This is a genomic window from Ruegeria sp. HKCCA5491 (assembly GCF_013034565.1).
Lineage (GTDB): Bacteria > Pseudomonadota > Alphaproteobacteria > Rhodobacterales > Rhodobacteraceae > Ruegeria.
Window position 1 is genome coordinate 1 of record NZ_WQGG01000012.1, and the last position, 56,629, is coordinate 56,629.

A 56,629-nucleotide genomic window follows, 5' to 3' on the forward strand; every position below is an offset into this window, starting at 1 on the left:
TCCGTGAAGGCGGCCGTACCGTTGGCGCCGGCGTTGTGTCGAAAATCATCGAATAATCGGTAGGACGGGCTTCAGCCCGGCGCATCGATAAAACTAAAGAAGGCCGCTCCCTCAGGGGGCGGCCTTTTTACTTGGATTGTGTCGTGGGTGCATAAACTTGGCTATGCAGGACAAAACCCTCTGATCGGCTTAGATTACGCCAGCCAATACCAACCGAACGATATCTTCGCGTTTAAGACTGCGCGCGCGCAGTTCGGCATCACTCATCAGCCAATAGGCGCGGATTCTGCGGGTTGCCGATCTGGTTTCAGACAGTCTGCGCAGGTTGGAACGGAGGCGACGACTCAGCAGTTGCCACAATGCGGCAGGGCTAAGGTCATGCGGGCGGTAAACGGTGGATTTGGGCATAAGAGCGTTTCGTTGCGTTTTGATTGAACCAGTACAATCTACGCACCCGTGTATTTGCCAGCTAGCCCCGCCCGGTCATATCCGCTGTGCGTCTGGCGCAATGGCCCAGCGTTTCCGCTGGGCCATGGTATGCAAATCAAATCGCAGCTTTTGCCGCTGCACGAACAGCCTGGATGTTGTCCCCATAAACGTCCGGTTGTGAAACCGAGCCGCCTTTGAAGACAGCAGATCCCGCAACCAGCACGTCCGCGCCCGCAGCCGCGACCAGAGGGGCTGTGTTCGGGTCCACACCGCCGTCAATCTCAATATGGATAGGGCGGTCACCGATCATCTGACGCAGGCGGCGCACCTTTTCGGTCAGGTCGATGAATTTCTGGCCGCCGAAGCCGGGGTTCACTGTCATGACGCAAACAAGATCAGTCAGGTCCAGCAGATGCTCGACCGCTTCGGCCGGGGTGCCGGGATTGAGGGCAACGCCAGCTTTCATGCCAGCGGCACGAATGGCCTGCAACGTGCGGTGCGTGTGCGGGCCAGCTTCGACATGGGCTGTGAGGATGTCTGCACCGGCATCTGCATAGGCGTCAATATACGGATCTACAGGCGTGATCATCAGGTGCACGTCCATCACCGTTTTTACATGAGGACGAAACGCTTTGACGGCGGGGGGGCCAAAGGTCAGGTTTGGCACGAAATGGCCATCCATCACGTCAACATGGACCCAATCTGCGCCCTGTGCTTCGATCGCCTGAATCTCGGCGCCGAAATTGGCAAAGTCGGCGGACAGAATCGACGGAGCGATTTTGATGCTGCGGTCAAAGGACATGTTTGGCCTCGTGTCAGGATAAAGAGTCGGCCCGCATATACCTGCGATATGCGGGGAAGGGTAGGGCCAACAACAGCGAGCGCTGCGTTACAAAACTTTCACCCAATCGACACACAGCCGTTGAACACCGCCTTTAGCTAGCCGCCAACACATTTGGGGGTGGCTCGTGCTGCGAATAGAAAAACTGACGAAACGCTTTGGCGAAAATACGGCTGTGGATGCTGCTTCGCTGGACGTCGACAAGCCGTGCATGATCGGCATCATTGGACGCTCGGGCGCAGGTAAGTCGACCCTCTTGCGCATGATCAACCGCCTGACAGACGCCAGCGACGGAGAGATCATTTTTGAAGGCCGCGATGTAACCAAACTGAAAGGTCGCGAAAAGCGCGCGTGGCAAGCCGATTGCGCGATGATTTTTCAGCAGTTCAATCTGGTGCCGCGCATGGACGTGGTGTCAAACGTTCTGCATGGCACGCTGAACCGGCATTCAACGCTGGCCACCATGTTCAATCTGTTTCCGATGGACGATATCCACCGCGCAATCGACATTCTGGATCGTTTGGGCATCGCCGAACACGCACCCAAACGGGCCGAGGCGTTGTCGGGCGGTCAGCAACAACGTGTCGCCATTGCGCGCGCCTTGATGCAGGATCCAAGCATCATTCTGGCAGATGAACCGATCGCCTCACTTGACCCGATGAACGCTCAGGTCGTCATGCAGGCGTTGCGCCGCATCCATGAAGAGGACGGCCGGACAGTCATCGCCAACCTGCACACGCTGGACACCGCACGCCGCTATTGCGACCGCGTCGTTGGAATGCGCGACGGGCGTATCGTTTTCGACGGCCTGCCCGAACAACTGACAACCGGTGTCGCGCGTGAGATTTACGGAGCCGATGCCAGCTTCTCGGAAGAGGCGACATCGACCGAGATCGAGACGCTGGATGCGACTCAAAAGGCCCTGATGGAAGCGGAAGCAACCGTCTGAGCCGATCCCCCCTTTCATCGACCGGCCGATGAAAGGCCGGCATATCAAACCGGAGAGAGACAGATGAAAAAACTGATTGCTGCCCTTGTTGCGACAACTGCGATCGCCGCCCCAGCCATGGCTGCGGATATCAACGAATTTCGCATCGGCATTCTGGGCGGTGAAAACGCTCAGGACCGTTTGAACAACAACGAATGCCTGCGCGAATACACCGAAGAAGCGCTGGGTGTGGAAACCAAGCTGTTTGCGCCTGCCGATTATGACGGCGTGATCCAGGGTCTGCTGGGCGGCACCATCGACATGGCGTGGCTGGGTGCCTCGGGCTATGCGAAAACCTATCTGTCCGACCCCGAAGCGGTTGAGCCGGTTCTGGTCAAGGTCAACACCGACGGCGGCCATGGCTACTACTCGATCGGATTTGCCCGTAAGGACAGCGGCATCACCTCGTTGGACGACATGAAGGGCAAGACCTTCGGCTTTGGCGATCCGAACTCGACCTCGGGCTACCTGATCCCGTCCATCGAAATCCCTGCCGCCACTGGCGCGACCATGGACTCGGGCGACTATTTTGGTGAGGTGAAATTCACCGGCGGCCATGAGCAGACCATCGTTGCCGTAAACAACGGCGATGTTGATGGCGGCGTGACCTGGGCTGACGGGCTGGGCGATTGGGAAGACGGCTATAAGTCGGGCGCGCTGCGCCGTGCTGTTGATGCCGGTCTGGTTGACATGAACGACATGGTCCAGATTTGGAAATCCAAGCCGATCCCCGAAGGCCCGGTTGTGCTGCGCACCGCCCTGCCTGCGGATGTGAAAGAGAAAATGACTGCTCTGATGGCGGGTCTGGCCGAGAAAGACCGCGAGTGTTTCTATGGCGTTGCCGCGGGTGAAGCAAAGGCGTTCGAGCCGATCACCCACGAGGCGTATGAGATCATCATCGAAGCACGCAAGCTGAAGTCCAACTAAGCCTGCATACCCCAAAGACCGGGGTCCGGTGTCGAAACCGGGCCCCGTTTCCCACTCAGGAGCATTCCATGACAGACCTGACCGCAGGGCCCCCAACCGTCGACCAGATCCGGGCCGACTATTCCGAGATGACGCGACGCAAGCGGGTCTATGGTGGTATCCTTCTGATCGTATTCGTGGCGTTGATGGCTGCAGGGTTTCGCACCGCCGATGACCGCAACGCAGGCAGCTTTGTGGACGGCTGGCACCGCATCTTTGACTACCCCGCCGAAGTTCTGTCCGAGGCCTGGGACAAGATCGACGCGCTGCCCGCCAACTTGATCAAGTTCTTCCCGGCGCTGGTCGAGACGATCAACATTGCTGCTGCGTCCACGTTGATCGGCACTATTGCGGGTACGTTCCTGGCGCTGATGTCCACACGGGGTATGGCGCTCTGGCCTGCGCTGATCCCGCTGTTCCGGCGTATTGCCGATATTTGCCGCGCAATTCCTGAGATTGTGATCGCGCTGGTCCTGATCTTTATTCTGGGCGGCGGTCCGGTGCCAGCGATGATCGCCATAGCAATCCATACGGCAGGAGCGCTGGGTAAGCTGTTTTCCGAGGTGAACGAGAACGCATCGTTGAAGCCGGTCGAGGGGCTGCATTCGGTCGGGGCCAACTGGTCACAGCGGATGTATCTGGGTGTGATCCCTCAGGTGGGACCGAACTATGTCAGCTATGCCTTGCTGCGGTTCGAGATCAACATCCGCGCCTCGGCCATTCTGGGCTTCGTCGGCGCGGGTGGTCTGGGGTACGAGCTGCGCAATTCGATGTCATGGGGGCAGGGGCGCTATGATGAGGCTGCCGCGATCTTCCTGTTGCTGTTTGTCACCATCGTTGTCGTCGACCAAATCTCGGGTCATCTGCGTGATCGCCTGACTCACGGATCCGAGAAAGGAGCGCGGGCATGAGCACCTTCGCCACAAATCTGACCATTGATGAGCTGAAGGCCGAAGCTGACCATCTGTTCAGCCGCAAACGTCTTGTGAATTTCGGTCTGCCGTCGCTGGTGCTGGCTTATCTGATCTATGTGTTCTTCGCTTTCGACGTGCCCGGTCTGGCCGAGCGTGCGAATTGGGAAAACGGCAAGACGTTGGTGGCCGACAGCTATAGCTACAAAACCCATATCGAGCGCGATAACCGCACCGGAGAAATCTCAGCCGCTATCGAAGGCGAGCGCAAGGGTGCCTATCCCGTGGGCGAAGCGCCAGATTGGGTCACGCTGGGCGAAACCACGGTGATTGATCTGGAGGACGGTCACGTCGTGCGGTTCGGCCCCGAGACCGTCGAATACGATATCCCCGGATACGGCACTGTCCGTGCCACACCCACGCGTGCAGCAGGTGTACAGGCCGAACTGCCTGCTGGCGATGTGCCGGACTGGATCAACATCTCGAAAAACAGGATGGCGATCACGACGGATGCGGGGCGGCTGACGGCGACGCGGAACCGGTCCGAAGTCTTCCGCTACTTCACCGGATGGGAGCTGTTCTTCTTTACTCTCGACAGCCCCTACTACGGTAAATCCTTCCCGCAACTGGTTGGGCTGGCCGCGAATGGTGAGGCGAGGGCGATCCTGAACGATTTCTGGACCAACAAGATGTGGCGGCATCAGGACGTGGCATGGGCCATTTTCGAGACGATTCTGATGGCCTTCCTTGGTACGCTGGGTGCAGGCATGGTCGCGCTGCCGCTGGCCTTCCTTGCAACGCGCAACTTCAACCCGCTGAGGTCGGTTCGGTTTATGACCCGCCGCGTGTTCGACTTTGTCCGTGGCGTAGATGCCTTGATCTGGACCGTTGTGCTGGCACGGGCGTTTGGTCCCGGTCCGCTGACGGGCGCGCTGGCCATTCTGGTGACCGATACCGGAACCTTCGGCAAAATCTTCTCGGAAGCGTTGGAAAATGTCGATCAGAAACAGATTGAAGGCGTCCAGTCCACGGGGGCCAACGCGCCGCAACGGTATCGTTTTGGGGTGATCCCGCAGGTGACACCCGTGCTGCTCAGCCAGTTGCTGTATTTCCTTGAATCCAACACGCGCAGCGCGACCGTGATCGGTGCCATCACGGGTGGTGGGATCGGATTGCTGCTGACCCAAGCGATCATCACGCAGAAAGACTGGGAAGAGGTCGCTTATTACATCGTCCTGATCATCCTGATGGTTATGCTGATGGATTGGTTCTCGGGTTGGTTGCGCAGGCGTCTGATCCAGGGGGAAACTTCGCCCAAACGTAAGAAGGCAAAGCCCGTCAAAGCAGGCTGAACTGGCACAGGCAGAGGGATCAAAAGATGGCGCGTCTTCGTTCGGATCAACCTTTCATTCACCCCGGTTGCACGATCTCGAACAGTGCATTTGGCGCGTATGTTGAGATCGGAGCAGGGACGCGGGTCGCGAATTCCGTGGTCGGGGATTACTCGTATTGTGATCGAACTTGTGACATTGCCAATGCCGAGATCGGGAAATTTGCCAATATAGCCAGCTTTACCCGGATTGGGGCAACGGATCACCCGATGGAGAAAGCATCGCTGCACCATTTTCTCTATCGGTCGGCTGATTATTGGAATGATGCCGAGGACGACGCCCAATGGTTTGCCCGTCGCGCAAGCCGGGTCACGACGATCGGGCATGATACCTGGATTGGACACGCGGCAATCATCAAACCCGAAGTTACCATTGGTCACGGCGCAGTCGTCGCATCGGGTGCGATCGTTACCAAAGACGTCGCGCCCTATACAATCGTCGGCGGCGTCACGGCACAACCGATCCGACGCCGGTACCCCGAGGCCGTGGCCGAGCGGATGATGAACCTTGCTTGGTGGGACTGGGACAATGCGCGTCTTCGCGCAGCGCTGCCGGATTTTCGCGCGCTGGGGGCCGAGGCGTTTTTAGATAAATATGAAAGCGTTCCCGCCTGCTGATACTGCCGATCTTGGCCGCTACGGTCATTGAAGGCAGGTACAGATTTCAACTCAGTCTTCGTTCAATGTCAGCGTCACGCGGTCGCCCGCGAACACCGTCCGGCCATATTCCACGGGCACGCCGTTTGTGTCGGCGTTAATGCCTGTGGAATACAGAACCGGTGCGCCCTCGGTCAGGCGGAGGTGCAGGGCTTGCGTGGCCGTCGCAGCCCGCGCCGTCAGGCGGGTTGAGACGCGGGTGTAATCCTGAACGCCGCACACTTGCAGGGCTTTTGTCACCGATTGCGTCTCGGACAGGGCCACAAGGATATTGGGCAGGCGGTCGGCTGGAAATACACTTTGAAACAGACCAATGGGCTGACCATCAGCCAATGACAGACCATCGTAGACATGAACTGTCGCGCCCGGCTCAAGGTGCAACGCCTCGGCTTCGGAGTTGTCTGCTGTTCGGGTGGTGAGTGTCAGTATCTTCTTTCCGGGGATCTTGCCGCTGGCCGATATGCTCTGGTGATACCGCACGCGTTTTCCGATTGGGTAATCCGTTGGACGCGCGGTCACGAACACGCCTGCGCCGCGTCTGGAATGCACCAATCCCTGATCGGACAGGTCCGACAATGCGCGCCGAACGGTATGCCTGTTAACGCCATGCTGCGAGGCCATCTGCGCCTCGGTCGGAAGTTGGTCACCGGTTTTGTACCGCCCTTCGGCGATGTCCGATGTCAGGCTTAATGCGATGCTTTTCCAGACCGGAGTTTTTCTCATGTCACCAAATCTTCACAGTTCCCCGGATTGCGAGTCGCCCCGGCTGGGTGTATTATTTGTCTAGTTGTATAGTGCGCATAGACAACCCGGCCAAGAGGGTTTGATGGTGGTTCAGATGAAAACAGAAGATATCGCGCGCAAGGAATGGATGGGCCTGCTGGCCCGTGTGCCGTCCGAGGCGCTGATTGCGAAATGGGGCGAGTTCGACCTGCGTCCTGATTTTGAGTGGCTTCGTCGACCCGAAGTGGGCGGGGTCATGGTGCGGGCGCGCACTGGCGGAACCGGCGCGGCGTTTAACCTTGGGGAAATGACCGTCACGCGCTGTTCATTGGCGCTGGATGACGGGACAGTCGGGCACGGATATGTGCAGGGTCGCTCTAAATCAAAGGCTGAGGTGGCAGCGCTAATTGATGCGCTGATGCAGACCGACATTGCAGAAAAAGTCCGGTCACAGGTGATCGAGCCTCTGGCCGAAATGATGCAAGCCGCAAAAACCAGCCGCGCGGCAAAGGCTGCCGCCACAAAGGTAGAGTTCTTTACTCTGGTTCGGGGAGAGGATTGATGACCACGCAATCCCAGTTCTCAGGCGGTTTCAGTGAGGCGCCGATTCAGGCCGCACACGCGTTTCGGGCCGCGATGACGGCGATGGCACGACCGGGCGAGATACGATCACTGACCGGTGGGCTGCCGCCCAAGCCGCTGTCTGTCGCCGCAGGTACGTTATTGCTGACGCTTTGCGATCCTGAGACAAACGTTTATCTGGCCGGGTCAGCCGATACACCCGCCGTGCGCCAGTGGCTGACATTTCACACGGGCGCACCGGCCACGGGCGCTGCCGATGCGGATTTTGCCGTGGGAACCTGGCAGGATCTAGGGCAGCTGACAGCCTATCGGACTGGAACGGCCGAATATCCGGACCGGTCCGCGACCCTGATCGTTGAATGCGCCGAATTGGTCAACGCAGGCGCAACACTCAGTGGCCCGGGGATCAGGGATGTAGCGCGTTTGTCCCTGCCGGATATCCCGGCTTTGCAGGCCAATTCGTCTTTGTTTCCTCTGGGCTGCGATTTCTTTTTCACCTGCGGTAGCAAAGTTGCTGCCTTGCCGCGCAGCACGACAATTCGGTCGGAGGGTTAGGCGATGTATGTTGCAGTCAAAGGTGGTGAAAAGGCCATCGAAAATGCTCATTCCTGGCTGGCCGAGGAACGCCGGGGGTCAACGGATGTGGCCGAGTTGAGCATCGCGCAAATTCGCGAGCAGCTTTCCTTGGCCGTGAACCGGGTCATGGCCGAGGGGTCTCTGTTCGACCCCGATCTGGCGGCCTTGGCGATCAAGCAGGCGCGGGGCGATCTGATCGAGGCGATATTCCTGATCCGCGCGTACCGAACAACTCTGCCGCGGTTTGGGTATTCAATTCCGGTGGCCACGGGTGCGATGGCGTGCGACAGACGAGTCTCTGCCACCTTCAAGGATGCGCCGGGCGGACAGGTTCTTGGGCCGACCTTCGATTACACACACCGTTTGCTGGATTTCAAACTGGCGGCCGAGGGGGAAGTTCCCGACGCGCCGAAGGGCGCTCCGCGCGATGAACTGACGCCGCATCTTACGGAATTTCTGCAAGGTGAGGGGATCATTCAGGATGAGCCCGAAAACGATGAAACCCCTGACGATCTGACCCGGCAACCGATGGAATTTCCGTCCAACCGTCCGCTGCGGCTTCAATCCCTGACGCGTGGTGATGAAGGCTTCGTTTTGGGCATGGCATACTCGACCCAGCGCGGATACGCCCGCAACCATGCGTTTGTCGGGGAATTGCGCATCGGCAAGGTCACGGTTGAGATGGACATCCCGGAACTGGGATTCGCCATCGACATTGGTGAGGTTGAACTGACCGAATGCGAAACGGTCAACCAGTTCAAAGGATCAAAAATTGAACCGCCCCAGTTCACCCGGGGCTATGGCCTGGTCTTTGGTCAGTCCGAGCGCAAGTCCATCGCGATGGCTTTGGTCGACCGCGCCCTGCGCTGGGAAGAGTTGGGCGAAGACAACCTCGGCGCCCCGGCGCAGGATGAGGAGTTTGTCCTGAGCCACGCCGACAACATTCAGGCCACAGGGTTCCTCGAACATATCAAGCTGCCGCATTACGTGGATTTCCAGTCCGAGTTGGAACTGGTTCGAAAGCTGCGTCGCGAAGCCGAAGATCGCATCACGCCGAAGGAGGCAGCGGAATGAGCGAATACAATTTTGCCTATCTGGACGAACAGACCAAGCGTATGATCCGCCGCGCCATCCTCAAAGGTCTGGCGGTGCCCGGCTATCAGGTGCCTTTTGCCAGTCGTGAAATGCCGATGCCCTATGGCTGGGGTACGGGTGGGGTGCAGGTGTCGGCCGCGACTCTGACCCCGGATGACACGTTCAAGGTGATCGACCAAGGCGCGGATGACACCACGAATGCCGTTTCGATCCGCAAGTTCTTTGAGAACACGGCAGGCGTCGAAACCACCGAGGAAACCGAAAAGGCGAGTGTCATCCAAACTCGCCACCGCATCCCCGAGGCCAAGCTGCGCGAGGATCAGATCCTTGTCTATCAGGTGCCGATCCCCGAACCACTGCGTTTTTTGGAGCCGCGCGAGACCGAGACCCGCAAGATGCACAGCCTTGAAGAATATGGGCTGATGCATGTGAAACTGTACGAGGACATCAGCCAGCATGGGGCGATTTCAACCTCATACGCCTATCCGGTGAAGGTGTCGGGGCGGTATGTGATGGATCCATCTCCGATCCCGAAATTCGACAACCCCAAGCTTGAGATGGACGCGATCCAACTGTTCGGGGCCGGGCGCGAACAGCGTATCTATGCCGTACCGCCACACACCAAGGTCGTGTCCCTGGATTTTGAGGATTACCCCTTTGAGGCCACGAAAGCCGACCACCCCTGCGATCTGTGCGGGGCCGAAGACAGTTATCTGGACGAGGTTATCACCGATGATGCGGGCAGCCGAATGTTTGTCTGCTCTGACACCGATTACTGCCGCTCCCGACGTGAAGCGGGCCACACAGGTCGCATGACCAAGGAGGTTGCAGCATGACCCCTCTGCTACAAGTCAAAGACGTCGAGAGACGATACGGAACCCGGATCGGATGTTCGGGCGTCAGCTTCGATCTTTACCCGGGCGAGGTCATGGGGATCGTCGGTGAAAGCGGTTCGGGCAAATCGACGTTGCTGAATTGTTTGGCCGGTCATCTGGAGCCTGACGCAGGACAGGTTGTTTTTGACACACGCGCGGACGGGCCTGTGGATACGGTGACCATGTCGGAACCTGAACGACGGATGCTGGGCCGGACGGACTGGGCCTTTGTTCATCAGCATGCACGCGACGGGCTGCGCATGTCCGTCAGCGCTGGCGGCAATATTGGCGAGCGCCTGATGGCCGTCGGCGACCGTCACTATGGTCAGATCCGCGACCGGGCGATTGATTGGCTGGGCCGTGTCGAGATTGACGGAAGTCGGGTGGATGACCGCCCGACGGCATTTTCAGGCGGGATGCAACAGCGGTTGCAAATCGCGCGCAATCTGGTGACCGGCCCCCGGCTGGTGTTCATGGACGAACCGACGGGCGGGCTGGATGTGTCGGTGCAGGCCCGGCTGCTGGACTTGTTGCGTGGTCTGGTCCGCGAGATGGGGCTGAGTGCCATCATCGTCACTCATGATCTGGCCGTGGTGCGGTTGCTGGCGGACCGGCTGATGGTGATGAAGGACGGCCACGTGGTCGAGGCAGGATTGACCGATCAGGTTCTGGACGATCCGCAACATGCCTACACGCAGTTGCTTGTTTCAAGCGTGCTGCAGGTTTGAAGGGATAGGGCAATGATTGAACTGATTGGTGTGAACAAAAGTTTTACCCTGCACAATCAGGGCAGCGCAGTCATTCCGGTGATGGAGGGCGCGACGCTTAGTGTCTCGCCCGGAGAATGCGTCGCGCTGACGGGGGCTTCCGGCGCGGGCAAGTCGACCCTGATGCGGGTGATCTACGGTAACTATTTGGCTGCATCCGGGCAGGTTCTGGTCGGCGGGCTGGATGTGGCGCGGGCCGAGCCGCGCCAGATCTTGGCGCTTCGGCGCGAAACGCTAGGATATGTCAGCCAGTTCCTCAGGGTTGTTCCGCGCGTCCCAACGCTTGACGTGGTGGCGGAACCGTTGCTTGCAATCGGAACCGAAAAGCAAGCGGCGCTGGATCGGGCGGCCGCATTGCTGGCCCGGTTGAACATACCCGAACGGCTCTGGCAGCTTAGTCCAACGACGTTTTCAGGCGGTGAACAGCAGCGCGTGAACATTGCGCGCGGCTTTGCGCATACCTATCCCGCGATGTTGCTGGACGAGCCGACCGCCTCGCTGGACGCGCAGAACCGTGAGACAGTATTGTCCCTGATCGAAGAGGCCAAAGAGCGCGGCGCTGCCATCGTCGGTATTTTCCACGATGTCGAAGCTCGGAGTCGTGTGTGTGATCGGGAAATCGACGTGTCAGGGTTCACACCGGGAAAGGCCGCATGACCCGCGCCCCGGTCATAGCGATTGTCGGCCCGTCCGGGGTGGGCAAGGACAGCGTGATGGAGGCACTGGTTGCGCGTACGCCTGGAATTCTAAGAGTGCGGCGCGTGATTACCCGGCCAAAGGGCGAAGAGGGCGAAGATTTTGACCGGGTCGCTGAAGATGCCTTTCAACACATGGTGGCCGACGATGCGTTTATTTTGCACTGGTCGGCACATGGGCTGAATTATGGCGTCCCGCGTTCGATCGAGACCTTCAGACAAACCGTTGATGCGGTACTTGTGAACCTGTCGCGCGCTGTCTTGCTTCGGGCGCAGGAGGTGTTCGGCGATCTGATCGTAATCTCGCTGACCGCCGACCCCGAGGTTCTTGCCCAACGACTAGCAAGCCGTGGGCGTGAAAGCGCAGCCGAACAAGAACGACGTTTGGCGCGTGCGGAAACCAATTTGCCCGAAGGCCTTGTGCAGGTCTTTGAGGTCGATAATTCCGGCCCGTTGGATCACACGATTGATACTATTCTGAACCGGCTTCAGCCGGAAAGGACGTAACGATGGATCATGTGAAAGCACCCATCCTCAGCCTCGCCCACAAGGGCCAGATCCTTGATCTGAAACGGGTTTGGCAGCAAAGGCATAAGCCGGTCTTCCAGCGTATTCTGCACCTTGGACAGCGTAGGTTTGTCCAGACGCCCGCTGAGTGTGATGTGAAAGCGGAATGCCTCCATCACGTAGGGATAGCCCCATTGCACGAGATTGGCCTCTTGTTCCGGGATCAGACCTGCGCCGCGCCGGCGGTCAAGTTCGGATTGGGGCGCTGGTGCGCGAAATGCGTCCAGTTCCCGAACACAGCCAGCGGCCAGAGCATTCAGGTCGGTGGTGTCTCCGACAGGGCGAAGAGCCAGAAACCGGCCAAGACGTGCGATCTCAAGCCCGTCCAGAACCACAGGCGCGCGTGTGGTCGCAAATTCAGCACAGGCCGCGTTCAGACCGTCAAACGACTGCCCGACCGCCAGTCGGAATGGAGGCTTCATCGTCGCATGCAGCCCGTATTTTCGCGGAACCTCAGTCACCGAGGAAACGTCAACCCCGGCGATGTCCGGATGGGCCACGGCCTGTCCGGTCTCCATGTCCCAACCCAGCCATTGGGTCGCAAATTTTGTCCAACCGGCCTCGGCCGGGGGCGCAAAATAGATTGCGTATCGCGTGAATGTCACATTGGCCTCCTATGCGTGGCCTTCCCAATAGCTCAAACCGTGTGAAGTTCAGATGACAGAAGAAATGATCCTTGCCAATGCCACACTCGTTCTTCCCAACGAGACGCTAACTGGCAGCGTTCGGATTGCGGGTGAGACAATTATCGAGGTCGCGTCGGGTGCTGCGATTCCTGTAGATGCGATTGACTGCGAAGGAGATTATGTTTGCCCCGGACTAGTCGAATTGCACACCGACAATCTGGAACGTCACATTCAGCCGCGCCCCAAGGTCGACTGGCCCCACGCAGCGGCCATCCTCGCGCATGATGCTGAACTGGCCAGCACAGGGATCACCACCGTGTTTGACGCCATGCGCATCGGCTCGATCCCCAGCGGCCAGCGCTATAAGAAATATGCGCGCGACCTGTCCCGCGAGCTTTGGCAACTGCGCGAGCAGGACGCGCTGAAGATCAGCCATTTCCTGCACCTTCGGGCAGAGGTCTGTTCCGAGACACTGGTCGAGGAGCTTGACGAGTTTGACGCAGGCGACCGTGTGGGCCTTGTTTCGCTGATGGATCATACCCCCGGCCAGCGGCAGTTTCGGGACATGACCCAGCTTGAGGCTTATATGAAGGGCAAGCATGGCATGAATGATGACGACTTTCTTCAGCATGTCGCCCAACTCAAGGCGTTGCGCGAACGCTTTGGCGACAGGCACGAAGTCGAAACGGTCAAGGCCGCCCGGCGCTTTGGCGCGATGTTGGCGAGCCACGATGATACCACGGCTGCGCAAGTGCGCACATCCGCAGGGCATGGAATTACGTTGGCCGAATTCCCCACAACGGTTGAGGCCGCCCGTGCCTGCCACGATCACGGAATCAAGGTGATGATGGGCGCTCCGAATGTCATCCGGGGCGGGTCCCATTCCGGCAATGTCGCGGCGCATGAACTGGCCGAGCTTGGGCATCTCGACATTCTGTCGTCAGACTATGTGCCTGCCGCTCTTTTGCTGTCGGCGGCGCAATTGGGCGAGATGTGGGGGGACATGGCACGTGGATTGCGGACCGTGACGCAGACGCCTGCACAGGTCGTCGGATTGAATGATCGCGGCGAATTGCGCGTCGGGGCCCGCGCGGACGTCATTCGGTTCCGAATGCGCGAGGGCGCGCCTGCGCTAAATGGTGTCTGGTCGCGTGGACGCCGTGTGGCCTGATCAGGCTCTGTAGAACAGGTACCGGTCCGGGGCGATGGTGTCCGGGCCGCTAATCTGGTCGAACCCCACCAAGGGCTGACCCGAGATCAATAGCCCGCCCGGACGCATTACGCGCGCTATAAGGGGGCTGAGACGAGCCGCTTCGGCCACATCCTCGTCCTTGATGCCGCGCCCAAAATCATAGTGTGCCATCGCCATTTTTTGCCCACCAGCGGCCAGCTTTTCGAGCATGGGTTCCGCTTCGCCCTGCAAAAAATCCTCGGGCGGCGGAGTGCTGGATGGATGGCATTGCAGAACCCGGTCCATCACCCAGATGCGGCGGTCCGGCAAGATTTCTCTGAGGTGATCATAGGTTCGACCGTTTCCCAGACCCATATCCAGAACGTCCCCGATGATGTCGGATATCTGTTCGGCTGCCCAGTCCAGCCCATCTCTTTGGGCCGTCAGGCGGCGCAGCATGGAATCCAGTCGGCTCATTCGGGTCTCCGTTTTGTGTCGTTTTGCAGCGCGGTCCAGATAACGGCAGGCCCATCCAGAAGCCGGTGCAACAGGTCTCGTGTGAATGTCCAGATGTCTTCGTCATGAACAAGGTGATGGGTCAGAACACCAAAGGGTTCAGCGTTGTCGGTACGCCCCTCACGGCGATCCCGCAGCAGGTCCACGGCTTGGTTGATCAGGACGTCCGGGGCGATCAATCCCCGTGTTCTGCGCCAGTCAATCGGATCAAGATGCGTATTGACCTGCTGAAGTCCTGACACCGGGTAAGCGGCGTTTCGCGGTGTGGCAGTAGACAAAAACTGGTAACCCAAATCGGGCAGTTCTTTTACCACGTCTGGGGCAATTCGGTTCCATGGCGGTACGAACATCGGGCACAACCTTTCGCCGAACGATACTTTCAATCGGTCCAGCCCGTTTTGTGCATCCTTCAGTATCTCTGACATAGGTCGGTGCAGGCGGAATTCTGATTTCTTCTCGCCCTGCGGTGCGTGGTTTTGATGGGCCCATCCATGAACGACCGGGATCAGGCAGGGGTTGTCAGTGACATGGTCCGTCAGCGCGTCGCCCGCGTCATGTGGGATTACCGCCAGATGCACTGGCAAACCAAGCCTATCTGACAGGGCCGTCAGACGATCAAGCTGTTGTGTCGTGGTTGTTGCATCGTCGTCGCGCCACCAAAGAGGCAGCGACAGGCCCTTGTTGTGCCAGATCTCAAGTTCAACCATCAAAGGACGCCAATCGACGATCATGTGCGCCGCTCCCAAAGGGTCTTGGCGATGTCCACAGACTTTGCTGCACCGTTAAACCCAAATTCTGCGGCTGGTCTGGTTGGGGCATCAATAACCCGGCCTACCGCCGTCGCCAACGTGTCGCCGTTCAGGTCCTGACTTGGCAGAACGTCAATTGCGGGCAGGTTTGAAAGACTTCGCCCGCGTAAGGTTTGCTCAACCTCTTTGCCATCATCGAATGGCACGAATACTGCGGCTGTTCCGGTCTGAAGGATGTCGAGCGCGGTGTTATATCCGCACATGCTAACCGATGCGGCCGCGTGGGGCAGCATTTGACGGAAATCTGGTCGTACTCTTTCAAGTGTTACCGGAGCGTCGCCAACGTATTGGGACAGGTGATCAATGCGTTCGCTTGCGTCCTGTCCACCGACCAGCAGGCGCCAGCGCCTGCTGGACGTCTTTCTGGCGGCTTCGATGGCCGCGCGAAAGATCGGTTGCCCCACCGATCCCCCTCCGGCGCTGACAAGCACTTCGCCCCGACCCATGGCGTCGGGGTGCGGATCAGGTGCATTGGGCGCAACGAAGCCTGTGTAGAATAGCCGTTTCTCAAGCTGTTCCGAGACAGGCCAGCTTAGATCTAACGATACGGCTTTCCGATCGGAATGGACCAAAATGCCGTCATAGATTCCCAGCACGATCTGTTCGGTGCGTTCAGCCTTTGCAGGCTTGGACGGCGGAGCAAGAATATCCCGCACAGATCCCAGGATGACGGGTTTGGCAGGCAGTTCCTGTGCCGCTTCAACTGCTGCGCTGAATTCACCCGTCAACGACCTGCGCCCAAAGGGATAAAGCTCGGTGATTAGAATATCCGGCGCAAAGGATCGCACCGCCTCTACCAGCGCCCGTTTACGTGCCTGCACATAGGCGTCATCGGCAACGTCGCCTGTTTGGGTCAGCAGTCGTGTGAAATCCGTGCCGTCCGATCGCAAAGGTGGTAACCCGAACACCGTCATTCCGGCGCTGTCCAGTTGCGGCGCGGGCATCCCGCCGGAAACCAGCAGGACTTGATGGCCGTCATGCGCAAAGGCCCGCCCCAACGTGAGAGCGCGGCTCAGGTGCCCTGTCCCCAGCAGATGGGTGACGACGATCATCACTTTCATTCGGGAACCTCTGCCCGGATCAGGCGGACGGGCTCGGGGTCGGGGCGCATTGTATCCATATCAATGATATACAGGCGGTTGCGCTTGATTTTGAAGGGGGGAACCCCGCTAAAATCCCAACCCCAAGCCAGGGCCATAATGACCCGCATTATACCGATATGGCAGACCGCTACGGTATCTGCGCGCATTGAGTCCAGCCACGGGCGCAATCGCATCTTCACATCCGCAGGGCTTTCCCCGTTCGGAGGTCGAAAATCCCATCCCCAATCCTCGATATGACGATAGCCGCTGCCCGTATCAGCGATCAGGTCGACACCGCGCAGACCTTCCCAGTCGCCCCAGTTCATTTCGGTCAGTGCAGCGGACATCATGGGGTCCTGTCCTGATACCAACTGGGCTGTTTCGCGGGCCCGCGCAAGCGGGCTGGACCAAATGTCCGCCGTGTCCCACGGTTGCGGCAGGCTGTAGGTCGACAAGTCCTGGCGCGCTTCTTCGTCGAGTTGGATGTCGCTGCGCCCCTGTATGCGACCGGCGCGGTTCCACTCCGTATGTCCGTGGCGCAGCAGTGCAAGGCGGGTCATTGGCGTCCCTCAATCAATGGCCGTGCGGCCTGCCAGAACCTGTCAGTGGCCGCAGGCATGAGGTGTCGTGACGCAATCCGTTCGCGCGACATACGTCCGATTGATTGGCGCAGCGGCTTGTCATTCAGCAGGTCTTGAAGGCGCGTAGCCAACGCAGAAGGACCGGATTCCACCGACGGATAGTCACCCGGAGCCAAAACATCACGAACGCCCGGCCTGTCCTGAGCCACAACCGGAACACCATTGGCTTGTGCTTCTAGATAGATCATTCCATAGGCCTCATTCACGCCGGGCCAAACCAGCAGGGACGCGGTGTGGTAATGGGCCTGCAACGCGTCCCGATCCAGTTGACCCAGAAACTGCACCTTTGAACCGAAGGGGGACATCAACGCTTCGACCTCTGCGCGGGCCGGACCATCCCCCGCTAATTTCAAGGACCAATCGCCCTGTAAATGATCCAGCGATTGCGCCAAAATCTCGTATGAAGCCAGCTTGTCGCCGTGCCGCATCATTCCAACCGTCAGCATCGGTCCTGTGCATGTTGATAGGGCCGGCAGTTCTGAAAGTGGTAGGAACGGGGGCAGTTCCACCAAACGTTGGTTTCCAAACCTTTCCCGTTCCAGCGTAATCAGGTCGTTGGCGGTGTGGTAATAGATCACCTGGGCAGCGTCGCATGCATCGTGTGCAGCTTGCGCGAACCCGGCCCATGGGCCTTTCAATCTGCTTGTGGCGCGCGTGCTTTCCAATTGCACATAAGGGATGTTGCGGGCATTGCACACGCGGGGGCCCAGTAGGTCCGGCGCTTTGTAATAGTTGTGATAGGTCACCCAAAGCGCCGTTTCCGTAGGCAATTCTGTAATCAGTCTCTGCGACTCTGTCTCGGCTTGCTTGCGCAATGCCTCTTGGACGTCGGTGTCGCCGTTCTTGTCGTAGATACGCAGGCGCGACACCAGATCAACCGTGTCACCTTGCGCGCCAATGGCCTGCATCAGGTTGCGCGCCATTTCACGGTCACCCGAAGGAACCGGGCTGTCCGGTGATTTCATTGGCGTGTAAAAGGCGACGCGCGCCATTAGTCCGGACCCGCGCCAAGGGCGTTGAGCCGCTGGGAAAGACGCGCGATGCCTGGATCCATCCGAAAATCGGCGATGAGCCGGTCATAGGCAGCGTCTGCCATTGCTGCGGTTTCGCCGGGATCGGTGGCCATCTGGATCATAGCGGAAGCCAAGGCCGCAGGATCATCGTCGGACAAAACGCCATGCCGCCCGGTTTCGATGAACTCCGGGATCGCGGAGATGGGTGTGGACAGGATCGGCAGGCGCTGGGACGCGGCCTCCATCAGCACGTTGGGCAAGCCGTCCCGATCCCCATCTGACGCGATGCGGCTGGGCAGCACAAACAAGTTGGCTTCGCGCATGGCAGCGATGACTTCCGGCTGGTCGCAGGCACCTTTCCACGTGATCCGATGCGCGACCCCGGCGGCCAGCGCGCGTTCCTGCAGGGCCTTTCCCAAGGTGCCGCCACCAATATGCGTCCAGTGCCAGTTCAGCTCGCCCGGTAGCATGGCAAGTGCGTCGATCAGACGGTCGAACCCCTTCTTTTCGACCAGCCGCCCAACGGACAGCATATGAAACGGGTCATTCGGGGCGCGGGGCGTTCGATCTGGTGGGGGCGGGAACCGCGCCAGGTCCAACCCGTGATAGATCAGATCAACCCGCCTTGGATCGTCGGCCAGACTGCGTAGGTGTTCCGCCCCGACTGCGGTACAGGTCGCGCCAAACGCAGCGCCATGCGTGCTGGCCCGCAGTTTTTCGGATTTTTCCCAATCGGGCGAAGTCCAAATGTCCTTGGCGTGGGCGGAAAAGCTCCAGGGCAGGCCGCGCATGATGGCTGCATAGCGGGCGACGGATGATGGCGTATGCATGAAATGGGCATACAACGCCCGCGTCGCCTGCGGCAGTTCGGCGGCCAGAACGCACGCCTGCCCAAAGCGTCGAATGCGGTTATGCGTCGGGTCACGACGCAGGTCAGCACGCCAGACCCGATAGGCCTGAGCATAGCCGGGTAAGCCTTGGGCCAGGTGCCTGGCAGCCCGGACGCGATCAGGCTCTTGGTAAAGGTATTCGGGCAGATAGTGCACCCGACCCTCGAACCGATCATGCAGCGGGTGGCGTTTCACATCAGTCGGATGCCGCAGGGACCAGATATCAAAGCGATGGCCTGCGTCCTGCAAGGCAACCAGTTCTTGCGCGATGAATGTCTCGGACAGGCGCGGCCACCCTTTGACCAGCACCGCCAGTTTCGGAGGGGTGGACGTCATCCGGTGGCCCGTTCCCGTTCACCACCCAGCAGGGCGTCAACACGGCTGGTGACATAATCCAACCCATCCAGCAGCCCGTCTTGAATGGCCTGAGAGGGCAGCGGCTGATGGGGTAGCGCGCGGATCGCCTGTACCATCGCGTCGGTTGTCAGCCCGTCCCGGTTTTCGTCCAGCATCCGAACCAGTCCCAGACCTTCCGCGCGCGAGGCCCGGATCCACTGTTCCAATCTTGGCGTTGTGCGCGGAACAATGACCGCGCGTTTGTCGAAAGACAGCACCTCGCAGAAGGTGTTGTAGCCCCCCATACAAACCACGCCAGCGGCACCCGCAAATAGTGTTTCGATCTGGGATTCAAAGCCCACGGCTGTCACGCGGCCATTCAGGGCGGCGACGCGTGTTTCAAAATCCTCGCGCAACTCACCGGACAGGAAAGGGCCATAGACCAGCACGGCCCGTGGGGAAAGGTCCGGGTCCTGTTCGTAGGCGGACAAAACCAGATTGACCATCGCCTTGCCGTCGCCACCGCCGCCCGGAGTGATCAGGATGTAGGGTTGCTCGGGCGGTTCACCTATTGGCCCCAGATCACGCCGCAGGTAGCCGGTCCAATGGATGCGGGATTGCGTAGCCGGGCTAAGGGGCAAGCCACTGGTGGGATCATAGATCGACCGCAAGCCATATACCCAGATTTCGTCATAGTATTTTTCGGTCGCGGTAACGGCTTCTTTCCGGCCCCACTCGGCTGCAAGAACTTCGGGTTCATCCAGAACATCGCGCAACCCCAAGACCAAACGTGTGTCCTTGGTTTGGTACAGCGTTTCAAGCGTTGGCAGCAGCTCACCGCGGAATCCGGTGGGTTCCTTGTCGACAATCAGGACGTCGGGTTCGAACTGCTGGACCGCAGTTTGTATCAAGCCTGCCCGCAGTTCCGTCACCTCTTCAATGCCCATGCCCATCGTTTGCGAGGCATAGGACCCATCAGCCCGTTTCGTCACCCCGGGCAGGCGGACGTGGTCCACGCGGCGCGGAAATGTGAATCGGCCCGCGACCGGTGATCCTGTCAGGATTAACGCAGATGCGCTCGGGTCAGCCTGCGTAATCGCCGAGGCCAATGCACGAGACCTGCGCAAATGGCCCAGTCCAAACGTATCATGGCTGTAAAACAGGATGCGGGGCGCACGGCCGATTGTATCTTTTTGTCTTCCTAGGCTCATGCTTTCGCCTGTCTTAGTGTTCCGGTGCAGCTCCGCGCGTTTGCACCTGTATCGTATATGTTTTCCCTGCGCTTGCAAAAACTCGGTTGAGATAACCCGAAACCGGTAAGCATTGCGATTTAGCTACATCTTAGTTGTGATTTGCCAGATATTCCCTGTCCTACATCAAACACAGAGCGCAGGCATCAGTTTGCAGTCCGTCTAACGGGTCATATGCAGTTTTTTCTGGGTTGAAAACACTTCAATTGGCGTCGGTGCACCCGAGACACGAATAGACACGATCACGAGAAGCGCGAGGCTGAATATTTGAACACCGCGTCACGCTTCTGTAGTGTTTTGTGCAAATGCCGAACTGAATCGAACACCTGATGAAACTTAGATTTTTTGCCGTTCTCGCCCTGTTGGTCTGGATAATGCCAGTGGTTTTGGTAAATGGGGCTGCAGCGCAGACCTCGCTTATTCCCGGATACGGCGCCGCCACAAGCACCACCAAAGACACGACTGACGAAGGCGATCTGGCCGCCGCAATTCGGTCAGCCACTGAAAGTGGCGCCAGTGTCATCGTGATCGACAGCGCAGGTCAGATCGTTTCAACGGGTGCGCAACAGGACACCTCGGCCGAATCCGAGCCGCATGACCCGATGGCCGAAGGTTCGCAACTTATGAAGGCGCAGGAGCGGCTTTCGAAGTTCCGCGAGTCGATGGTCTCGCGGCTCGAGGCGTTGCCATATTCGATATTCGAAGTTCAGTACATTTTGCGGCAGACCAGCCCGGACGGACGCATTCAAACATATGTCGAGGTTCTGTTCTGGAATGTCCTTTTCCTGCTGCTGGGGCGTTGGCTGTCCACCGAGATTTACGGCAAACGTATTGCCAAGAAGATCGTCGTTGCGCGGTCCAAGGAAAACCCGCAGGGGTATCGCGAAAAGATGCCGTTTTTGGTGTTCCGCTTCTTGATGGGGATCGGAGCCACGGTCTTTGCAATGTTGATGGCGCTGATCGTCGGGTATTTGTTCTTCGGTGAGGCCGAAGATATCTCGATTCAGTTCACGGTCACGGCGATATTCACAGCATTCTTCCTGTCTCGAACGGTGTCGGACCTTTGGCGTATGGTGCTGTCGCCGTATCTAAGCCAGTACCGACTGCCGCCGTTTTCGGATCGGGATGCCAAGCGGCTGTATATCTGGGCATCCGCATTGGCGACCTATGACATCACCGTGGTGCTGTTTTCGACATGGGTTGCGGATTTCGGCCTGAATTACAACGTCTATGCCATGGTCTATGGCGGCCTGACGATGGTTGGCGCGCTAGGCAATGTGCTGATGATCCTGTTCAACGCGCGCTCCATATCCAATGCCATCCGCGGGGGCAGGGCACCGGATCAAGTGTCATGGATTTTGCGGTTTATCTCGTTCGCCTGGGCCCCGGTTCTGATCGTTTACATGGTGTTTAGCTGGTTCAAACTGGCGGTCGATCTGGTGCTGGAGAACGACAATTCGATTCCCATTGTCGCAAGCAGCTACGCCATCTTCATGTCGGTCGTCATTGCGTATGGCGCGATGAACTACCTTCTGGAACGGTATTTCGACCGCAATCGCAAGATTGAAGAAATGAATGCCGAGGCCGAAAGGGATGAGGAACCCGAAATCATTGACACACCGCTGGCGGAGCGGCGCAAGCACTCGATCGTGACGTATGAGGACCTGGCTCGGCGCGTCGCTGGTATTCTGGCCTTTGTCGTTGGTCTGTATGCACTGGTGGTGATCTGGAACCCGGATGCAAGCTGGAGCGAGGACCTGCCCATCGAGCGTGCCCTCGACGTGATGGTCATCCTGTTCATCGGGTATATCCTGTTCCATTTCTTCCGCGTCTGGATCGACAGCAAAATTGCCGAAGAGATAGATGACGGTGGGGGTGAGGCCGAGTTGGGCGATGAAGGGGGCGAAGGCGGGCAAAGCCGATTGGCCACGTTGCTGCCGCTGTTCCGTGGCGCGATCCTTGCCGTAGTTGTCGTGACCATCGCACTGATTGCCCTGATGGAACTGGGCATCAATGTCAGTCCCCTGTTTGCAGGTGCGGGCGTCGTGGGTCTGGCTGTGGGCTTTGGTTCGCAAACGCTGGTGCGGGATATCTTCTCGGGCGCGTTCTTCCTGATGGATGATGCGTTCCGTAAGGGAGAATACATCGACATTGGTGATGTGAAAGGAACGGTTGAGAAGATCTCGGTCCGGTCGTTCCAACTGCGTCATCATCTGGGCGCGCTGAACACCATTCCCTTTGGCGAGATCAAAGTTTTGACTAACTATTCCCGCGACTGGGTGATCATGAAACTGCCGCTGCGGGTGACGTATGACACGGACGTTGAAAAGGTGCGCAAGCTCATCAAGAAACTGGGTCAGGAATTGCTGAGTGACCCGGTGATTGGTGACAATTTCATCCAACCGCTCAAGTCGCAGGGCGTGATCGAAATGCAGGATTCCGCGATGATCATTCGGGTCAAGTTCATGACCAAGCCGGGTGATCAGTGGCTTGTGCGTAAGAAGGTCTATCAGGACATCCGCGAGCTGTTCGCCCGTGAAGGCATTCGCTTTGCCCACCGCGAGGTTACGGTTCGTCTGGCCGACGAAAAAGGAGCCGAGGACCTGACACCAAAACAGCGTGAGGCCGTAACTGGTGCGGTGCAGGCTGCGATTGACGAGGATTACCTCGACGATATCGGCCCGGGTGGTGGTGATGATCGCTAGGGGCGTCTCCCGCCCCTTTGGATTGAGCCTCTGACGAGGCACTGCCCAAAGCGTTGGGCCGGGCCGCGCGTGCCGCGCGGCGGGCGCGCTACGACTTAGATGTCAGCCAGTTGGGTTGGGACGAGCCTAGTTTCGACGCAGGCAGGGGCCAGTCCATGTTTGCCTTTCCCACACTGAGGGCAGGTTTCAGGCGGTGGCCTTTGCCCCAGCCCGAGTTCTCGGGCGTGTCAGAAAAATCGGCGGGCATGGCCTGCGTTATGTCTTCTGAAGTTTCGGATTTGGCGAGGCTTGCCAGTAACTCGGCTGTGCGAGCCAGCGACAGCCGGGCCTGCATGACAGACCCACCCGATGCGGCCTCGGCCAGCGCGGAAAGAATGGCAGCTGCCATCAGATAGCCGGCTGCGTGATCCAGTGCCTGCACAGGCAGCGGCGTCGGCTTGTCGGATTTTGCCCAGACGCGCCCTGCGTCTGCGATTCCGCTGCTCATCTGTACGAGGCTGTCAAAGCCACGCCGACTGGCCCACGGTCCCTGCCAACCATATGCGTTCAGGGTGACTTCGACGCGGTTTGGGGCAAGTTCGTCCCGCTTTGCCTGTGTCAGGCCAAGCGCGTCCAAAGCGCCGGGTCGGTAACCGTGTACAAACACATCCGCTTGCGCCAGAAGAGACTGCAATTGCTCAATGCCTGCGGGTGATTTAAAATCCAGATAGGTACAGCGCTTACCCAAAGAGATATCTGGGATCACGCCGGGCTCGTCCCAGCCCGGAGGATCAACGCGAAGTACCTCGGCCCCGAACCCGGCCAGGGTGCGTGTGGATACTGGCCCGGCCAGCACGCGGGTCAGATCGAGAACACGGAGGCCCGACAGCGGGCGATCTGCCGTCGCTTGCGGCCTGTCGCGCAAGGTAATCTGGCGGGGATTGGTCCACCCGATCAAGGGATCGCGGGACGCGGCGCGCCCCTGCGGATGATCCAACCAGTCCGAACGGCTGCGCATGGCGGCGGCAACGCCACCCTCTGCGACGATCGCGGTTTCGAGGTCAGAAATCGCCCAGGTTTTCACTGCCTCCGATACGGCCTCACGCTCCGGTTTGGCACCCAATACTTTCAAGGCCGCCGCCCGGTGACGGGGTAGATTGGTATGCAGTCTAATCCACCCATCCGCGGCCTGATAATCCCCGGCGATGGCGTCCCAAAGGCTTGGCATGTCCCATCCGTCCGGCTTGAAGGAAAACCCATACCAGAGCGAGGCCAGCCGATGATCAACCGAAACCTCTGGCGCGCTGGGGGCAAGGTTCAGCGCAGCAATCAAGCGGGCCAGTTCCTGACCCACAGCGGCGAAACTGGCGGTTGCCAGTTCGGAGACTGCATAAAGACTGGGCCGGGAACCCGATCCCGTTGTCAAATAACCATCTGATGCGGGAAGGGCAGAGATCAGGGTCATTGCTGATAAGGGTCCAGACTGTCCCGCAGCCCGTCGCCAAGGAAGTTGAAGGCCAAAACCACAACAATGATCGGAAGCATCGGGATCGCCGTCCATGGGTAGATCTCGATCGAAGCGAGGTTCTGGGCATCGTTCAACATCACACCCCAACTGACGGCAGGGGCCCTCAGGCCAAGGCCAAGGAAGCTGAGCGCCGTTTCCCCAAGTATCATGGCTGGGATCGACAGAGTGGCGGAAGCGATCAGGTGAGACATAAAGTTTGGTAACAGGTGCTTGCGGATCACCCGGCCCGAGCTTGCGCCCATCATCTCGGCGGCGCGGACATATTCCTCTTCCCGCAAGGACAGGAATTTGGCGCGCACGGATCGCGCCAGACCGGGCCAATCGAGTATCCCGAGAATGATCGAGATGATGAAGAAGACCGCAACCGGACTCCAATTTGATGGCACCGCAGCCGACAGCGCCAACCACAGCGGAAGTTCTGGGAGAGAGCGTAGAATTTCGATCACACGGTTGATAACCCAGTCGATCTTTCCGCCAAAGTACCCGGCCATGGACCCGAATAAGATGCCAAGGAAGAAGGAAACAGAGATACCAATCAGGCCCACCGTAAGCGACAGTTGCGCGCCGTATAAAATTCGGCTGAACACATCGCGGCCCAAACGGTCAGAGCCCCACAGAAACAGGGTTGCGCCCTCGGGCGGACAGAACAGGTGCGTATCCGTTCGGATCAGCCCCGCCAGCTTGTATTCGGTTCCTTCGCAAAAGAACCGGATTGGTCGCGGGTCTTCCTCATCTGGAATGAACTTCCACTGGAATGTCTCAAGGTCAGCCTCGGCGACGATTGGATAAACAAAAGGTCCGACGAACTTTCCCTCGTGGAAAAAGTTGATGCTTTGCGGTGGGGCGTAAAGGTGTTCGTCGTTGCGCTCATTCGGGCCATAGGGGGCGATGAACCCCGCAAACGGCAGCATCAGATAGCACAGCAACAGGAAGATGCCAGAGATCAGACCCAGCTTGTGCGTTCTGAATTTTCGCCAGACCAAAACCCAGTTGGGCGCGTCCAAATCCGCGCGCTCAAGTTGTTGGAGGGCGGCATCCGGATCGAACGGAGCGTCGTCAACAAAGCGGCCGTCGGAACGTTTGGTCATGCCTCGCGCCCCTCATAGCGAATGCGCGGGTCCAGCATGACCAGCAGAATGTCAGAGATCATGGTTCCGATCAGGGTTAGCAGGGCCACGAACATCAGGATAAAGGCAGATAGGAACTGGTCCTGCGTTTTCAGCGCGGTCAGCAAGGTCGGGCCGATGGTCTGCAAACCCAGAACGACCGACACCAGTACCGAGCCGGATACCATTGACGGCAGCAGGTTACCGATATCCGCCACAAAGGGATTGAAGGCCACGCGCAGCGGGTATTTCGTTAGCATCCTCGACGGAGACATCCCCTTGGCGATTGCCGTTTCCACGTAAGGTTTACCCAATTCATCCAGCATATTGGCACGTAGGCGTTGCATCATGGCAGACGCGCCGGACGTGCCGATCACGAATGTTGGGACAATCAGGTGAACCAGAATTGACTTCATCTTGTCCCAGCTCATTGGCTGGCCCTCGAAGGACGGGTCCATCAGGCCGCCGATCGGCAAGTTGAAGTAGCGGTGGCCGTAATAGAACAGGATCAGAGCCAGCAGGAAGTTCGGCGTGGCCAGTCCAAGATACCCAACAAACGCCGAGGTATAGTCGATCCACGTCCGGGACCGGGCCGCGGCGATGACGCCAAGCGGCAAGGCGACCGCGTAAACGAATAGAATGGCGGCAAGGTTAACCACGACGGTCAGCCACAAAGTGTCGCCAACGATTTCGGCTACGGGACGGTCAAATTCAAAGGACCAGCCGTAATTGCCCTGTATCAGGCCCTCGAACCCGTGGGGACCGGGCCAGAAACCCATCCAGATCAGATACTGCTCCCACATCGGGCGGTCCAATGCGTATTCCGTACGCAGAAACTCGGCCTTGGCTACGCCTGCAGACTGGCCCGATGCCTGAAGCTCGGCGATCTGGTTACTGAGATAGTCGCCGGGCGGCAGGTTGATAATCACAAAGATCAGTACCGACACCAACAAAAGCGTCAGCAGCATCGTGAAAAAGCGATACACCGCATAGCGCAGCATTACCATTTAGCTGCTCCTGTCAGTCGGCGAAGAAAAACTCGTCGGGACGATGAATACCAAAATGAGCACCCGGTTCCCATGCCCACATTGCCTGCTCGGGCACATTGCGCAGCCGGTTCGAGACAACGATGGGCTGAGGCGCACCGTTCAGGATACCGATCGCGTACAACTGGTCCGCGTGTATCTTCAGCATTTCGTTCCACGCGGTCTGCCGCTCATCGTCCGTCTTGGCGATCTGCCAATCATGGGCCAGCTCCATCAGGCGCTGTGCTTCGGGCATGTCGGGCGGCTCACCAGCTTCGCCTCCGGTCTGATAGTATTGCCCCCATTTGGGCCAGGCCAGAAACACCTGATCGGTCGGCGCCAGATACGCGGGTGAGGTATGGAGCTGCGGAATTCCGTCATCCCAACCAAACCAGACCGAGGCCATCGTGTTCCCCGCAAATACCCGGTTGCGAAGAATATCCCTGTCCAATGGGCGCATCACAAGGTCAACGCCAATCTCACGCCACGTGTCGGTAACGATCTGCAGTGCGTTCTCAACTTCTTGCCGTTCGCCTGCCGTTTCAATGATCAGTTCCATCGGGCGTCCATCGGGCAACAGGCGGATACCGTTCTTGTCACGCTCGGTCAGGCCAGCCTCATCCAGCAGGGCGTTGGCTTGTTCAATATCGTACTGGGCCCAAGCCTTTGCGTTTTCTTCGTCATAAAACGGCGAGGCTGGCAGAACAGACATGGCCCCTGGCTGCGCCAGCTTGAAATAGAGCGCCTGATTGATCGTCTTTCGGTCGATGGCCAACGACAGGGCACGTCGCACGCGCACGTCACGCAAAACCTCGCGCCACGCATCATCGGCAAAATTCAGGTTGGGATAAATCGCGATCTGCGACGCGACCCCGGTTTTCCATAGCAAGGTTTTGTAGTCGCCGCCCGTCTCACCTTTCTTCAGGATCGAGGCGTCGCGGAACGCCAGCCCACGCCCTTGCAGATCGGTTTCGCCAGCGTTTGTTTTTGCGGCCACCAGTCCGGGGGCGACGATCTCCATCTCGACGACGTCGATATAGGGCAATTGCATGCCTTTGCTGTCGATGCGGTGATAATAAGGGTTGCGGACAAAATTGTGCCGGATCTTCTTGCCGGAACTTGCGTTCAGCCACGGCTGCAATGTGGGCAGTTGGTGGTTGTCGAATTTATAAAGGTTATCCAGTTTGTTGTGCAGCGCGGCCCAGCTTTTGACGCGGGCATCCTCGACCTGAAAGGCCAGCTCATCGGCATCAGCGAATTTCTCGTGATATTGCTTGAGGAATTCTGAAGGCCGGTAAATGAAGGGCGGGCGGGCCTGCGCCAGCGATTGCAGAAAATCGGGGTTCGGGTCTTCCCATTCGTACACGATAGTCGTTTCGTCCGGGAAGCTGACGGTTGGCGGCTTGCCCTCGACAATCAGGAAGTCGGGCGGCCCGGACGGGCTGAGTAGTTCGTTGTTCGCAACGTCCTCCCACCAGTACCGAAAATCCTCGGACGTGAAAGGCGAGCCGTCCGACCATTTATGACCTTCGCGCAATCGCAGCGTGAATTTGCGGTTCCCTTCGTTTTCAAAAGACGCGAGCAGGTCTGGGACAATCTCGTAGTTTTGGTCAAATCCAACCAAACGGGCATAGCCGTAAACGACCATCTGGCGAATATCCTTGGAACGCGTCACCATCGTACGCAGGGTGCCGCCGGGGGTGCCAAATTCGCGCCCCTTCGCGGCAAGGTCCACGACCAAGGGTTCAGCCGGAAGCCTCTCCTCGATGGGGGGTAGGTTGCCCGCGCTGACCTCAGACTGCCAGAAGGGGCCTTCGACTGGGGTGGGTGTCGCGGCCAGTGTCGGCAGGGAACACAGGGCCGAAAAAGCGGCTGCCAGTAACAGGGGGCGAGTGGTCTTAAACATGGCATCGTACCTTATGGCCGGGCTCCATCTCTACCAGCGAAGGTATCACGGAGTCGGTAAATCGGAAGGCGTCATCCCAACTGTCTGGTGAACCAGCGCCCAAAGCAACCAAATTCAGGTCAATGGGCCGGTTGATGTCGGGTTCCGGCTGAGCGGCAATCAGCGCCTTGGTGTAGGGGTGGCGGGGGTTGTAGAACAGGGTCTCGGGCGGGGCTTGTTCCACCACCAGACCCCGGCGCATCACCGCGACTTCGTCGGCAATCCGCGCCACGACCGCCAGGTCGTGGGAGATGAAGAAATACGACAGGTTCAGACTTTCCTGCAGGTTTTCCAACAGTGTCAGGATTTGTTCCTGAACCGACACGTCCAGCGCCGAAGTCGGCTCGTCGCAGACGATGAGTTGAGGGTCCAGCATCATGGCGCGTGCGATGGACAGGCGCTGACGCTGCCCACCCGAAAACGCGTGCGGATAGCGTTTCAACATATCGGCGTTCAAGCCGACCCGTTGCAGCATTTCGGCGGCCTTGTCCCTTTGTTCCGCAACCGAGCCGATGTTGTGTATTTCCAGCGGTTCGGTCATGGCGTCCTGAATGCGCATACGCGGACTGAGCGAGCTGTAGGGGTCCTGAAACACCATCTGCGCCTTGCGCTGAAAGGCGGTGCGTTGCGCGCGAGACATCCGGTGAACGGTTATCGGGTCCTCGTTCGGGGACGTGCGGAAAAGAACCTCTCCACCCGGATCGGGTGGCTCCGCGCCCAAGGCTATGCGGGCGGCGGTGGTTTTGCCAGAGCCGCTTTCGCCCACGATGGCCAGTGTCTTGCCGCGTGCAAGATTCAGGTCAACACCACGGCAGGCATGTATCAGCCGTTCCCCTTGCCACCCTTTGCTTGAACGCATTGTATATGTCTTGGATACGCCCTTCAGTTGCAGGATCAGGTCCTCGTCAGGCATCGGGATGCCTACCGAATCTTCGTCGGGAATTTCCGGGGCCGCGTTGAATAACTGCTGTGTGTATGGATGCGCCGGGTCGGTCAGGATAGGTGCGGCCGCGCCGGATTCCATGACGCGGCCCTTGTGCATGACAACGACCTGCTCTGCCATATTCGCAACCACGCCCAGATCGTGTGTTACGAGGATCAGCGCCATTCCGGTTTCACGCTGAAGCTCTTTGATCAGCCCCAGCACCTGCGCCTGAGTTGTCACGTCTAACGCGGTCGTGGGCTCGTCGGCAATCAGCAGCTCTGGCTTGGAAACCATGGCCATCGCGATCATCGCGCGCTGCCGCATACCGCCCGACAGTTCGAACGGATAAGAATCATACGCACGCTGAGGATCGGGAAACCCGACTCGTTCAAACTGTGTCAGAACTTCTTTGCGCGCCTGGGCTTCGGACGCGCCGCGATGCAGCCAGAGGACTTCGCTTACCTGATTTCCGATCTTGTGCAGGGGCGACAGGGAACGCATCGGCTCCTGAAAGATCATCGAAACACGGTTGCCTCGGATATCCCTCATCTGGCGTTCGCTGATCCGGGTCAGGTCTTCTATTCCCTTGGAATCATTCAGAGTAATGGTGCCGCTGCGAATTTGTGCAGTGCGCGGCAGGATGCGTAGCGCCGCCCTGCACGAGATCGTTTTCCCCGAGCCCGACTCCCCAACCAGCGCAAGTGTCTGCCCGGCTTCGACGTCGAAGTTGACGTCTTTGACAACAGAATCGCCCGCACCGAAACCGATGCTGAGGTCTCGGACAGACAACAACGCAGTCATGCGGGTTTTCCACCCGTCTGGCCGTGGGTTTTCATCGGCTTGTTCAACTCCCCGTGTTTTTTGAAGCAGTTTCGCGCGGTTGGACCCAACTAGTCAAACCCGTTCTTGTGCTGAAATGTCGCGAAAATTTGAATCCGAGGCCTATTTGCCTACACAAAGCCTTGAGGATTTGCCATCAAATGCGATGTCGGCCCCACCTTTCATACCGACAGATATCAAGGAGAGATTTCCCAGTGCCTGACGACCAAAGCCGCCTCGATTTGTTCATCGACCGTATGGTTTCGCAGCGAGCCTGTCTGGACCACGCCATTGCACAGACAAAAGGCATGACGGGGCCTGTGTTCGAACTGGGGTTGGGCAATGGTCGCACCTATCACCATATGGCCCAGTATATCAAAGATCGGCCCGTCTATGTTTTTGAGCGTGCTGTTGCTTCGCACCCTGATTCAACCCCGCCAGAGGATCTGGTGATTTTGGGGGATGTACGGGAAACGCTTCCTGCGGCGCTGGATCGCTTTGGCGCAACGGCCAGCGTGATCCACGCTGATCTTGGCGGTCACAACCGGGAAAAGAACGATGCGTTTGCGCGTCTTGTGTCGCCTTTGATCGAGCCGCTTTTGGCGGAAGGGGGGCTGATGGTATCGAGCGACCGGATGTATTTCGAAACCCTGACAGAATTGCCATTGCCGACGGGGGCCGTCGAAGGCCGCTGCTTCGTTTATCGCCGCTAACTGGCTTATAAGGATTTTTCTGATGCTGTTTTATGATTGCTCTACTGCTCCGAACCCCCGCCGTGCACGGATGTTCATCGCTGAAAAAGGGCTTGAGATTGAGACCCGCGACATCTCCATTGCCAAGGGCGAGCAACTCAGCGAGGAATTTCGTGCCGTCAATCCGAACGCGACCATTCCGGTTCTTGTAACCGACGAAGGGACTACGTTGGCCGAGAATCTGGGAATCGCGGCTTATCTGGAAGCACGCTTTCCCGAGCCGCCCTTGATGGGGCGGACACCGGACGAAAAGGGTGCGGTTCTGATGTGGAACAGTATCGTCGAGCAACAAGGCGGGGCGCCGATTGCCGAGGCGCTGCGCAATACCCATCCTGCGTTTGAAGGTCGGGCGATACCCGGACCTGTGAACCACGCCCAGATCCCCGAGTTGGCGCAGCGCGCGACAGTGCGGGTCGCGCGGTTTTTCGATGTTCTGGAAGCCAGGCTTGCCGAAAGTGATTTTGTCGCGGGCGAAGTGTTTACGTTGGCGGATATTTCGACATTCGTATTCGTTGATTTCGCACGCGTGATCAAAATGAAGGTTCCTCAGGAAAACGCGGCAACTCTGGCCTGGTTTGACAAGATAGCGTCGCGACCCAGCGCCCAGCTTTAAAGTCCCGATCAGGTTTTGCAAGATTTTGACCACCAGAACTGTACAGAAATGTCTAGACAGAGGTGAACAGTGCGTCTAGCGTCCCCTGCGAGTCATGCAGGGGAGTGCAGGATGAAATCTCAGTATCGTGTTGTGGTCATCGGGGGCGGCGTCGTGGGTGCCTCGGTTCTGTATCATCTGGCCAAGTTTGGCTGGTCGGATGTGGTGATGCTGGAACGGCGGCGTCTTGCGTCGGGGTCCTCGTGGCATGCGGCGGGCGGTATTCACGCCTTGAACGCCGATCCGAACATGGCAGCATTGCAGGCTTATACGATTGACCTGCTGAGTGAGATCGAAAAAGAATCCGGCCAGAATATCGGCCTGCACATGACAGGTGGCCTGACCTTGGCGGGCACCTCGGAACGGTGGGAATGGCTGCAAGCGAACTATCGCATCTTCCAATCCATTGGGATCGACGATTGCGAGTTGCTGTCCCCGGAAGAGGCGCAGCGACGTTGCCCGATCATGTCCACTGATGGTGTGCTGGGCGCGATGTGGGCGGATCGCGAAGGGTATATCGACACGACCGGCACCGTGCAGGCTTATGCGACCGCAGCCAAGAAACGCGGTGCTGAATATTATGAAGAAACCAAGGTTGAAAGCCTGACGCAGACCGCCGACGGTTGGGAAGTCGTGACCGATAAGGGCACAATCACCTGTGAGCACGTGGTCAACGCAGCCGGCCTCTGGGCCAAGCAGGTGGGCCGCATGGCAGGGGTCGAACTGCCGGTCTCACCACTCAAGCACCATTATCTGATCACCGACACGGTCCCCGAGGTCGCGCAGGCGGATTTCGAGATGCCGATGACCGTGGATCTGGAAGGCTTCACCTATATGCGGCAGGACCAGAAGGGCGTTCTGGTTGGTATTTATGAGGTGGAACACGAACACTGGGCCATGGACGGCGCGCCGTGGAATTACGGTGAAGAACTGTTTCAGGAGCAGCTTGACCGGATCGAGAATGAGCTGACACTGGGCTTTGAACGCTATCCGTCGATCCAGAATGTGGGCATCAAGACGTGGGTCAACGGTGCGTTTACTTTTGCGCCCGACGGGAACCCTCTGGTCGGGCCGGTGCCGGGCAAGCGTGGCTATTGGTCAGCCTGCGCGGTGATGGCAGGCTTCTTGCAAGGCGGTGGCGTCGGTAAGACGCTGGCTGAGTGGATGATCCATGGTGAGCCCGAGGCTGATGCGTGGCCTATGGATGTGGCCCGCTTTGGCGATTTCGCGCAGAACAAGCGGTATATCCGCGAAACGACCGGACAGTTCTATTCCCGCCGGTTCGTGATGACCTATCCGAACGAACAACTGCCTGCGGGGCGTCCTTTGAAGATGGCTCCGGCGCATGACGCGATGACCGAGGCGGGTTGCAAGTGGGGCGTAAGTTGGGATCTTGAAGTGCCGCTTTATTTCGCGCCCAAAGGGTTCGAGGAAACACCAACCCTGAAGCGATCGAACGCGCATGACATCGTAGCCGAGGAATGCAAGGTGATCCGCGAGGGCGTGGGCCTGATGGATATCAGTGGTTTCTCGCGGTTCGAGGTCAGCGGCCCCAACGCGCAGGTCTGGTTGGATAAAGTGATGGCCTCGAAACTGCCAGCGCCCGGACGGGCAAAGCTGGCCCCGATGCTGGGCGAGAACGGGCGGCTCAAGGGTGACCTGACTGTGCTGAACTGGGGCGATGGGACATGGTGGATCATGGGCAGCTATTACCTGCGCGCCTGGCATATGCGGTGGTTTGAAGACCACATGATCGACGGTGTGGCCGTTCGCGATCTGGGTGAGGAATATTGTGGGTTTGCCGTAGTCGGCCCAAAATCGCAGGCCGTGGTCGAGAAATTGGCTGAGCAGGATATCTCGGGCCTAAAATTCATGGGCTGCGGGGATTTCGATATCGGCCTCGTCCGCGCCCGTGTTGCGCGCATGTCGGTCACCGGTGAAAAAGGGTATGAGATCAACTGCCGTTATGGTGATCACATCAAGCTGCGCCGGATGCTGCTTGAAGCCGGGGCAGACGAAGGCATTCGCGAATGCGGCTTTAACGCCATGCTGTCGACCCGCCTTGAAAAGAGCTTTGGCATCTGGTCGGCAGAGTTCACACAGCTTTACACGCCCGGCATGACGGGGATGGATCGCTGGATCGACTGGGACAAGGAGTTTGTCGGCAAACATGCTGCACTGGCCGAACGCGACGGCAACGGCCCCGCGCAGTTGCAGGTCACGTTGGAGGTTGATGCGCTGGATGCGGACGCAAGCGGGTATGAACCCGTCTGGGCCAATGGTGAGCGGGTCGGGTTCGTGACCTCGGGCGGATATGGCCATTACACCGGCAAGTCGCTGGCGATGGCACTGGTCGACCGCGACAAAGCAACTCCGGGGACTGATCTGTCGGTTCATGTGGTCGGTGTTGAGCGCCCGGCAAGGGTGATTGCACCGTCGCCTTATGATCCGCAAGGCCAGGCGATGCGGGGTTGACGATGATCTCACAAACCTCGGAACGCGGCAGGCGACGGCGTGGGCGTGGCGCAGAAGCCCCATCTGCCGCAGTGCGTGATGTGAACTACCGCCAACTCAGGAACCCGTTCCCGCAGATGGAGGTTTTCCCGGCAGAGCAGATCGCCGACATGCATGAAACCGCCCTGCGCTTGTTGCAGGAGTTGGGCATCAAGGTCCTGCTGCCCGAGGCAAGAAGGATTTTCGCCGCAGCCGGTGCCAAGGTTGATGAGCAAGCCGAGATGGTCTTTATCGGGCGCGACATTGTCGAGGCCGCTGTAGCCTCGGCCCCAAAATCCATTGCCTGTCGCACAGGGGCTCGCCGCCGGGATTTTACGCTGGAACTGGGCAGTCTGGTCTTTCAACCCGGGGCAGGTGCCCCCAATGCGACCGATCTTGAAAGGGGGCGCCGTCCGGCAACAGGGCAGGACTATCTGGAGTTCCTGAAGCTTACCCATCATTTTGATGTGTTCCAGATGATCTCGCCCCAGGTTGAACCGCAGGACGTGCCAACCCACTTGCGGCACTATTTCACCACGCAGGCGCAGATGGAGTTGACGGACAAGTTTCCGTTCTTTTTCTCGCGCGGGACACCGCAGGTGATGGATTGCTTTGAAATGCTCTCGACCGCTCGCGGGTTGTCGGATGACGCATTCCGCGCAAACCCGCACTGCTATACGATCATCAACACCAACAGCCCCCGGACGTTGGATGTTCCAATGGCGCAGGGGCTGATAGATTTTGCCCGCCACGGACAGATGTCGATTGTCACGCCCTTTACGCTGATGGGGGCAATGGCACCTATTACTGTGGCAGGGGCAATTACATTGTCCCATGCCGAAGCCCTGTCCGCCATTGCGCTGACCCAATTGGTAAATCCCGGTGCGCCAGTCTGCTATGGGACATTCACAAGCAATGTTGATATGAAATCCGGCGCGCCTGCGTTCGGGACGCCCTCGCATTTTCAGGCGTCGCTGGCGGCGGGGCAGTTGGCGCGGCATCTGGGCCTGCCGTGGCGGTCTGCTGCGGGGTCGGCCTCCAACAGCAATGACGTTCAGGCAGCGAACGAAAACCAGTTCGGTTTGTGGGGGTGTTTGATGGCCGGGGCAACGGTGATCATTCATTCGGCCGGGTGGCTGGAAGGCGGGTTGACCGTTTCCTTCGAAAAGCTGGTCTGTGATGCCGAAGTGTTGAACATGGTGGCCGAACTTTGCGCAGGGGCGCAGGCGGGTCTGGCTGAGATCGGTTTTGACACCGCACTGAGCGAAGTTGAACCCAGCGGCCACTTCTTTGCAACCAGTCAGACGATGGAGCGTTACAACACCGCGTTTTATGAGCCGCACGTTCACGACTATGCCAATTTTGGCACCTGGACTGAGCGCGGGTCAGTCGACGCCAATCACCGGGCTACGGGTGTGTGGAAGGACATCCTAGCCAATTTCCAGCCACCCAAACAGGACGGTGACCGGATTGAGGCTGTGAGGAATTTCGTTGCACGTCGCACGGAAGAGGGCGGCGCACCGCCGGAGAGTTGAATGAGCAATAAACCGATCCTCCACCGAGATGACCCTAAAGCCGAACCTCTGGTCGGCAATATCAAGGTTACGCGCGACGACTGGCTGAACGTGGCGATGGACGTTCTGATTTCCGATGGTGTGGATCAGATAAAAGTACTGAATCTGGCCGAACGGATGGCTGTGTCCCGCTCGTCCTTCTACTGGTACTTCAAGTCGCGTCAGGAGTTGATGGATGCATTGCTCGAACGGTGGCAAGCCACAAACACGGCAGCCCTGATCGCGCAGGCCGAAGCCTCGGCAGCAACTGTTACGGCTGCGGTGTGCAACGTGCATCGCTGTGTGGTGAACACCGACTTGTTCGATACTGCGCTGGATTTCGCAGTACGCGATTGGGCACGCAAGTCGGGCAAGGTACGGCGTGCGCTGGATCAGTCTGACGCGCGGCGGCTCAAGGCGTTGCACGCCATGTTCGCCCGCTATGGCTATTCCGAGGTCGAGGCCGAAACCCGCGCCCGCGTGCTGTATTACATGCAGATCGGCTACGATCTGGCGCAACTGAACGAACCCATGTCTGTGCGGATATCGATGGTTCCGCATTATCTGTACGTCTTTACAGGGGTCGAACCACGACCCGAAGAAATCGAAGAATTCAGCGCCTATTCCATGCGCTACTGGAAAGGAGACCCAGCATGAGCCAACCAGACGCAATCATAATCGGAACAGGTGTGATCGGTTCCGCCATCGCGTTCGAGATGGCAAAAGCGGGCTGGAAAACCCTGTCCTTGGATCGAAACAGTCAGGTTGGCCACGGCTCGACCGCAGGGTCCTGTGCGATCATTCGGATGCACTATTCGACTTTTGACGGCACGGCCTTTGCGTGGGAAGGGTATCACTATTGGCGGGATTGGGCCGCGTACCTGGGCTTGCCCACGGATGCAAACCTTGCGCAGTTTCGCGAGACCGGGTGTCTTGTGATGAAAACCGATGCCAACGGGATGTTGGAAAAGCACATGGCGAATAGCGCCGATCTGGATTGCCCGTTCGAGGAATGGTCGCCTGAAAAAATCACGGAACGCCTGCCTGTGTATTCGCTGGAAAGCTACGCGCCGGCCCGTCGAAAAGACGATCCTGAGTTCGGGCAGCCTAACGGGCGCAAGATGCAGGGCGGGGTTTTCTGGCCTCAGGCTGGCTATGTTACCGACCCGGCGCTGTCGGCCCAGAATCTGATGGACGCGGCAAAGCAACACGGGGCCGAGCTGCGCACCGGGGCCGAGGTTGTCGAGATACTAAAAGACGGCGGACGTGTTGCGGGCGTCAAACTGGCCTCGGGCGAAGAGATCCGCGCCAAGGTCGTCGTGAATGTTGCAGGGCCGGGCTCCGCGATCGTGAACAAGATGGCCGGGGTTCTGGACGACATGACGATTGAAACCCGCCCCTTACGGCAGGAGGTAGTACACGTCCAGTCCCCCGAGGGTTTCGATTTTGAACATGACGGTACAATCGTGTCCGACAGTGACATTGCCCTGTATTGCCGGCCCGAGCATGGCAACCATATCCTGATCGGCTCGGAAGATCCCGAATGCGATCCGCATCAATGGTGCGAGGACGACGTTCACTATAACCACGACTTTACGGATCAATGGACGACGCAGGCCATGCGTTACGCGCAGCGGGTGCCCAGCCTTGGGATACCTTCGAAGACACGTGGTGTTGTGGACCTGTATGACGCGTCTACCGACTGGATTCCGATCTACGACAAGTCCAGCCTGCCGGGGTTCTACATGGCCTGCGGCACCAGCGGGAACCAATACAAGAACGCGCCGATTGCAGGTAAGATGATGGCGGCCCTGATCGGCTATTGCGAGGGTGGCGCGGATCACGATGCCCAGCCGTTACAGTTTGAACTGCCGTATATCAAACGCTCGATTGATGTGGGGTTTTACTCGCGCAAGCGACCCATAAACGAAGAAAGCAGTTTTTCGGTTCTGGGCTAGCCCGGTCAAGTCAAGATTGTGCTCAGAATACAAGGTCGTCAACTTGTGCAAAGTTGGCGGCCATTCATGTGGCTGAATGCGTCTTCTAAGCCGCGAATTTTACCCAGGCCCAAACCATAGCCACATAGGTCAGGTTGTGCAGACACTGATCCAACCCGGCGGCGCGCCAGAACGCGGCCTGTGTCGGCATCAGTTGTTTTTTGTCAGAGTAGCTTGCTTTCGCAAAGTCGATGTTGAAATGGACGATCCATTCCAAGGCGGCGATAATCAGGATGAAGGACCACGGCGCACCGAAGATCAAGAACACCAAGACAGAGCCCACAACATGCACCGCGGCATGCTGAGCGCGTCCCAGATGAAAATACTCGCCACGCCCCGCCAGCATCTTGGGCGTTTGGAGATAATAGTCCGCAAACATGTGTTTGATCTGCAACAAGCAGAGCATCAAAAACACAGCGCCTAAGTTGGCAGGCAAATTAGACCTCCCGATATCGTCCTGCGGACAACAGTATGTGCTTAATTGTTGTTGCGCAAATGAACTTGTTCACAGTCGGCAATTATCTGATCAAATTGGAAACTATTTGCGTATTCTGATGTGATTGCGGTAAAATCACCAAGTTGGATTTGCGACGCATATGTCAGGATCGGATCAGTGATCCGCAACAGGGGCAGGTTCCATAGAACGTACTATTTTCCGGTTTATTTGGAAGTATTCGAAACGCGACCAGCTTATCCTTCTGGCCGTCACCTCGACGCTGTTTCCACTGCTTTACCTGACGTTGGAATTGCCGAAGCGGATCATCAACGACGCTATCGGTGCGGCAAGCCCTGTTGTTGACGTCCTTGGCTACAGCCTGCCGCAGACGACCTTTCTGATCATCTTGTGTTTCGCCTTTCTGGCTGCCGTGCTTGCGCATGGCTTGATGAAGATGCGCATAAATACGATGAAGGGCGTGCTTAGCGAACGCATGTTGCGGCGGTTCCGGTATCAGTTGATCAGCCGCGCCCTGCGCTTTCCCCAGCCATATTTCGAGCGGGTCAGTCAAGGCGAGATGGTGTCGATGGTCACCGCCGAAAGCGAGCCGATGGGCGGCTTGATGGGCGATGCGATCAGTCAGCCGGTATTGCAGGCCGGGCAGATGATAACAATCTTGTCCTTCTTGTTCCTGCAAAGCGTCTGGTTCGGGTTGGCGGCTGTTGCCCTGATCCCGGTACAGGCGTGGCTGATCCCCAAACTTCAGCGCCAGATTAACCTGCTCAACAAACGCCGTATTCAGGAAGTGCGCGTTCTTGCCGCCCAGATTGGCGAGAATGCGGCCGGGGCATCGACGCTGCGGGCCAATGGCGGCTGGCGGTATCGCCGCGCCATGATCTCGGATCAACTGGGGCGTCTGTTCGGGATTCGGTTCGAGATTTACCAGAAGAAGTTCTTTATGAAGTTCATAAACAACTTCATCTCTCAGCTCACGCCGTTCATGTTCTATCTGGTCGGCGGCTTGCTGGTGCTGCAAGGATCGGTTTCACTGGGTGCCCTTGTCGCGGCGCTTGCTGCGTACAAGGATCTCAGCTCACCCTGGAAAGAGCTGCTGACGTATTACAACCAGACGCAGGATATGTCTCTGCGCTGGGACGTCGTGATAGATCGTTTTGCGCCGCCCGGCATGCTGGACGAAAAGCTGTTCGAGGACGACCCAAAAGAGCGCCCGCATTTGAACGCGGATGTTGTTCTGGATCATGTCTCGGTGCGGGATATGGATGGAAATCAGGTTCTGGATGATCTGAACCTCACATTCCCGGGGGGTAAAACCATCGGCATTGCCGCCCCGAGTGAAGAAGATCGCCGTGCGATTGCTGAGTTGCTGACGCGTGAAATCCTTCCCAGTGCGGGCCGCGTCGAAATCGGGGGTCACAACCTGTCTGGCCTGCATCAGAGCGTTGTGGCAACCCGGATCGGGTACGCCTCGTCCCGGCCGGTCATGTTTCAGGGAACTCTGGGTGACAATGTCATGATGCCCATGCGGTTCAAACCGCTGTCGGCCACGACGGATGACCCCGGTTTTGCCGAAACGCAAAGGGCTGGCAACAGTCGTGACCCGTTTAAGGCAGAATGGCTGGATCCGTCGCTGGCCGGGGTCGAGACCGCGGACGCGCTGCGTGACTGGTGGCTGCAACTGATTGACGGGATGGGATCCGGCGCGGCCCTGTTCCAACGCGGATCAGAACAGGCATTTGACGTTGATGAACATCGCGAACTGGCCCAAAAGCTAGTCGAGCTGCGCCCGATCGTCCAACAAGCCGTGCGCGATGCTGGGCTGGAACAGCAGGCGCTGGTTTTTGACCGCGATGCCTATAATGCCGCTTTGCCAGTTGCCGAGAACCTTTTGTTCGCTACGCCTCGTGTGCCCGTTACGCAGGCCCTCTTGGCGCGTCAGCCCGTCTTTTTGGGGCAACTGCGCGAATTGGGGCTGGATGAAACGCTGGTCAACCTGACGCGCGACGTGGTCGATATGCTACGCCAGATCTTTGGTCTGGACGGGACCGACCACCCCTTGTTCCGCAAGCTGGGTCTTGAGGTTCAGACCTACGAAAGCGCGGTGGAATTGCTGGAGCGAACCCGCGATGAAGGTGTGTCCGGGCTGGACGACGAACAGCTTGCCAATCTGCTCGCTGTTCCCGTTGTCATATCCGCCGAACAGATCGGGCCTGCGTTTACGGATGAGCTTAAGAACCGCATCCTCGAACTGCGGCACAGCCACTCACACAAGTTGCTGGAAACGCTGCACGACGTATTTGCCCCTCTGGATGCCGAGGCGTTTGCGCCGGGTCTGACGGTGATGGAGAATGCGCTGTTCGGCAAAGTCAGCCAGATCGGTGGGGCCAGATCGGACGAAGTGCGCAAATTGATCGTCGATGTGCTGGATCAAAACGGTGCGCGCCCCTTGGTGGTCGAGCTGATTTATGACGTCCCGGTTGCTTTGGGTGGCCAGAACTTGCCCGCAGTATTTGCCGAACCGCTGGCCTTTACGCGCGCGACAATCAAGAAGCCGGACATTCTTATTCTGGAAAACGCGTTGGCAAGCTATGACATGGCAACGCAGGTCGCGGTTTATAAAAACCTGCGTTCGTTGCTGCCTGATACAACTGTCATCTATCTGAATGATCAGTTCGACAGTCCCGACGTATTCGACATGTTTGTCGAAATCAGGCAAGGTCGGGTTGTTTCGGATGAGGGACCGGCGGACGTGGAGGAAGACAGTGCAGCCTCGGCAGACCTTGCGCGTAAACTGCGGGCGCTAGAGCAAACGCCGTTGTTCTCGGGTCTGGACCGACGTCAGTTGCGCCTTTTGGCCTTTGGTGCGCGCTGGTTTGATGCGAAGCCGGGCGAAGTTGTGTTCCTGAAAGACGATCAACCAACAGACGGCGCGTACGTTGTGCTGGAAGGAGAGGCGGGCCTGTATCTGCCTCAGGCGGGCGGGCCGGATCAGCTGATCGCAACGGTTGGCGCGGGCGCGTTGGTCGGTGAACTGGGCTTGATCCGAAAAGAACCCCGCGCCCTAAGCATGATCGCCGAAACAGAGTTGTCCTGTCTGCGAATCGGTGAAGAAGAGTTTCTGGCCGTTGTCGAAAATGACGCGGCGACCGCGTTCAAGCTGTTGCAGGTCATCGCGGGATACGTATCGAACTAAGTGGATCAGCTTTTGGGTTTGCAGAACAAATCGTATAGCAGGCCGATCACTTGCGCCGTGTTGCCGTCCTGAAGCGAGTAGTAAATCGTTTTCCCTTCGCGGCGGGTCGAAACCAGACCTTCACCGCGTAACCTCGCAAGCATCTGGCTGACGGCCGCCTGCCGCGTATCCAGCAGCCGTTCAAGCTCACTTACCGATTTTTCGCCCTCGCCCAAATGACATAGGATCATCAGGCGCCCCTCATGCGCCAAAGCCTTCAGGAACGCCGCAGCATTTGCGGCGCTGTCCTTCATGTCCGACAGGGCGTCGTCGGTGTTCTGAATGTTGTCTTCTTTGAGCGTCACGCGCAGCCTGTTCGCAACTGGGGGCTGGTCCAATATGCCTCAGATCGCGGGGGCTTGTCACCCCTCGGTTGCTGGCGCCCCGCCCTGAAAGGCGTTTCCGTTGACATAGTCGCAAGGTTCCTCCTGCATCTGCAGGTGCAGCCCGTCGCCAGTGAACGGATGCGCGCGGGCCAGATCTTCGTCCACGTCGATCCCCAGACCGGGTGCGGTTGGGGCCGTTACAAACCCGTCTTCGACGCGAAGCGTGCCCTTGATCAGGCTATCGTGAAATGGCGTTTCGATGGTTTCCAACAGCAACAGGTTCGGGATAGACGCCGCCAGTTGGATGTTGGCGGCCCATTCAATCGGACCGGCATAAAGGTGCGGGGCCATCTGCGCGTTGAACACTTCGGCAATTGCCGCAACTTTCTTCATCTCCCAAATACCCCCTGCGCGACCGAGTGCGGGCTGCAAGATTTCAGCCGCACCAGCCCGCAAAACCGCGCCGAATTCGGCCTTGGTTGTCATGCGTTCCCCAGTCGCAACTGGGATACGGACATTACGGGCAACGCGGGCCATATCCTCGATCATGTCGGGCGGGGTGGGTTCTTCGAACCAAAGCGGGGAATAGGGTTCCAACGCCTGCCCCAAGCGGATCGCGCCTGCGGTGTTGAATTGGCCATGGGTGCCAAATAGCAAGTCTGCCTTGTCTCCGACGGCGTCGCGGATCGCTTTGCAAAATGCAACCGACATTGAAATGTCGGTCATCGCAGGCATGTGTCCGCCGCGAATTGTATAGGGGCCGGCGGGGTCGAATTTTACAGCCGTGAAGCCGCGCCGGACCATTTCGGCCGCGCAGTCCGCGGCCTGATCTGGCGCTGTCCAGAAATCGGTGAGGTTATGTTGGGGCAGGGGGTAAAGATACGTGTAGGCCCGGATGCGCGGGTTCATCAGCCCGCCCAGTAAGGCATAGACAGGGCGGTCGCGGTCCTTGCCAAGGATATCCCAGCACGCGATCTCAAGACCCGAAAACGCGCCCATCACGGTCAGGTCCGGGCGCTGGGTAAATCCGCTGGAATAGGCGCGGCGGAACATCAGTTCGATATTCTCGGGGTTTTCGCCCATCATGTGCCGTTCGAACACATCGCGGATGACGTGCCGCATCGCTTCGGGGCCAACCGATGAGGCATAACATTCCCCCCAACCGGTGATCCCGGTGTCGGTCGTGAGCTTAACGAGGATCCAGTACCGCCCACCCCAGCCCGGAGCAGGCGGTGCGGTGATGATGATATCGAGATCCTGCAGTTTCATCCCGGTTCTCCCCGCGTTGTGTCAGGCCCTGTCGAACACAATGACATTGCGTTTGGCCGATCCGGTTTTGGTGTCTGCGATTGCTTCGTTGATCTGCGCCAGAGACCAGCGGCCCGAAATCAGTTCGTCCAGTTTCAATCTGCCCTGTTCATACAGGTCGATCATCCAAGGAATATCGCGCTGAATGACCACGTCGCCCATCTTGGATCCTATCAAGCCTTGGCCCAAAGCGGCCAGAATGACGGGTTCGTAGCTGGCGGTGTCACCGGAATGGGGCATTCCGATCATGACGGCCTTGCCTCCGCGCCCCAGATACCGCACGGCCTGATCATATGCCGGTATCGCGCCAACCGTAATCAGAACGGCATCGGCACCGCGCCCACCCAACGCGTTGTAGGCGTCCTTCCACGGAGCCTTGGATGTCGCCAAAACGCCGTGGGTCGCGCCGAACTCTTTCGCGATCGAAAGTTTTTCTTCGGTCATGTCGACGGCCACGATGCGTCGGGCCCCGGCGATGCGGGCCCCCTGAATGGCGTTCAGGCCGACCCCGCCCGCACCGATAACCACGACATCTTGCCCGGCGCGCAGACCGGCGGCATTCACTGCGGCACCGACCCCAGTGATCACCCCGCAAGATAGCAGGCTGGCCACGTCCTTTGGCATATTTTCAGGGATTTTGACAATCTGCCGGTGACTGACCACCACCTTTTCCGCAAACGCGCCACAGGCCATTGCTTGTTCCAGCGGCTCGCCCTTCGATGTCTTCAGCGGCCCTTTGACCGTGTCGTATGGCGTTTCGCAAATTGTTGGCTGACCTCCTGAGCAGGACGGGCACGATCCGCAGGCCCGGATCAGCGTGACGACAACAGCGTCACCTACCTTGAACCCATCGGTGGAACTGCCGACTGCGGTGACGATTCCGGCGGCCTCATGCCCGTAAACGGCCGGCAGGAATCCACCCCACGCACCACTTGCGTATGAGATGTCGGAATGGCAGATCGCCACCGCATCCAAGGTCACTTCAACTTCGCCCGCAGCCGGTGGCGCAAGCTGAACATCTTCGATCACCAAAGGTTCGTTGAACGCGTGGCATACGGCGGCCTTGATCGTCTGCATGGATTCCCCTCGTTTCGTTTGGATCACGGTGGCGCGGTCAAGGACGCTCTGCAAGACGGAAACCGTCATTTTGGGGTCGTTGTTACGACTTGTTGGGGCGTGAAAGCAAAAACATGGTAAATCCAACGATCATCAAGACCATAGCCAGTAGGAACGGTGCCCCGGGCAGGTAAAGCGCGGTTCCGGGTTTGACGAACTGCGCAAAAATACTGGTCATCAACAACGGGGAAATCACCATGGACAGGGCGTGCAGCGATGTAAGAACGCCCTGAAGTTCACCCTGCTGAGAATCCGGTGTTGCGCGCGACATCAGCGCCTGCAGGGCAGGCGTAACAACCGCCCCAAGCGCCGTAATGGGGATTAGGAGCAACGCAATCAATCCGTTTGTGAGAAAACTCAACAACAGAAAGCTGACGATCTCGAAAGCCATACCGTAGACAATGGTGACACGTTCACCCAGATATCGGGTCGCCGGGCGGATCAGCCCGCCTTGTACTGCGGCCATTCCAATTCCGTAGACACCCAGCGACAGGCCGATCATTTGCGCAGACCAGCCGAAACGCTCGGTCGTGAAATAGGCCCAGATCGCCGGATAGACATAGATCGAAACCGAATAAAGGAAATACACCCACAGCAACGGTCGAATGCCCGGCAGTTCAGCAATTGCGCGCAGCGAATAGACAGGGTTGGCGCGGCGCAAGCTGAAGGGTCTGCGGGTTTTGTCAGTGACCGTTTCCGGCATGACAAACACTCCGATGATGAACGATAGCGAAGACAATATTGCTGCCGCCCAAAAGGGCGCGCGCGTTCCGTATTCACTTAGCAATCCACCAATCACGGGACCGAGGACAAAGCCAACGCCGAAAGCAGCCCCTAGCAGACCAAAGTTCGCGGCTTTTTCATGCGGCTTCGATACGTCGGCCATAAATGCCGCAGCGGTTGAGTGGGTGGCAGCCGTGATGCCCCCGACAATCCGGCCGGCCAGTAACAGCCAGATGCTGCCGGCGATGGCCATAACGACATAGTCCAGCGCCATGACAAAAAGGGAGACTAACAAAACAATGCGTCTGCCATAGGCGTCTGACAGGTTCCCCAGAATAGGGCCGAAAATAAACTGCATCGCAGCGAATGAGGTGCTGAGGACACCGCCCCAAATTGCCGCGCTTGCCAGCGTTCCCCCCTGAACCTCGACGATCAGGTCGGGCATGATGGGCAGCACCAGCCCGATGCCTATGGCGTCGATCATGACTGTCAGCAGGACAAAAAAGAAAGGCAGGCGCATAGGAACCGGGAGAAGGACATGTCGACCGGACCTTAACCACAGTCGTTTGACAAGGAAAATACCGGTTTCGGAAATTCTTATGGGTCGGACGGCAACAAATTGGCGATCTCGTCAAGGATTTCAGCCAACTGGTCCGGATGAGAAAAGAACGGAGAGTGCGAGCTGTCGATCACGTGTCGCATGTGTTGGGGCGCGGCTTGGCTCATGTGTTCCTGATATTCGTTTGGTATTGTCCGGTCGTCGGATGCGCGGATATATGCCTTTGGAACTTGCTTAAATTGGTCGCCAAGAGGCAGCGGCGTATCCTGAGGCGCAATGGCCTGCGGACACAATCGCGCCAGGGCATAGGGCACCGTTGCAGGGGGACAGTCATGGTAGAATAGCGCCTGAACGCGATCCGGTTTAACGGAATAGGACAACCCATCCGAGGATTTCTCGACAGCGTCGCCGATCGTTTGTAGCGGCGATTTACGGCGCATCTCGATCATTGATTGACCTTCTTCGGGCACATAGGCGCAAAGGTATACCAGTGCTTTCATACCTTTCGGGTCCGCATCGGCTGCTGCGCTGATCGGATAGCCTCCCCAGGAATGCCCTACGATTATCGTTTGGGGCGAACTGGCGGACAGAACGGTATCGCGGCAACTGCGCAATGTCACATCTGCGATCGGTGTCGGGTCTGAACCGTGGCTGGGCATGTCGAGCGCGTGCGCCGAGTGGCCCAGATGCTCTAGCGCTGGGACTACGTCGCGCCAGCACCACGCCCCGTGGCACGACCCATGGACCAATAGGAAATCCGCCAAAATACCGCTCCTTCAAAATACGTCTAAATATGTCCTATGTCGGCCATGAACTGCTGAAGCAGGGCCGCGTATTCAACTGGTTGTTCAACACATGGAAGATGGCCCGCCCTCCGCACTAGCTCGAACCGTGAGCCGGGGATCAGGTCGATGGTTTCGCGCACCAGATCGGGCGGGGTCGAGCCGTCTTCGCTGCCGGCAATTCCAAGCGTTGGCAATCTCAGGCCGCTGGTCGGCGTGTAAAAATCGGTGCCTGAAATGGCGGCGCAGCAACCCAGATATCCATCTACCGACTGGCGCACCATCATGTTTCGCCACAGCAAGTGGTCCGGCGACGCGCGAAACGGCTTTGAGAACCACCGCTCCATCGTGGCGTCCGCCAGCGCTTCGATCCCGCCCTGACGCACCGCGTTCATCCTGTCCTGCCAGATTGACGGGGTTCCGATCTTCGCGGCCGTGTTCGACAGGACCAAGGCGCGAACCTGATCCATGCGCTTCACGGCAAGCCCCTGCGCAATCAACCCTCCGATGGACAGGCCGACGAAGACACAATCCCGAACCTCAAGAAAGTCCAACAAAGCTTCGGCGTCGCGGATCAGTGACCCCATCGAATAAGGCGCAGAAGGGCAGGACGACAGACCGTGCCCACGCTTGTCATACCTGATTATCCGAAGACCTTGTGGCAAATGCGGTAGCATGGCGTCCCACAAACGTAGTTCGGTACCTAGAGAATTGGCGAACACCACGGGTGCGCCATTTGGGTCGCCGTCGACCCGGTAATGGATGCCAATATCTCCTATCTCGGCGAACTGCATGACTTAATCCCCAATCGTCACACGTGGAATTCACAACCTGACTTATCCTGCGTGCGCTGTCAGGTCAGGAATTCCAGTGCTTTCCCAAAGACTTCGGGGTCCGTATTGCCCCCCGATGCAACAACTATCACCGCGTCGCCCTTGATTTCATCGCTGCGGAAAAGGGCCGAGGCCAATGATACAGCACCGCCCGGTTCCAGAACAATCTTGAGGCGCAGAAAGGCAAGCGCCATAGCCCGCAGCGCTTCTTCTTCGGTGACGGAAAACCCCGGACCGCAAAGCCGTTTCAAGATCGGAAAGGTGATTTGGCCCGGTTGCGGTGTCAGGATCGCATCGCAGATATTCCCAGACGACGCGGCGTTGTTCTGTATGTGCCCGGTCGCCAGAGAGCGTTTCACATCGTCGAACCCCTCGGGCTCGCAAGGTCGGGCGCGCAGACCCGGGGCATGCCTTTCAAGCGCCAGCGCGATACCTGACGTCAGCCCGCCACCGCCACAGCACACAAGTACGTCGGCTGTCTCAACCCCCAAGGACGCGGCTTGACGGGCGATCTCAAGGCCGGTTGTGCCTTGCCCTGCGATTACCTGCGGCTCATCATAGGGCCGGATCAGGGTCAGGCCGCGTTCCGAGGCAAGCCTTTCTCCGATATCCTCCCGGCTTTCATTTGCGCGATCATAAAGGACCACCTCACCGCCCAACGCGCGCGTATTGTTGATCTTCAACTGCGGCGCATCCGATGGCATGACAATGACTGACGCCGTGCCGTGTAAAGAAGCGGCGTGCGCAATCCCCTGCGCGTGGTTCCCCGAGGAATAGGCAATTACACCGCGCTTGCGATCCGCTTCGCTGAGGGCCGAGATCGCCGACCATGCCCCCCGAAATTTGAAGCTGCCAGTATGTTGCAGACATTCCGGCTTTACCAATACACGGCGTCCCGCGATCTCATCCAGAAACGGAGAGGTCAGGATCGGGGTTTCCCGAACGTGGCCTTTTAACCGCCCTGCCGCGGCTTCAATCAGGTCAAGCGAGCTCATGCAGCGTCCAGTACTTTGTGAATGAGGTCAAGCGATTGGGGTTCGTCCAGAAATGGGGCGTGCCCCCGATCCGGTATCTCTGCCGAGATAAGGCCGGGGTGACGCTTGTGCATTTCCGTCAGCGTTTCTTTGCCAAGTATATCAGAATTCTCGCCCCGTATGACGCCGGTTGGCGTGTCACGAAGCGCCTCGAAGAACATCCACATATCCGGAACGGCCCCCGTTGCGGCTTGTTCAAGCAATGCGGTTCGCAGCGCCGGGTCATAACGCATCGCAAGCCCGTCACCCGTCTGTTCATACTGGATTTCAGCCTGTTGCCGCCAACGCTCCAATGGGACGCCTGGGAAGGTCGGCTCCATAAACTGTTGCAGGACATTTGCGGCTTCATCATAGTTTTTGGACACAGGCTGTTTGCCAACGTAATCCATGATCTTAGCAATACCCGACAGTTCCAGAACCGGGCCGACATCGTTTAGAACCACAGCCGACAGGCGCTCGGGGTGGCTGGCGGCCAACGCCATTGCGATCAGACCGCCCCGGGATGTTCCGATCACCGTCGCCTTTTCGAGACCGAGGTGATCCAGCAATTCGATCGCGTCATGGGATTCGCGAAAGATATTGTAGTTCATATAGTCCGGGTCGCGGTCCGAATTGCCGCGCCCGCGGTAGTCCATGGTGATCATCCGCATACCCGTCAGGTGCGGTGCCAGAAACGAAAAATCCCGACTGCAGCGGGTCAGTCCCGCCAAGCATAACACCGGCTGGCCCGAGCCTGTGTCATTGAAATAAATGTTCCTGCCGTCTGTCGTGGTGAAGAAAGTCATTCAAGCCCAGCCAGTTGCGGTATCGTCGTCAGGTCGGTCAGAACATGTGCGGGTTTCCATGGCAAACGGTCCACCGGTTCACCCGCCCTGTTGACCCATGCGGTCGTAAAGCCGTAACCGGACGCACCGGCTGCGTCCCAGCCGTTAGAGCTGACGAACAGAACTTCGTCGCGTTCGCCGCCGAACCTACCCTGCACAAGATCATAAACGCTTGCGTGGGGCTTAAAGACTCCAACGCTTTCGACCGACAGGACGTCATCCAGAACGTCACCGATGCCTGCGGATTTTACGGCGCCGTCAAGCATTGGGGGGGAACCGTTGGACAGGATGGCGGTTTGCAACCCTCCGGCCTTCAGCGCGCGCAACATCTCGGGGACTTCGGGATATGCCTGCAACTGCCAGTACAAGTCCAAGAGCCGCTGTCGCAACGTGCTGTCTCCGTCTAGGCCGGTTGCCTCAAGCGCCCAATCCAACCCGTCTTGCGTGACATCCCAGAAATCTGCATGGGCATCCGCAACTGCGCGCAACCACGTGTATTGCAACTGTTTCAAGCGCCAGTAATTCGCCAGTTCCGGCCATTTCTGCTGCAATGCTTCAAAGCCGGGTTCGGCAGCAGCCTGACGTGCGGCCGCCGCGACGTCGAACAGCGTTCCATACGCGTCGAAAACGCAAGTTTTGATTGGCATTTGATCCCCTCCATTCTTTGGGCGCAGGTTGGCAAAAGAGCGAAGGGTTTACAATGCCGTGTCACACCCTAGGGTTGGCCGCTCAATCCTTTTTCAGGCCGGAGGCCAATATGACCGAAATCAAGCAAGGCGATACGGTTCGCATTCACTACACCGGGACGCTGTTGGACGGCAAAGTCTTTGACAGCTCGGATGGGCGTGACCCGTTGGAATTCGTTGTCGGCTCCGGTCAGATTATTCCCGGTCTGGATAGCGCTATGCCCGGGTTGTCCGTGGGTGAAAAGAAGCGGGTCGAGATCGCTTGTGCGGACGCTTATGGCCCGATCAATCCCGCAATGCGGCAGAGCATTCCGCGCGAAGGAATTCCTGATGACATCCCGCTGGATCCCGGTTCGCAATTGCAGATGCAGGCCCCCGACGGACAGGTTATGCCAGTGACTGTCGTTGAGGCGGACGAGGCGACCGTTACGCTCGACGCAAACCATCCGCTGGCAGGGCAGGACCTGATTTTCGATATTGAGGTTGTTTCGATAAACTAAGCCCACACAAGGCCCGGATCGGATCAGCCTGTAATCAGGCTGGTCCAGGATTCAAAAGTGGCGCGAACATGCGGTTGCGTGAAGAATACAAACAGCATCAACAGCATTGTCAGGGTCAGCAATGCTGCGCGACCACGAACCCCCAAAAAACCCTGCTTTAGGCGGTAGCGGGAAACGCGCGGGCTACTTGCGATAATATGTTCGGCTTTGCTCATGCCGCTATCACTGCCGGGGAAAGATGTTCAAATCTTGGCACCGACAGGGAAAGATCGGGTCACATGTGATCCGGTTGCGGCATACCCAGAACATGGAACCCGCCATCGACGCGGATGATTTCGCCGGAAGTACACGCGCCGGCATCTGATGCCAGGTAGACAGCAGTGCCGCCCACAGCTTCAAGCGTCGCGTTCGAGCGCATCGGCGCGTTCTGGTCGCAGAACTTGTAGGTCTTGCGCGCGCCGCCAATGGCCGCCCCTGCCAGTGTCTTCATCGGACCGGGGGAGATGGCGTTCACGCGGATACCTTCAGGGCCAAGATCGTTGGCCAGATAGCGTGTGGCCGATTCCAGCGCGGCCTTGGCCACGCCCATGACATTGTAATTCGGAACCACGCGGTTCGAGCCCTGATAGGTCAGCGTCAGCAACGTGCCGCCATTGTCTTTCATCAGCGGATAGGCGCGGCGTGCGACCTCGATGAAAGAATAGGCCGACACATCCATCGAGTGTTTGAAATTCGCCCGAGTTGTGTTCAGAAACCGGCCCGTCAATTCGGATTTGTCCGAATAGGCAATGGCGTGGATCACGAAATCAATCGTCGGCCAGCGTTCGCCCAATTCGCCAAATGCACGGTCCAGCGAGGCGTCGTCGGTGACGTCCGCATCCACCATGAAATCGCTGCCGAGGCTTTGTGCCAATGGCTCCAGCCGCTTGCCGAATGCTTCGCCCTGATAGGTGAATGCGAGTTCCGCGCCAGCCTCGTGCATGGCTTTGGCAATGCCCCACGCGATCGAGCGGTCATTCGCCACGCCCATGATCAGGCCGCGTTTGCCCTTAAGAAGATCCGACATCATATTCACCCGTTATACTTGGACAGAACCATGGACCCGTTCGTGCCGCCAAAGCCGAAGCTGTTGGTCATCACACTGTCCAAACCTGCATTTTCAATCACTTGTGTTGCAATTTCACCGGGCAGGATGCCTTCGGCAAGTGTGTCGACATTGATCGACGGCGTAATGAAGTCATGGTGCAACATCAGCAGGCAGAAAATTGCCTCGAGTGCGCCAGCCGCCCCCTGAGCGTGGCCGGTCATCGACTTGGTCGATGAAATCGGAGGCACATTGCCTTCGCCAAAGATTCTTCGCACGGCTTCAACCTCGCCCACGTCACCGACCGGGGTCGAGGTTCCATGTGCGTTGATATAGCCGACCTTCCGACCCTCGGGGAGGGTGCCCAAGGCCAGACGCATGGCGCGTTCGCCGCCTTCGCCGGACGGGGCAACCATGTCGTGACCGTCAGAGGTTGCAGCATAACCTGTGACCTCGGCATAGATTTTTGCGCCGCGGGCCAGAGCGTGATCCAGATCTTCCAACACGACGATACCGCCGCCGCCCGAGATCACGAATCCGTCGCGATCCTGATCGAACGCGCGCGAGGCTTTGGTCGGCGTGTCATTGTATTTCGACGACATCGCGCCCATCGCGTCGAACAAGCAGGACAGGGTCCAGTCCAGCTCTTCACCGCCGCCGGCAAACATGACGTCTTGCTTGCCCAGCATGATCTGTTCTGCCGCGTTGCCGATGCAGTGCAAAGAGGTCGAGCAGGCCGATGTGATCGAGTAGTTGATGCCCTTGATCTTGAACGCCGTCGCAAGGTTGGCCGAGATGGTCGAGCACATGCATTTGGGTACAGCGAACGGCCCGATCCGCTTGGTTGCGCCGTTTTTCAGAACAGTCTGATGCGCCGTCAGCATTGCACTGGTCGACGGACCGCCCGAGCCTGCGACAAGACCTGTGCGCGGGTTCACGACCTGATCTTCGGTCAGACCGGCGTCAGCAATGGCCTGCGACATGGCGATATGCGCATAGGCCGCGCCGGGCCCCATAAACCGCAGCGTGCGCTTGTCGACATGCTCGGTCACGTCGATCTTGAGCGACCCGGCGATCTGGCTGCGAAAGCCGTGTTCAACCATCTGGTCATTAGCCTCGATGCCGGACTTACCAGCTTTGAGTGAGGCCAGAACCTCTTCGGCATTGTTCCCGATGGAGGACACGACCCCCAAGCCGGTGACAACTACTCGACGCATTTGCGTGCTCCTTATTTCGGCCCTGTCAGGCTTAGGCTTCAGATAATACGACTTTCATATCTTTGACGTCGTAGATCATTTCACCGTCCGCTTCGACGATTCCATCCGCAACACCCATGGTCAGGCGCCGTGTCTGGATCGCTTTTTTGAAGTCTATTTTGTAGGTCAGCATCTTGCGGTCAGGACGTACCATGCCGGTCAGCTTGACCTCGCCCACGCCCACGGCCATGCCGCGCCCCTGCCAGCCGCGCCAGCCCAGGTTGAAGCCTGTCAATTGCCACAGCCCGTCCAGCCCCAGACAGCCGGGCATGATCGGATTGCCGGGGAAGTGGCAGTCAAAGAACCACAGATCAGGCGTGATATCGAATTCGGCCAGAACGTGGCCCTTGCCATGCGCGCCGCCATCGGCCGAGATATCGGTGATCCGGTCCATCATCAGCATAGGTGGGGCAGGCAACTGCGCGTTACCGGGGCCGAATAATTCGCCACGGGCGCATTTCAGCAGATCGTCCTTGTCAAAGCTGCTCGGGAATTGGGCCATTCTTGCCGCCTCTCCTGCCAGGGGTCCGTTTATCTAATCTGGCCTCGTCTAGCACCCGTATGCAAGGTCCTGCAAGAGCGGTGGTCCACATCATGTTGTGTTCAGACTATTCTTTGCGAATGAATTTCATTTGAAATTACCTGACCACAGCACTTATATATACCTAAGTACAACGAAGGTATCGGATTGATGACACCTGAAAGCCAGAACATCGCCACGAATTGGTTGGTTCACGCCGGATTGCGTCCGACGCGTCAGCGGGTGGCGCTGGCCGAGTTGTTGGTGGGCGATGGCCGTCATCGCCATGTGACCGCAGAGAGCCTTTTTGAATCAGCCAAAAAGAACGGTGATGCCGTATCCTTGGCAACCGTTTACAACACATTGCGCGCCTTCTGCGATGCGGGCGTTTTGCAGGAAATTACAGTGGACGGGTCGAAAAGCTATTTCGACACCAACACCCATGACCATCCCCACTTTTTCTGGGAGGATGAGGGCCGCCTGAGCGATGCACCATCAGAAGAACTGGTTATTCAACGTCTTCCCGAAGCGCCCGAAGGCGTGGAAATAGCTTCGGTGGACGTCGTGATCCGCCTGCGGAAGAAGTAACCTTTTTCCATTAATTGTCAGTAATCGCAATGCCTTACCCGTAAACGGGTCCAGCGGCTGTGTGACGTGTCGCGTTGAATCTCCAACGAGGCAGATCCTTGCGCGACCATCGTGTTTTGCCCGATTTTCAGATTTACCCCAAGAATTGCCGGGCCGCTGATGGCAAGCTGCCATGTCTGCCAATCGCGCAAAGATATACGCTCTGAAGCCGGGGGAAACAAAAAGGAAATCAAGTCCAAATTCGAAAGATATGATTTGAACCGGGGTTTGATCCATGCGCAGATCGACGAACCACCGGAACGGAGACAGAAAAGATGCACCCTTTGGTTACGCAAGAAATGATTGACGCCTATCAGCGCGACGGTGTGATTCTGATCAAAGGTTTGTTTGCGGACTACGTCGACACCCTGCGCGATGGGATTGAGGTCAACATCGCTGATCCCGGCCCATATGCGTCGGATAACAAAAAGCAGGGTGAAACGGGGCTGTTTTTTGACGATTACTGCAACTGGTCGCGGATCGAACAATTCCAGAAAGTCGTCCACAACTCGCCCGTGGCCGAAGTCGCGGCGGATCTGATGCAGTCTCAGACTGTTCAGATGTTTCACGATCACGTTCTGGTAAAAGAGCCGGGTACGTCGATGGCAACTCCATGGCATCAAGACGGGCCGTATTATTTTGTCGAAGGTCAGCAAACCATCAGTTTCTGGTCGCCGCTGGACCCCGTGTCACAAGCAACGCTGAGGTGCGTCGCCGGATCGCACCGGTGGAAGAAAGAGGTTCTGCCGACTCGCTGGGTTTCCGAAGAAGGGTTCTTTCCCGATGAGGGGCAGTACATCCAAGTCCCTGACCCCGACGCAGAGGGCATGAAGGTCGTCGAGTATGAGATGGCGCCGGGTGACGCCGTTGCCTTCAATTACCGAACCTTGCACGGTGCACGTGGCAATCATTCAGACAGTCGCCGCCGCGCCTTTTCATTGCGCCTTGTTGGTGACGATGCGCGCTATGTCGAACGCCCGGGTCGCACATCTCCTCCGTTTCCGGGGCATTATATGCAGCCCGGACAGCGGCTGCGAGAGGATTGGTTCCCGATTCTTCTCAGACGTTAGGCGTTCGAATCAAAACCACTGACCGGTTTCGATCAACCCCAAGTCCAGCAATTGTCGCGACGACCACTGAAACGGGGTCGAGTTGCTCCAACGAAAGCACTGGATATTGCTGTTTGAACCAGCGTTGATTTTCAACGCCTTTGCCGCGCGAAACGAGCAGATGGCAGCGGTCAGGTTGTGATGCCACGGGCAGGAATAGGTATTATATTCAGGCTCGTTGAACGTGTGATCTGGCCTGAGTTCCAATCCCGGCTGCGTTTTGAATATGGCGATCCGGTCGATGCGACGGCGTTCATAAGGGATCTGGTCTTCGAACCGCCACCGCAGGCCACCGGACATGTCCAACTGACGCTCCAGCGGATGCCCGTCGGTGTCGTGGCGGGTGCGGGCATAATAACCGGTCTTGTCCAACAGGGCGCGATCAGGGGCTACCCCATTCGGCGCAGCCGTCAGATCATCCGCGTAAAGATCAACGACATGGCATAGCATGGAATTACGGCGCTCTTCCGAATGGAAGGCTAGCAATTCGCCGATCGTCCGTGTCTCACAAAACGGAAAAAACAGGTACTCGGTGTTATAGCAATAATACATCCAAACATCCGGCGCGGCTTTCATGACCTTGTTAATCGTCTCAAAGACCGCTGTGCGTGGCGCGCATGTCAAGGTGACACGGTGGATACGGTCGGCAAGGGCAGGTTCCAGAGAAAACTCCTGCGGCATGAACACGACAAGAGATTTGAAGCCCAGGTTCAGGTGGTGCTGAATTGTGCCATCGACCTCAACATCGTCTTCGGCAAAAATGAGTGCGACGGGGCCCTGCGCGAGGGCCTTCGCGCCGGTTCGCAGGAAAGAGTTGAGGGAGTCGTACTGCATCGCCCGTCTGATTTCATCCAACTGGAGTTTTTGGCCAAAATCGGGTAATCGCGCGGGCATTGCAAGCGGCGTTCGTAAAGTATAGACGACGTCGATCCCGCGAACGCAAAGGCTACACCCATGTCGGAACCCAAAAAGCTGTACATCAAGACCTATGGTTGTCAGATGAACGTCTATGACAGCGAGCGTATGGCCGAGACAATGGGCGGTCAGGGCTATGTCGAAACAAAGACGCCTGACGATGCAGATATGATTCTGCTGAACACCTGCCACATCCGTGAAAAGGCGGCTGAAAAGGTCTATTCCGAACTGGGCCGTTTCAAGGGGCTGAAGGCGGAAAAGCCTGATCTGAAGATCGGTGTCGCCGGTTGTGTTGCGCAGGCTGAGGGCGAAGAGATCATGCGCCGGCAACCTCTGGTCGATTTGGTGGTGGGACCGCAGAGCTATCACCGTCTTCCAGAGATGGAAGCCAAGACCCGCGAAGGTGCCAAGGCGCTGGACACGGATTTCCCCGAGGAAGACAAGTTCGAGAAATTGAAAAACCGCCCCAAGGCCAAGCGCGGCCCGACGGCGTTTCTGACTGTACAGGAAGGTTGCGACAAGTTCTGCGCCTTCTGTGTGGTGCCATATACCCGCGGGGCCGAAGTCAGCCGTCCAGCCGACCGCATCATTCGCGAAGCGCAGGATCTGGTTGAACGTGGCGTGCGCGAAATCACTCTGCTGGGTCAGAACGTTAACGCCTATCACGGTGCGGGGCCCAATGGGGACATGACGCTGGCGGGTCTGATCTGGGAATTGAACAAGGTTGATGGGCTGGAGCGCATCCGGTTCACCACCTCGCACCCCAACGACATGGCCGATGACCTGATCGAGGCGCATGGAACTTGCGACAAGCTGATGCCCTACCTGCATCTGCCGGTGCAGTCAGGCTCGGATCGGATTTTGAA

At 58.2% G+C, this 56,629-nt stretch carries 56 protein-coding genes (1 of these 56 cut by a window edge); 25 read left to right on the forward strand and 31 right to left on the reverse strand.

Features of this window, described 5'->3' with window-relative positions; genetic code table 11:
• Positions 1–189: 189 nt before the first annotated feature.
• Both GOV88_RS15730 and rpe read right to left on the reverse strand, forming a co-directional pair.
• The gene (locus GOV88_RS15730) at positions 190–408 is read right to left on the reverse strand and encodes a hypothetical protein (protein WP_171121721.1); all 219 of its coding nucleotides are present in this window, start codon (positions 406–408) and stop codon (positions 190–192) included.
• Positions 409–544: 136 nt separating this feature from the next.
• Positions 545–1,231, reverse strand: a complete 687-nt coding sequence (gene rpe, locus GOV88_RS15735; protein WP_171125889.1) for a ribulose-phosphate 3-epimerase — start codon at positions 1,229–1,231, stop codon at positions 545–547.
• Positions 1,232–1,397: 166 nt separating this feature from the next.
• On the opposite strand from rpe, the gene phnC reads away from it, so the two are divergent.
• From phnC to GOV88_RS15760, 5 genes are all read left to right on the forward strand, one after another.
• Positions 1,398–2,219 (forward strand): phosphonate ABC transporter ATP-binding protein, encoded by an 822-nt coding sequence (phnC, locus tag GOV88_RS15740; protein WP_171241017.1) that lies wholly within the window; start codon positions 1,398–1,400, stop codon positions 2,217–2,219.
• A 63-nt stretch (positions 2,220–2,282) separates the two neighbouring features.
• Positions 2,283–3,185 (forward strand): phosphonate ABC transporter substrate-binding protein, encoded by a 903-nt coding sequence (phnD, locus tag GOV88_RS15745; RefSeq protein ID WP_171241018.1) that lies wholly within the window; start codon positions 2,283–2,285, stop codon positions 3,183–3,185.
• 68 nt (positions 3,186–3,253) lie between these two features.
• Positions 3,254–4,135: a phosphonate ABC transporter, permease protein PhnE gene (phnE, locus tag GOV88_RS15750; protein WP_171241019.1), complete on the forward strand. Its 882-nt coding sequence runs from the start codon at positions 3,254–3,256 to the stop codon at positions 4,133–4,135.
• Positions 4,132–5,487, forward strand: a complete 1,356-nt coding sequence (phnE, locus tag GOV88_RS15755) for a phosphonate ABC transporter, permease protein PhnE (RefSeq protein WP_171241020.1) — start codon at positions 4,132–4,134, stop codon at positions 5,485–5,487. The genes phnE (GOV88_RS15750) and phnE (GOV88_RS15755) overlap by 4 nt, the downstream gene beginning before the upstream one ends.
• A 26-nt stretch (positions 5,488–5,513) precedes the next feature.
• A complete protein-coding gene (locus GOV88_RS15760) occupies positions 5,514–6,143 on the forward strand; it encodes a chloramphenicol acetyltransferase (protein WP_171241021.1) in 630 nt (209 codons plus the stop codon).
• A 51-nt stretch (positions 6,144–6,194) separates the two neighbouring features.
• Here GOV88_RS15760 and phnF read toward each other — a convergent pair whose 3' ends face one another.
• Positions 6,195–6,905, reverse strand: coding sequence for a phosphonate metabolism transcriptional regulator PhnF (gene phnF / locus GOV88_RS15765; protein WP_171241022.1), 711 nt, complete (start codon positions 6,903–6,905; stop codon positions 6,195–6,197).
• A 115-nt stretch (positions 6,906–7,020) separates the two neighbouring features.
• Between phnF and phnG the strand changes: the two genes are divergently transcribed.
• The 7 genes from phnG to phnN are packed head-to-tail and all read left to right on the forward strand — an operon-like array spanning position 7,021 to position 12,002.
• Complete coding sequence (gene phnG, locus GOV88_RS15770) at positions 7,021–7,467, forward strand: phosphonate C-P lyase system protein PhnG (protein ID WP_171241023.1); 447 nt, start codon at positions 7,021–7,023, stop codon at positions 7,465–7,467.
• On the forward strand, positions 7,467–8,042 hold the full coding sequence (gene phnH, locus GOV88_RS15775; protein WP_171241024.1) for a phosphonate C-P lyase system protein PhnH: 576 nt from the start codon (positions 7,467–7,469) through the stop codon (positions 8,040–8,042). The genes phnG and phnH overlap by 1 nt, the downstream gene beginning before the upstream one ends.
• A gap of 3 nt (positions 8,043–8,045) precedes the next feature.
• Positions 8,046–9,137 (forward strand): carbon-phosphorus lyase complex subunit PhnI, encoded by a 1,092-nt coding sequence (locus GOV88_RS15780; RefSeq protein ID WP_171241025.1) that lies wholly within the window; start codon positions 8,046–8,048, stop codon positions 9,135–9,137.
• Positions 9,134–9,994 carry an alpha-D-ribose 1-methylphosphonate 5-phosphate C-P-lyase PhnJ gene (locus tag GOV88_RS15785; RefSeq protein WP_171121732.1) on the forward strand — a complete coding sequence of 287 codons (861 nt, stop codon included), beginning with the start codon at positions 9,134–9,136 and terminating at the stop codon, positions 9,992–9,994. Before GOV88_RS15780 ends, GOV88_RS15785 begins: the two co-directional genes overlap by 4 nt.
• Complete coding sequence (gene phnK, locus GOV88_RS15790) at positions 9,991–10,761, forward strand: phosphonate C-P lyase system protein PhnK (protein ID WP_171241026.1); 771 nt, start codon at positions 9,991–9,993, stop codon at positions 10,759–10,761. Before GOV88_RS15785 ends, phnK begins: the two co-directional genes overlap by 4 nt.
• A 12-nt stretch (positions 10,762–10,773) precedes the next feature.
• Positions 10,774–11,457: a phosphonate C-P lyase system protein PhnL gene (gene phnL, locus GOV88_RS15795; RefSeq protein WP_171241027.1), complete on the forward strand. Its 684-nt coding sequence runs from the start codon at positions 10,774–10,776 to the stop codon at positions 11,455–11,457.
• A complete protein-coding gene (phnN, locus tag GOV88_RS15800; protein WP_171121735.1) occupies positions 11,454–12,002 on the forward strand; it encodes a phosphonate metabolism protein/1,5-bisphosphokinase (PRPP-forming) PhnN in 549 nt (182 codons plus the stop codon). Before phnL ends, phnN begins: the two co-directional genes overlap by 4 nt.
• Here phnN and GOV88_RS15805 read toward each other — a convergent pair.
• The gene (locus tag GOV88_RS15805) at positions 11,984–12,667 is read right to left on the reverse strand and encodes a DUF1045 domain-containing protein (RefSeq protein ID WP_171241028.1); all 684 of its coding nucleotides are present in this window, start codon (positions 12,665–12,667) and stop codon (positions 11,984–11,986) included. The two genes, phnN and GOV88_RS15805, sit on opposite strands and share 19 nt — an antisense overlap.
• 52 nt (positions 12,668–12,719) lie before the next feature.
• Between GOV88_RS15805 and GOV88_RS15810 the strand changes: the two genes are divergently transcribed.
• A complete protein-coding gene (locus GOV88_RS15810; protein WP_171241029.1) occupies positions 12,720–13,859 on the forward strand; it encodes an alpha-D-ribose 1-methylphosphonate 5-triphosphate diphosphatase in 1,140 nt (379 codons plus the stop codon).
• Here GOV88_RS15810 and GOV88_RS15815 read toward each other — a convergent pair whose 3' ends face one another.
• From GOV88_RS15815 to GOV88_RS15845, 7 genes are read right to left on the reverse strand one after another with little or no spacing between them, the layout of a single operon-like run.
• On the reverse strand, positions 13,860–14,336 hold the full coding sequence (locus GOV88_RS15815) for a class I SAM-dependent methyltransferase (protein WP_171125861.1): 477 nt from the start codon (positions 14,334–14,336) through the stop codon (positions 13,860–13,862). It abuts the gene before it with no gap.
• The gene (locus tag GOV88_RS15820; RefSeq protein WP_171125859.1) at positions 14,333–15,106 is read right to left on the reverse strand and encodes a polysaccharide deacetylase family protein; all 774 of its coding nucleotides are present in this window, start codon (positions 15,104–15,106) and stop codon (positions 14,333–14,335) included. Before GOV88_RS15820 ends, GOV88_RS15815 begins: the two co-directional genes overlap by 4 nt.
• A complete protein-coding gene (locus GOV88_RS15825; protein WP_171241030.1) occupies positions 15,103–16,245 on the reverse strand; it encodes a glycosyltransferase family protein in 1,143 nt (380 codons plus the stop codon). The genes GOV88_RS15820 and GOV88_RS15825 overlap by 4 nt, the downstream gene beginning before the upstream one ends.
• Positions 16,242–16,826 carry a histidine phosphatase family protein gene (locus GOV88_RS15830; RefSeq protein ID WP_171121741.1) on the reverse strand — a complete coding sequence of 195 codons (585 nt, stop codon included), beginning with the start codon at positions 16,824–16,826 and terminating at the stop codon, positions 16,242–16,244. The genes GOV88_RS15825 and GOV88_RS15830 overlap by 4 nt, the downstream gene beginning before the upstream one ends.
• Complete coding sequence (locus GOV88_RS15835) at positions 16,823–17,899, reverse strand: glycosyltransferase family 4 protein (protein ID WP_171241031.1); 1,077 nt, start codon at positions 17,897–17,899, stop codon at positions 16,823–16,825. The genes GOV88_RS15830 and GOV88_RS15835 overlap by 4 nt, the downstream gene beginning before the upstream one ends.
• The gene (locus GOV88_RS15840) at positions 17,899–19,146 is read right to left on the reverse strand and encodes a glycosyltransferase family 4 protein (protein WP_171241032.1); all 1,248 of its coding nucleotides are present in this window, start codon (positions 19,144–19,146) and stop codon (positions 17,899–17,901) included. The genes GOV88_RS15835 and GOV88_RS15840 overlap by 1 nt, the downstream gene beginning before the upstream one ends.
• Complete coding sequence (locus tag GOV88_RS15845; protein WP_171241033.1) at positions 19,143–20,357, reverse strand: glycosyltransferase family protein; 1,215 nt, start codon at positions 20,355–20,357, stop codon at positions 19,143–19,145. Before GOV88_RS15845 ends, GOV88_RS15840 begins: the two co-directional genes overlap by 4 nt.
• 368 nt (positions 20,358–20,725) lie before the next feature.
• Between GOV88_RS15845 and GOV88_RS15850 the strand changes: the two genes are divergently transcribed.
• On the forward strand, positions 20,726–23,101 hold the full coding sequence (locus GOV88_RS15850) for a mechanosensitive ion channel domain-containing protein (RefSeq protein WP_171241034.1): 2,376 nt from the start codon (positions 20,726–20,728) through the stop codon (positions 23,099–23,101).
• Between the two features lie 88 nt (positions 23,102–23,189).
• On the opposite strand, the gene GOV88_RS15855 is transcribed toward GOV88_RS15850, so the two are convergent.
• Genes GOV88_RS15855 through GOV88_RS15875 form a run of 5 tightly spaced genes read right to left on the reverse strand, consistent with a single transcriptional unit; the run spans position 23,190 to position 30,410 of the window.
• On the reverse strand, positions 23,190–24,545 hold the full coding sequence (locus GOV88_RS15855) for a CoA transferase (protein ID WP_171241035.1): 1,356 nt from the start codon (positions 24,543–24,545) through the stop codon (positions 23,190–23,192).
• Positions 24,542–25,696: an ABC transporter permease gene (locus GOV88_RS15860; protein ID WP_171121747.1), complete on the reverse strand. Its 1,155-nt coding sequence runs from the start codon at positions 25,694–25,696 to the stop codon at positions 24,542–24,544. The genes GOV88_RS15855 and GOV88_RS15860 overlap by 4 nt, the downstream gene beginning before the upstream one ends.
• Positions 25,693–26,721, reverse strand: a complete 1,029-nt coding sequence (locus GOV88_RS15865) for an ABC transporter permease (RefSeq protein ID WP_171241036.1) — start codon at positions 26,719–26,721, stop codon at positions 25,693–25,695. Before GOV88_RS15865 ends, GOV88_RS15860 begins: the two co-directional genes overlap by 4 nt.
• Positions 26,722–26,734: 13 nt before the next feature.
• On the reverse strand, positions 26,735–28,645 hold the full coding sequence (locus GOV88_RS15870) for an ABC transporter substrate-binding protein (RefSeq protein ID WP_171241037.1): 1,911 nt from the start codon (positions 28,643–28,645) through the stop codon (positions 26,735–26,737).
• A complete protein-coding gene (locus tag GOV88_RS15875; protein ID WP_171241038.1) occupies positions 28,638–30,410 on the reverse strand; it encodes an ABC transporter ATP-binding protein in 1,773 nt (590 codons plus the stop codon). The genes GOV88_RS15870 and GOV88_RS15875 overlap by 8 nt, the downstream gene beginning before the upstream one ends.
• 233 nt (positions 30,411–30,643) lie before the next feature.
• Here GOV88_RS15875 and GOV88_RS15880 point away from each other — a divergent pair, with 233 nt between their 5' ends.
• The 6 genes from GOV88_RS15880 to GOV88_RS15905 all read left to right on the forward strand — a co-directional run bounded on the left by GOV88_RS15880 (position 30,644) and on the right by GOV88_RS15905 (position 37,836).
• Positions 30,644–31,141, forward strand: a complete 498-nt coding sequence (locus GOV88_RS15880; RefSeq protein ID WP_371808140.1) for a class I SAM-dependent methyltransferase — start codon at positions 30,644–30,646, stop codon at positions 31,139–31,141.
• Positions 31,142–31,163: 22 nt separating this feature from the next.
• Positions 31,164–31,793 carry a glutathione S-transferase family protein gene (locus GOV88_RS15885; protein ID WP_171241040.1) on the forward strand — a complete coding sequence of 210 codons (630 nt, stop codon included), beginning with the start codon at positions 31,164–31,166 and terminating at the stop codon, positions 31,791–31,793.
• A 111-nt stretch (positions 31,794–31,904) separates the two neighbouring features.
• Complete coding sequence (locus tag GOV88_RS15890) at positions 31,905–34,307, forward strand: FAD-dependent oxidoreductase (RefSeq protein WP_171241041.1); 2,403 nt, start codon at positions 31,905–31,907, stop codon at positions 34,305–34,307.
• A gap of 2 nt (positions 34,308–34,309) precedes the next feature.
• Positions 34,310–35,860: a trimethylamine methyltransferase family protein gene (locus GOV88_RS15895; protein ID WP_171241042.1), complete on the forward strand. Its 1,551-nt coding sequence runs from the start codon at positions 34,310–34,312 to the stop codon at positions 35,858–35,860.
• Entirely contained in the window at positions 35,861–36,535 is a 675-nt protein-coding gene (locus GOV88_RS15900) for a TetR/AcrR family transcriptional regulator (protein ID WP_171121755.1), read from the forward strand.
• The gene (locus GOV88_RS15905) at positions 36,532–37,836 is read left to right on the forward strand and encodes an FAD-binding oxidoreductase (protein ID WP_171241043.1); all 1,305 of its coding nucleotides are present in this window, start codon (positions 36,532–36,534) and stop codon (positions 37,834–37,836) included. Before GOV88_RS15900 ends, GOV88_RS15905 begins: the two co-directional genes overlap by 4 nt.
• Positions 37,837–37,921: 85 nt before the next feature.
• On the opposite strand, the gene GOV88_RS15910 is transcribed toward GOV88_RS15905, so the two are convergent.
• The gene (locus GOV88_RS15910; protein WP_171122314.1) at positions 37,922–38,281 is read right to left on the reverse strand and encodes a DUF3307 domain-containing protein; all 360 of its coding nucleotides are present in this window, start codon (positions 38,279–38,281) and stop codon (positions 37,922–37,924) included.
• Between the two features lie 244 nt (positions 38,282–38,525).
• Here GOV88_RS15910 and GOV88_RS15915 point away from each other — a divergent pair, with 244 nt between their 5' ends.
• Positions 38,526–41,522: an ABC transporter transmembrane domain-containing protein gene (locus GOV88_RS15915; protein WP_171241111.1), complete on the forward strand. Its 2,997-nt coding sequence runs from the start codon at positions 38,526–38,528 to the stop codon at positions 41,520–41,522.
• Between the two features lie 5 nt (positions 41,523–41,527).
• On the opposite strand, the gene GOV88_RS15920 is transcribed toward GOV88_RS15915, so the two are convergent.
• The 9 genes from GOV88_RS15920 to GOV88_RS15960 form a co-directional block, all read right to left on the reverse strand.
• Positions 41,528–41,815: a helix-turn-helix transcriptional regulator gene (locus GOV88_RS15920; protein WP_171122319.1), complete on the reverse strand. Its 288-nt coding sequence runs from the start codon at positions 41,813–41,815 to the stop codon at positions 41,528–41,530.
• Between the two features lie 108 nt (positions 41,816–41,923).
• Positions 41,924–43,156: a mandelate racemase/muconate lactonizing enzyme family protein gene (locus GOV88_RS15925; RefSeq protein ID WP_171121757.1), complete on the reverse strand. Its 1,233-nt coding sequence runs from the start codon at positions 43,154–43,156 to the stop codon at positions 41,924–41,926.
• Positions 43,157–43,177: 21 nt separating this feature from the next.
• Complete coding sequence (locus tag GOV88_RS15930; RefSeq protein ID WP_171241044.1) at positions 43,178–44,272, reverse strand: Zn-dependent alcohol dehydrogenase; 1,095 nt, start codon at positions 44,270–44,272, stop codon at positions 43,178–43,180.
• An 82-nt stretch (positions 44,273–44,354) separates the two neighbouring features.
• Positions 44,355–45,554, reverse strand: a complete 1,200-nt coding sequence (locus GOV88_RS15935; RefSeq protein WP_171241045.1) for a TCR/Tet family MFS transporter — start codon at positions 45,552–45,554, stop codon at positions 44,355–44,357.
• A 77-nt stretch (positions 45,555–45,631) separates the two neighbouring features.
• Positions 45,632–46,357, reverse strand: coding sequence for an alpha/beta fold hydrolase (locus tag GOV88_RS15940; protein WP_171241046.1), 726 nt, complete (start codon positions 46,355–46,357; stop codon positions 45,632–45,634).
• A gap of 23 nt (positions 46,358–46,380) precedes the next feature.
• Positions 46,381–47,169, reverse strand: coding sequence for a 3-oxoadipate enol-lactonase (gene pcaD, locus GOV88_RS15945; protein ID WP_171241047.1), 789 nt, complete (start codon positions 47,167–47,169; stop codon positions 46,381–46,383).
• A 59-nt stretch (positions 47,170–47,228) separates the two neighbouring features.
• Entirely contained in the window at positions 47,229–48,203 is a 975-nt protein-coding gene (locus tag GOV88_RS15950; RefSeq protein ID WP_171241048.1) for a threonine/serine dehydratase, read from the reverse strand.
• Positions 48,200–49,027: an alpha/beta fold hydrolase gene (locus GOV88_RS15955; RefSeq protein ID WP_171241049.1), complete on the reverse strand. Its 828-nt coding sequence runs from the start codon at positions 49,025–49,027 to the stop codon at positions 48,200–48,202. Before GOV88_RS15955 ends, GOV88_RS15950 begins: the two co-directional genes overlap by 4 nt.
• Complete coding sequence (locus tag GOV88_RS15960) at positions 49,024–49,713, reverse strand: haloacid dehalogenase type II (protein ID WP_171121763.1); 690 nt, start codon at positions 49,711–49,713, stop codon at positions 49,024–49,026. The genes GOV88_RS15955 and GOV88_RS15960 overlap by 4 nt, the downstream gene beginning before the upstream one ends.
• A 110-nt stretch (positions 49,714–49,823) precedes the next feature.
• On the opposite strand from GOV88_RS15960, the gene GOV88_RS15965 reads away from it, so the two are divergent.
• On the forward strand, positions 49,824–50,252 hold the full coding sequence (locus GOV88_RS15965; protein WP_171125818.1) for a peptidylprolyl isomerase: 429 nt from the start codon (positions 49,824–49,826) through the stop codon (positions 50,250–50,252).
• A gap of 23 nt (positions 50,253–50,275) precedes the next feature.
• On the opposite strand, the gene GOV88_RS15970 is transcribed toward GOV88_RS15965, so the two are convergent.
• The 4 genes from GOV88_RS15970 to fabA are packed head-to-tail and all read right to left on the reverse strand — an operon-like array spanning position 50,276 to position 53,094.
• Positions 50,276–50,467, reverse strand: coding sequence for a hypothetical protein (locus GOV88_RS15970; RefSeq protein ID WP_171241050.1), 192 nt, complete (start codon positions 50,465–50,467; stop codon positions 50,276–50,278).
• Between the two features lie 59 nt (positions 50,468–50,526).
• The gene (locus tag GOV88_RS15975) at positions 50,527–51,318 is read right to left on the reverse strand and encodes an enoyl-ACP reductase (RefSeq protein WP_171241051.1); all 792 of its coding nucleotides are present in this window, start codon (positions 51,316–51,318) and stop codon (positions 50,527–50,529) included.
• 5 nt (positions 51,319–51,323) lie between these two features.
• Entirely contained in the window at positions 51,324–52,553 is a 1,230-nt protein-coding gene (gene fabB / locus GOV88_RS15980) for a beta-ketoacyl-ACP synthase I (protein ID WP_171121767.1), read from the reverse strand.
• Between the two features lie 31 nt (positions 52,554–52,584).
• Positions 52,585–53,094: a bifunctional 3-hydroxydecanoyl-ACP dehydratase/trans-2-decenoyl-ACP isomerase gene (gene fabA / locus GOV88_RS15985; protein ID WP_170326986.1), complete on the reverse strand. Its 510-nt coding sequence runs from the start codon at positions 53,092–53,094 to the stop codon at positions 52,585–52,587.
• A gap of 189 nt (positions 53,095–53,283) precedes the next feature.
• Between fabA and irrA the strand changes: the two genes are divergently transcribed.
• Positions 53,284–53,700 (forward strand): iron response transcriptional regulator IrrA, encoded by a 417-nt coding sequence (gene irrA / locus GOV88_RS15990; RefSeq protein WP_171121768.1) that lies wholly within the window; start codon positions 53,284–53,286, stop codon positions 53,698–53,700.
• A 314-nt stretch (positions 53,701–54,014) separates the two neighbouring features.
• Positions 54,015–54,809: a phytanoyl-CoA dioxygenase family protein gene (locus GOV88_RS15995; RefSeq protein ID WP_171241052.1), complete on the forward strand. Its 795-nt coding sequence runs from the start codon at positions 54,015–54,017 to the stop codon at positions 54,807–54,809.
• 9 nt (positions 54,810–54,818) lie between these two features.
• Here the strand turns inward: GOV88_RS15995 and GOV88_RS16000 are convergent, their stop codons facing one another.
• On the reverse strand, positions 54,819–55,682 hold the full coding sequence (locus tag GOV88_RS16000; protein ID WP_171241053.1) for a hypothetical protein: 864 nt from the start codon (positions 55,680–55,682) through the stop codon (positions 54,819–54,821).
• Between the two features lie 120 nt (positions 55,683–55,802).
• Here GOV88_RS16000 and miaB point away from each other — a divergent pair, with 120 nt between their 5' ends.
• Positions 55,803–56,629: the 5' portion of a tRNA (N6-isopentenyl adenosine(37)-C2)-methylthiotransferase MiaB gene (miaB, locus tag GOV88_RS16005; protein WP_171241054.1), read on the forward strand. Its footprint extends 493 nt past the window's final position; 827 of the gene's 1,320 nt are visible here — the first part of the coding sequence; it begins with the start codon at positions 55,803–55,805; its stop codon lies beyond the right edge, outside the window.

Bases quoted from the DNA above. Each gene is read 5' to 3' on its own strand.
- GOV88_RS15730 (WP_171121721.1), bottom strand. From the start codon at position 408: ATGCCCAAATCCACCGTTTACCGCCCGCATGACCTTAGCCCTGCCGCA.
- rpe (WP_171125889.1), bottom strand. From the start codon at position 1,231: ATGTCCTTTGACCGCAGCATCAAAATCGCTCCGTCGATTCTGTCCGCC.
- phnD (WP_171241018.1), top strand. From the start codon at position 2,283: ATGAAAAAACTGATTGCTGCCCTTGTTGCGACAACTGCGATCGCCGCC.
- phnE (WP_171241019.1), top strand. From the start codon at position 3,254: ATGACAGACCTGACCGCAGGGCCCCCAACCGTCGACCAGATCCGGGCC.
- phnE (WP_171241020.1), top strand. From the start codon at position 4,132: ATGAGCACCTTCGCCACAAATCTGACCATTGATGAGCTGAAGGCCGAA.
- GOV88_RS15760 (WP_171241021.1), top strand. From the start codon at position 5,514: ATGGCGCGTCTTCGTTCGGATCAACCTTTCATTCACCCCGGTTGCACG.
- phnF (WP_171241022.1), bottom strand. From the start codon at position 6,905: ATGAGAAAAACTCCGGTCTGGAAAAGCATCGCATTAAGCCTGACATCG.
- phnG (WP_171241023.1), top strand. From the start codon at position 7,021: ATGAAAACAGAAGATATCGCGCGCAAGGAATGGATGGGCCTGCTGGCC.
- phnH (WP_171241024.1), top strand. From the start codon at position 7,467: ATGACCACGCAATCCCAGTTCTCAGGCGGTTTCAGTGAGGCGCCGATT.
- GOV88_RS15780 (WP_171241025.1), top strand. From the start codon at position 8,046: ATGTATGTTGCAGTCAAAGGTGGTGAAAAGGCCATCGAAAATGCTCAT.
- GOV88_RS15785 (WP_171121732.1), top strand. From the start codon at position 9,134: ATGAGCGAATACAATTTTGCCTATCTGGACGAACAGACCAAGCGTATG.
- phnK (WP_171241026.1), top strand. From the start codon at position 9,991: ATGACCCCTCTGCTACAAGTCAAAGACGTCGAGAGACGATACGGAACC.
- phnL (WP_171241027.1), top strand. From the start codon at position 10,774: ATGATTGAACTGATTGGTGTGAACAAAAGTTTTACCCTGCACAATCAG.
- phnN (WP_171121735.1), top strand. From the start codon at position 11,454: ATGACCCGCGCCCCGGTCATAGCGATTGTCGGCCCGTCCGGGGTGGGC.
- GOV88_RS15810 (WP_171241029.1), top strand. From the start codon at position 12,720: ATGACAGAAGAAATGATCCTTGCCAATGCCACACTCGTTCTTCCCAAC.
- GOV88_RS15815 (WP_171125861.1), bottom strand. From the start codon at position 14,336: ATGAGCCGACTGGATTCCATGCTGCGCCGCCTGACGGCCCAAAGAGAT.
- GOV88_RS15820 (WP_171125859.1), bottom strand. From the start codon at position 15,106: ATGATCGTCGATTGGCGTCCTTTGATGGTTGAACTTGAGATCTGGCAC.
- GOV88_RS15825 (WP_171241030.1), bottom strand. From the start codon at position 16,245: ATGAAAGTGATGATCGTCGTCACCCATCTGCTGGGGACAGGGCACCTG.
- GOV88_RS15830 (WP_171121741.1), bottom strand. From the start codon at position 16,826: ATGACCCGCCTTGCACTGCTGCGCCACGGACATACGGAGTGGAACCGC.
- GOV88_RS15835 (WP_171241031.1), bottom strand. From the start codon at position 17,899: ATGGCGCGCGTCGCCTTTTACACGCCAATGAAATCACCGGACAGCCCG.
- GOV88_RS15840 (WP_171241032.1), bottom strand. From the start codon at position 19,146: ATGACGTCCACCCCTCCGAAACTGGCGGTGCTGGTCAAAGGGTGGCCG.
- GOV88_RS15845 (WP_171241033.1), bottom strand. From the start codon at position 20,357: ATGAGCCTAGGAAGACAAAAAGATACAATCGGCCGTGCGCCCCGCATC.
- GOV88_RS15850 (WP_171241034.1), top strand. From the start codon at position 20,726: ATGAAACTTAGATTTTTTGCCGTTCTCGCCCTGTTGGTCTGGATAATG.
- GOV88_RS15855 (WP_171241035.1), bottom strand. From the start codon at position 24,545: ATGACCCTGATCTCTGCCCTTCCCGCATCAGATGGTTATTTGACAACG.
- GOV88_RS15860 (WP_171121747.1), bottom strand. From the start codon at position 25,696: ATGACCAAACGTTCCGACGGCCGCTTTGTTGACGACGCTCCGTTCGAT.
- GOV88_RS15865 (WP_171241036.1), bottom strand. From the start codon at position 26,721: ATGGTAATGCTGCGCTATGCGGTGTATCGCTTTTTCACGATGCTGCTG.
- GOV88_RS15870 (WP_171241037.1), bottom strand. From the start codon at position 28,645: ATGTTTAAGACCACTCGCCCCCTGTTACTGGCAGCCGCTTTTTCGGCC.
- GOV88_RS15875 (WP_171241038.1), bottom strand. From the start codon at position 30,410: ATGACTGCGTTGTTGTCTGTCCGAGACCTCAGCATCGGTTTCGGTGCG.
- GOV88_RS15885 (WP_171241040.1), top strand. From the start codon at position 31,164: ATGCTGTTTTATGATTGCTCTACTGCTCCGAACCCCCGCCGTGCACGG.
- GOV88_RS15890 (WP_171241041.1), top strand. From the start codon at position 31,905: ATGAAATCTCAGTATCGTGTTGTGGTCATCGGGGGCGGCGTCGTGGGT.
- GOV88_RS15895 (WP_171241042.1), top strand. From the start codon at position 34,310: ATGATCTCACAAACCTCGGAACGCGGCAGGCGACGGCGTGGGCGTGGC.
- GOV88_RS15900 (WP_171121755.1), top strand. From the start codon at position 35,861: ATGAGCAATAAACCGATCCTCCACCGAGATGACCCTAAAGCCGAACCT.
- GOV88_RS15905 (WP_171241043.1), top strand. From the start codon at position 36,532: ATGAGCCAACCAGACGCAATCATAATCGGAACAGGTGTGATCGGTTCC.
- GOV88_RS15910 (WP_171122314.1), bottom strand. From the start codon at position 38,281: ATGCTCTGCTTGTTGCAGATCAAACACATGTTTGCGGACTATTATCTC.
- GOV88_RS15920 (WP_171122319.1), bottom strand. From the start codon at position 41,815: ATGAAGGACAGCGCCGCAAATGCTGCGGCGTTCCTGAAGGCTTTGGCG.
- GOV88_RS15925 (WP_171121757.1), bottom strand. From the start codon at position 43,156: ATGAAACTGCAGGATCTCGATATCATCATCACCGCACCGCCTGCTCCG.
- GOV88_RS15930 (WP_171241044.1), bottom strand. From the start codon at position 44,272: ATGCAGACGATCAAGGCCGCCGTATGCCACGCGTTCAACGAACCTTTG.
- GOV88_RS15935 (WP_171241045.1), bottom strand. From the start codon at position 45,554: ATGCGCCTGCCTTTCTTTTTTGTCCTGCTGACAGTCATGATCGACGCC.
- pcaD (WP_171241047.1), bottom strand. From the start codon at position 47,169: ATGCAGTTCGCCGAGATAGGAGATATTGGCATCCATTACCGGGTCGAC.
- GOV88_RS15950 (WP_171241048.1), bottom strand. From the start codon at position 48,203: ATGAGCTCGCTTGACCTGATTGAAGCCGCGGCAGGGCGGTTAAAAGGC.
- GOV88_RS15955 (WP_171241049.1), bottom strand. From the start codon at position 49,027: ATGACTTTCTTCACCACGACAGACGGCAGGAACATTTATTTCAATGAC.
- GOV88_RS15960 (WP_171121763.1), bottom strand. From the start codon at position 49,713: ATGCCAATCAAAACTTGCGTTTTCGACGCGTATGGAACGCTGTTCGAC.
- GOV88_RS15965 (WP_171125818.1), top strand. From the start codon at position 49,824: ATGACCGAAATCAAGCAAGGCGATACGGTTCGCATTCACTACACCGGG.
- GOV88_RS15970 (WP_171241050.1), bottom strand. From the start codon at position 50,467: ATGAGCAAAGCCGAACATATTATCGCAAGTAGCCCGCGCGTTTCCCGC.
- GOV88_RS15975 (WP_171241051.1), bottom strand. From the start codon at position 51,318: ATGTCGGATCTTCTTAAGGGCAAACGCGGCCTGATCATGGGCGTGGCG.
- fabB (WP_171121767.1), bottom strand. From the start codon at position 52,553: ATGCGTCGAGTAGTTGTCACCGGCTTGGGGGTCGTGTCCTCCATCGGG.
- fabA (WP_170326986.1), bottom strand. From the start codon at position 53,094: ATGGCCCAATTCCCGAGCAGCTTTGACAAGGACGATCTGCTGAAATGC.
- irrA (WP_171121768.1), top strand. From the start codon at position 53,284: ATGACACCTGAAAGCCAGAACATCGCCACGAATTGGTTGGTTCACGCC.
- GOV88_RS15995 (WP_171241052.1), top strand. From the start codon at position 54,015: ATGCACCCTTTGGTTACGCAAGAAATGATTGACGCCTATCAGCGCGAC.
- GOV88_RS16000 (WP_171241053.1), bottom strand. From the start codon at position 55,682: ATGCAGTACGACTCCCTCAACTCTTTCCTGCGAACCGGCGCGAAGGCC.